At 55.7% G+C, this 56,863-nt stretch carries 55 protein-coding genes and 1 other RNA gene (1 of these 56 cut by a window edge); 32 read left to right on the forward strand and 24 right to left on the reverse strand.

All coding sequences use genetic code 11. The features are described from left to right. Positions 1-73: 73 nt before the first annotated feature. From mltC to mutY, 3 genes are read right to left on the reverse strand one after another with little or no spacing between them, the layout of a single operon-like run. Entirely contained in the window at positions 74-1,153 is a 1,080-nt protein-coding gene (gene mltC, locus OK412_RS21080) for a membrane-bound lytic murein transglycosylase MltC (RefSeq protein ID WP_010248892.1), read from the reverse strand. A gap of 54 nt (positions 1,154-1,207) precedes the next feature. Continuing rightward, positions 1,208-1,480: an oxidative damage protection protein gene (locus OK412_RS21085; protein WP_003853409.1), complete on the reverse strand. Its 273-nt coding sequence runs from the start codon at positions 1,478-1,480 to the stop codon at positions 1,208-1,210. After that, on the reverse strand, positions 1,480-2,565 hold the full coding sequence (mutY, locus tag OK412_RS21090) for an A/G-specific adenine glycosylase (RefSeq protein ID WP_264353518.1): 1,086 nt from the start codon (positions 2,563-2,565) through the stop codon (positions 1,480-1,482). The genes OK412_RS21085 and mutY overlap by 1 nt, the downstream gene beginning before the upstream one ends. Positions 2,566-2,719: 154 nt before the next feature. On the opposite strand from mutY, the gene trmB reads away from it, so the two are divergent. The 3 genes from trmB to OK412_RS21105 all read left to right on the forward strand — a co-directional run bounded on the left by trmB (position 2,720) and on the right by OK412_RS21105 (position 4,547). Then, positions 2,720-3,439, forward strand: coding sequence for a tRNA (guanosine(46)-N7)-methyltransferase TrmB (gene trmB / locus OK412_RS21095; protein ID WP_010248887.1), 720 nt, complete (start codon positions 2,720-2,722; stop codon positions 3,437-3,439). Next, a complete protein-coding gene (locus OK412_RS21100) occupies positions 3,439-3,765 on the forward strand; it encodes a YggL family protein (protein ID WP_003853403.1) in 327 nt (108 codons plus the stop codon). The genes trmB and OK412_RS21100 overlap by 1 nt, the downstream gene beginning before the upstream one ends. Before the next feature lie 65 nt (positions 3,766-3,830). Continuing rightward, a complete protein-coding gene (locus OK412_RS21105) occupies positions 3,831-4,547 on the forward strand; it encodes a DUF2884 domain-containing protein (RefSeq protein WP_010248885.1) in 717 nt (238 codons plus the stop codon). A 36-nt stretch (positions 4,548-4,583) separates the two neighbouring features. On the opposite strand, the gene hemW is transcribed toward OK412_RS21105, so the two are convergent. From hemW to OK412_RS21125, 4 genes are read right to left on the reverse strand one after another with little or no spacing between them, the layout of a single operon-like run. Further along, the gene (gene hemW, locus OK412_RS21110) at positions 4,584-5,723 is read right to left on the reverse strand and encodes a radical SAM family heme chaperone HemW (RefSeq protein WP_010248883.1); all 1,140 of its coding nucleotides are present in this window, start codon (positions 5,721-5,723) and stop codon (positions 4,584-4,586) included. Next, positions 5,716-6,309 carry an XTP/dITP diphosphatase gene (locus OK412_RS21115; protein WP_033769898.1) on the reverse strand — a complete coding sequence of 198 codons (594 nt, stop codon included), beginning with the start codon at positions 6,307-6,309 and terminating at the stop codon, positions 5,716-5,718. The genes hemW and OK412_RS21115 overlap by 8 nt, the downstream gene beginning before the upstream one ends. 21 nt (positions 6,310-6,330) lie before the next feature. Next, a complete protein-coding gene (locus tag OK412_RS21120; RefSeq protein ID WP_010248879.1) occupies positions 6,331-6,885 on the reverse strand; it encodes a YggT family protein in 555 nt (184 codons plus the stop codon). A gap of 12 nt (positions 6,886-6,897) precedes the next feature. Further along, positions 6,898-7,605 carry a YggS family pyridoxal phosphate-dependent enzyme gene (locus OK412_RS21125; protein ID WP_010671071.1) on the reverse strand — a complete coding sequence of 236 codons (708 nt, stop codon included), beginning with the start codon at positions 7,603-7,605 and terminating at the stop codon, positions 6,898-6,900. Between the two features lie 14 nt (positions 7,606-7,619). On the opposite strand from OK412_RS21125, the gene OK412_RS21130 reads away from it, so the two are divergent. Continuing rightward, positions 7,620-8,615 (forward strand): type IV pilus twitching motility protein PilT, encoded by a 996-nt coding sequence (locus tag OK412_RS21130; RefSeq protein ID WP_124890315.1) that lies wholly within the window; start codon positions 7,620-7,622, stop codon positions 8,613-8,615. 5 nt (positions 8,616-8,620) lie between these two features. Here OK412_RS21130 and ruvX read toward each other — a convergent pair whose 3' ends face one another. The 6 genes from ruvX to OK412_RS21160 form a co-directional block, all read right to left on the reverse strand. Continuing rightward, positions 8,621-9,040 (reverse strand): Holliday junction resolvase RuvX, encoded by a 420-nt coding sequence (gene ruvX, locus OK412_RS21135; protein ID WP_003853387.1) that lies wholly within the window; start codon positions 9,038-9,040, stop codon positions 8,621-8,623. After that, entirely contained in the window at positions 9,040-9,603 is a 564-nt protein-coding gene (locus tag OK412_RS21140) for a YqgE/AlgH family protein (protein WP_010248870.1), read from the reverse strand. The genes ruvX and OK412_RS21140 overlap by 1 nt, the downstream gene beginning before the upstream one ends. A gap of 87 nt (positions 9,604-9,690) precedes the next feature. Continuing rightward, on the reverse strand, positions 9,691-10,635 hold the full coding sequence (gene gshB, locus OK412_RS21145; RefSeq protein ID WP_010248868.1) for a glutathione synthase: 945 nt from the start codon (positions 10,633-10,635) through the stop codon (positions 9,691-9,693). Positions 10,636-10,741: 106 nt separating this feature from the next. Then, positions 10,742-11,473 carry a 16S rRNA (uracil(1498)-N(3))-methyltransferase gene (rsmE, locus tag OK412_RS21150; protein ID WP_010248866.1) on the reverse strand — a complete coding sequence of 244 codons (732 nt, stop codon included), beginning with the start codon at positions 11,471-11,473 and terminating at the stop codon, positions 10,742-10,744. A 70-nt stretch (positions 11,474-11,543) separates the two neighbouring features. Continuing rightward, positions 11,544-12,248 (reverse strand): deoxyribonuclease I, encoded by a 705-nt coding sequence (gene endA, locus OK412_RS21155; RefSeq protein ID WP_264353519.1) that lies wholly within the window; start codon positions 12,246-12,248, stop codon positions 11,544-11,546. Between the two features lie 76 nt (positions 12,249-12,324). Next, positions 12,325-12,837 (reverse strand): SprT family zinc-dependent metalloprotease, encoded by a 513-nt coding sequence (locus tag OK412_RS21160; protein ID WP_264353520.1) that lies wholly within the window; start codon positions 12,835-12,837, stop codon positions 12,325-12,327. A 141-nt stretch (positions 12,838-12,978) separates the two neighbouring features. Here OK412_RS21160 and OK412_RS21165 point away from each other — a divergent pair, with 141 nt between their 5' ends. Both OK412_RS21165 and OK412_RS21170 read left to right on the forward strand, forming a co-directional pair. After that, the gene (locus OK412_RS21165) at positions 12,979-14,127 is read left to right on the forward strand and encodes a glycosyltransferase (protein ID WP_061902044.1); all 1,149 of its coding nucleotides are present in this window, start codon (positions 12,979-12,981) and stop codon (positions 14,125-14,127) included. 25 nt (positions 14,128-14,152) lie between these two features. After that, positions 14,153-15,385, forward strand: a complete 1,233-nt coding sequence (locus tag OK412_RS21170; protein WP_081115555.1) for an O-antigen ligase family protein — start codon at positions 14,153-14,155, stop codon at positions 15,383-15,385. 81 nt (positions 15,386-15,466) lie between these two features. On the opposite strand, the gene OK412_RS21175 is transcribed toward OK412_RS21170, so the two are convergent. Together OK412_RS21175 and metK are read right to left on the reverse strand one after the other, a co-directional pair. Then, positions 15,467-16,864: a sugar porter family MFS transporter gene (locus OK412_RS21175; RefSeq protein WP_033772546.1), complete on the reverse strand. Its 1,398-nt coding sequence runs from the start codon at positions 16,862-16,864 to the stop codon at positions 15,467-15,469. A 534-nt stretch (positions 16,865-17,398) separates the two neighbouring features. After that, entirely contained in the window at positions 17,399-18,550 is a 1,152-nt protein-coding gene (gene metK, locus OK412_RS21180) for a methionine adenosyltransferase (RefSeq protein ID WP_010248851.1), read from the reverse strand. A gap of 843 nt (positions 18,551-19,393) precedes the next feature. Between metK and speA the strand changes: the two genes are divergently transcribed. The 3 genes from speA to OK412_RS21195 all read left to right on the forward strand — a co-directional run bounded on the left by speA (position 19,394) and on the right by OK412_RS21195 (position 23,068). After that, positions 19,394-21,370, forward strand: coding sequence for a biosynthetic arginine decarboxylase (speA, locus tag OK412_RS21185; RefSeq protein ID WP_010248849.1), 1,977 nt, complete (start codon positions 19,394-19,396; stop codon positions 21,368-21,370). Between the two features lie 169 nt (positions 21,371-21,539). Beyond that, the gene (gene speB, locus OK412_RS21190; protein WP_010248847.1) at positions 21,540-22,460 is read left to right on the forward strand and encodes an agmatinase; all 921 of its coding nucleotides are present in this window, start codon (positions 21,540-21,542) and stop codon (positions 22,458-22,460) included. 197 nt (positions 22,461-22,657) lie between these two features. Then, entirely contained in the window at positions 22,658-23,068 is a 411-nt protein-coding gene (locus OK412_RS21195) for a YidB family protein (RefSeq protein WP_010248845.1), read from the forward strand. A 55-nt stretch (positions 23,069-23,123) separates the two neighbouring features. Here OK412_RS21195 and OK412_RS21200 read toward each other — a convergent pair whose 3' ends face one another. Then, positions 23,124-23,879, reverse strand: a complete 756-nt coding sequence (locus OK412_RS21200) for a M48 family metallopeptidase (RefSeq protein WP_010671064.1) — start codon at positions 23,877-23,879, stop codon at positions 23,124-23,126. A gap of 271 nt (positions 23,880-24,150) precedes the next feature. On the opposite strand from OK412_RS21200, the gene tkt reads away from it, so the two are divergent. From tkt to OK412_RS21235, 7 genes are all read left to right on the forward strand, one after another. Continuing rightward, entirely contained in the window at positions 24,151-26,145 is a 1,995-nt protein-coding gene (gene tkt / locus OK412_RS21205; protein ID WP_050680498.1) for a transketolase, read from the forward strand. A gap of 314 nt (positions 26,146-26,459) precedes the next feature. Continuing rightward, a complete protein-coding gene (gene epd, locus OK412_RS21210; protein WP_033758731.1) occupies positions 26,460-27,479 on the forward strand; it encodes an erythrose-4-phosphate dehydrogenase in 1,020 nt (339 codons plus the stop codon). Positions 27,480-27,530: 51 nt separating this feature from the next. Beyond that, positions 27,531-28,694 (forward strand): phosphoglycerate kinase, encoded by a 1,164-nt coding sequence (gene pgk, locus OK412_RS21215; RefSeq protein ID WP_264353521.1) that lies wholly within the window; start codon positions 27,531-27,533, stop codon positions 28,692-28,694. Between the two features lie 105 nt (positions 28,695-28,799). Beyond that, complete coding sequence (gene fbaA / locus OK412_RS21220; RefSeq protein WP_010248835.1) at positions 28,800-29,879, forward strand: class II fructose-bisphosphate aldolase; 1,080 nt, start codon at positions 28,800-28,802, stop codon at positions 29,877-29,879. Between the two features lie 190 nt (positions 29,880-30,069). Continuing rightward, positions 30,070-30,951, forward strand: coding sequence for a small-conductance mechanosensitive channel MscS (mscS, locus tag OK412_RS21225; protein WP_132499415.1), 882 nt, complete (start codon positions 30,070-30,072; stop codon positions 30,949-30,951). A 124-nt stretch (positions 30,952-31,075) separates the two neighbouring features. Then, on the forward strand, positions 31,076-31,699 hold the full coding sequence (argO, locus tag OK412_RS21230; protein WP_010671062.1) for an arginine exporter ArgO: 624 nt from the start codon (positions 31,076-31,078) through the stop codon (positions 31,697-31,699). Positions 31,700-31,842: 143 nt separating this feature from the next. Beyond that, the gene (locus tag OK412_RS21235) at positions 31,843-32,565 is read left to right on the forward strand and encodes an oxidative stress defense protein (protein WP_264353522.1); all 723 of its coding nucleotides are present in this window, start codon (positions 31,843-31,845) and stop codon (positions 32,563-32,565) included. Positions 32,566-32,821: 256 nt separating this feature from the next. Here OK412_RS21235 and OK412_RS21240 read toward each other — a convergent pair whose 3' ends face one another. Continuing rightward, positions 32,822-33,727, reverse strand: coding sequence for a LysR family transcriptional regulator ArgP (locus tag OK412_RS21240; protein ID WP_010248822.1), 906 nt, complete (start codon positions 33,725-33,727; stop codon positions 32,822-32,824). Positions 33,728-33,909: 182 nt separating this feature from the next. Between OK412_RS21240 and rpiA the strand changes: the two genes are divergently transcribed. Both rpiA and serA read left to right on the forward strand, forming a co-directional pair. Then, positions 33,910-34,569, forward strand: a complete 660-nt coding sequence (rpiA, locus tag OK412_RS21245) for a ribose-5-phosphate isomerase RpiA (protein WP_010248819.1) — start codon at positions 33,910-33,912, stop codon at positions 34,567-34,569. Between the two features lie 279 nt (positions 34,570-34,848). Further along, positions 34,849-36,087: a phosphoglycerate dehydrogenase gene (gene serA, locus OK412_RS21250; protein ID WP_010248817.1), complete on the forward strand. Its 1,239-nt coding sequence runs from the start codon at positions 34,849-34,851 to the stop codon at positions 36,085-36,087. Between the two features lie 344 nt (positions 36,088-36,431). Here the strand turns inward: serA and OK412_RS21255 are convergent, their stop codons facing one another. The 3 genes from OK412_RS21255 to zapA all read right to left on the reverse strand — a co-directional run bounded on the left by OK412_RS21255 (position 36,432) and on the right by zapA (position 37,669). After that, positions 36,432-37,025, reverse strand: a complete 594-nt coding sequence (locus tag OK412_RS21255) for a 5-formyltetrahydrofolate cyclo-ligase (RefSeq protein WP_010671060.1) — start codon at positions 37,023-37,025, stop codon at positions 36,432-36,434. Between the two features lie 92 nt (positions 37,026-37,117). Next, positions 37,118-37,300, reverse strand: a non-coding RNA gene (ssrS, locus tag OK412_RS21260) — 6S RNA. Positions 37,301-37,339: 39 nt separating this feature from the next. Then, entirely contained in the window at positions 37,340-37,669 is a 330-nt protein-coding gene (gene zapA, locus OK412_RS21265) for a cell division protein ZapA (protein WP_008925677.1), read from the reverse strand. A 170-nt stretch (positions 37,670-37,839) separates the two neighbouring features. Here zapA and OK412_RS21270 point away from each other — a divergent pair, with 170 nt between their 5' ends. From OK412_RS21270 to OK412_RS21305, 8 genes are all read left to right on the forward strand, one after another. Continuing rightward, the gene (locus OK412_RS21270) at positions 37,840-38,418 is read left to right on the forward strand and encodes a YecA family protein (RefSeq protein ID WP_022623836.1); all 579 of its coding nucleotides are present in this window, start codon (positions 37,840-37,842) and stop codon (positions 38,416-38,418) included. A 46-nt stretch (positions 38,419-38,464) separates the two neighbouring features. After that, positions 38,465-39,787: a Xaa-Pro aminopeptidase gene (pepP, locus tag OK412_RS21275; RefSeq protein ID WP_080694246.1), complete on the forward strand. Its 1,323-nt coding sequence runs from the start codon at positions 38,465-38,467 to the stop codon at positions 39,785-39,787. Continuing rightward, positions 39,784-40,962: a 2-octaprenyl-6-methoxyphenyl hydroxylase gene (gene ubiH / locus OK412_RS21280; protein WP_264353523.1), complete on the forward strand. Its 1,179-nt coding sequence runs from the start codon at positions 39,784-39,786 to the stop codon at positions 40,960-40,962. Before pepP ends, ubiH begins: the two co-directional genes overlap by 4 nt. Positions 40,963-40,975: 13 nt before the next feature. Beyond that, entirely contained in the window at positions 40,976-42,178 is a 1,203-nt protein-coding gene (gene ubiI, locus OK412_RS21285) for an FAD-dependent 2-octaprenylphenol hydroxylase (RefSeq protein ID WP_010671056.1), read from the forward strand. A 432-nt stretch (positions 42,179-42,610) separates the two neighbouring features. Beyond that, positions 42,611-43,708: a glycine cleavage system aminomethyltransferase GcvT gene (gcvT, locus tag OK412_RS21290; protein ID WP_010248804.1), complete on the forward strand. Its 1,098-nt coding sequence runs from the start codon at positions 42,611-42,613 to the stop codon at positions 43,706-43,708. Between the two features lie 23 nt (positions 43,709-43,731). Continuing rightward, entirely contained in the window at positions 43,732-44,118 is a 387-nt protein-coding gene (gcvH, locus tag OK412_RS21295; protein ID WP_010248802.1) for a glycine cleavage system protein GcvH, read from the forward strand. 80 nt (positions 44,119-44,198) lie between these two features. Beyond that, positions 44,199-47,072 (forward strand): aminomethyl-transferring glycine dehydrogenase, encoded by a 2,874-nt coding sequence (gene gcvP, locus OK412_RS21300; protein ID WP_010248800.1) that lies wholly within the window; start codon positions 44,199-44,201, stop codon positions 47,070-47,072. A gap of 66 nt (positions 47,073-47,138) precedes the next feature. Beyond that, positions 47,139-47,882, forward strand: a complete 744-nt coding sequence (locus tag OK412_RS21305) for an SDR family oxidoreductase (RefSeq protein ID WP_264353524.1) — start codon at positions 47,139-47,141, stop codon at positions 47,880-47,882. A gap of 30 nt (positions 47,883-47,912) precedes the next feature. On the opposite strand, the gene OK412_RS21310 is transcribed toward OK412_RS21305, so the two are convergent. Continuing rightward, on the reverse strand, positions 47,913-49,352 hold the full coding sequence (locus tag OK412_RS21310; RefSeq protein ID WP_264353525.1) for a 6-phospho-beta-glucosidase: 1,440 nt from the start codon (positions 49,350-49,352) through the stop codon (positions 47,913-47,915). A 115-nt stretch (positions 49,353-49,467) separates the two neighbouring features. Further along, a complete protein-coding gene (locus tag OK412_RS21315) occupies positions 49,468-50,187 on the reverse strand; it encodes a MurR/RpiR family transcriptional regulator (protein ID WP_010248792.1) in 720 nt (239 codons plus the stop codon). A 169-nt stretch (positions 50,188-50,356) separates the two neighbouring features. Between OK412_RS21315 and trhA the strand changes: the two genes are divergently transcribed. Further along, on the forward strand, positions 50,357-51,022 hold the full coding sequence (gene trhA / locus OK412_RS21320) for a PAQR family membrane homeostasis protein TrhA (protein ID WP_010671052.1): 666 nt from the start codon (positions 50,357-50,359) through the stop codon (positions 51,020-51,022). A gap of 61 nt (positions 51,023-51,083) precedes the next feature. On the opposite strand, the gene ygfZ is transcribed toward trhA, so the two are convergent. Beyond that, on the reverse strand, positions 51,084-52,070 hold the full coding sequence (ygfZ, locus tag OK412_RS21325; protein ID WP_010671051.1) for a tRNA-modifying protein YgfZ: 987 nt from the start codon (positions 52,068-52,070) through the stop codon (positions 51,084-51,086). Positions 52,071-52,296: 226 nt separating this feature from the next. Between ygfZ and sdhE the strand changes: the two genes are divergently transcribed. Both sdhE and OK412_RS21335 read left to right on the forward strand, forming a co-directional pair. After that, positions 52,297-52,563, forward strand: coding sequence for an FAD assembly factor SdhE (gene sdhE, locus OK412_RS21330; RefSeq protein WP_010248781.1), 267 nt, complete (start codon positions 52,297-52,299; stop codon positions 52,561-52,563). Beyond that, the gene (locus tag OK412_RS21335) at positions 52,538-52,948 is read left to right on the forward strand and encodes a protein YgfX (RefSeq protein WP_010671050.1); all 411 of its coding nucleotides are present in this window, start codon (positions 52,538-52,540) and stop codon (positions 52,946-52,948) included. The genes sdhE and OK412_RS21335 overlap by 26 nt, the downstream gene beginning before the upstream one ends. Positions 52,949-53,076: 128 nt before the next feature. On the opposite strand, the gene fldB is transcribed toward OK412_RS21335, so the two are convergent. Beyond that, on the reverse strand, positions 53,077-53,595 hold the full coding sequence (fldB, locus tag OK412_RS21340; protein WP_010248777.1) for a flavodoxin FldB: 519 nt from the start codon (positions 53,593-53,595) through the stop codon (positions 53,077-53,079). A 102-nt stretch (positions 53,596-53,697) separates the two neighbouring features. Between fldB and xerD the strand changes: the two genes are divergently transcribed. The 3 genes in view from xerD to recJ are tightly spaced (at most 20 nt apart) and all read left to right on the forward strand, a layout consistent with a single transcriptional unit that may run on beyond the window. Then, positions 53,698-54,591, forward strand: coding sequence for a site-specific tyrosine recombinase XerD (gene xerD, locus OK412_RS21345; RefSeq protein ID WP_010248689.1), 894 nt, complete (start codon positions 53,698-53,700; stop codon positions 54,589-54,591). A 20-nt stretch (positions 54,592-54,611) separates the two neighbouring features. Then, positions 54,612-55,325 (forward strand): bifunctional protein-disulfide isomerase/oxidoreductase DsbC, encoded by a 714-nt coding sequence (gene dsbC / locus OK412_RS21350; RefSeq protein ID WP_010671049.1) that lies wholly within the window; start codon positions 54,612-54,614, stop codon positions 55,323-55,325. A 3-nt stretch (positions 55,326-55,328) separates the two neighbouring features. Next, positions 55,329-56,863, forward strand: the 5' portion of a protein-coding gene (gene recJ, locus OK412_RS21355) for a single-stranded-DNA-specific exonuclease RecJ (protein ID WP_010671048.1). Its footprint extends 199 nt past the window's final position; 1,535 of the gene's 1,734 nt are visible here — the first part of the coding sequence; it begins with the start codon at positions 55,329-55,331; its stop codon lies off the right edge, out of view.

A 56,863-nucleotide genomic window follows, 5' to 3' on the forward strand; every position in this document is an offset into this window, starting at 1 on the left:
ATCCCAGCTTCAGGCGCTGCACCCAAGCCCGTTCGCGCAGCGAACACTCCCCCCGGCTTTAGCGCTGAGCCAATCAGAATCCCCGATAACTCTTCTGCGCGGTACTCACCTTATAAAGATAACGACGCGATTCCGCCGACGGATGCTGGTTCGCCAGGGTCGAATAAACTTTGCTCGGTGACATGCCGTTAATCATCGAAAACGCCCGATCTTTATCGCTGGAGAAGACGCGCAGCACGCTGCCTGCGCCGCCGTTATAGGCGGTGATCACCGCATAACGACGTGACACCGGATCCTGAATACCGCCCAGATAGCTACGCTGCAACAGCGACAGATAAGCGGTACCCGCATCAATATTGTTCTCCGGATCAAGCAGATAGCTGCGGCTCGGCTTGCCCCATTTACCCTTCATGCGGAACACGTCAACACCGGCAGTATGCTGCACCACCTGCATCAGACCCAGCGCATCAGAATGGCTCACGGCGTAGGGGTTAAAGCTCGACTCGGTCTGCATAATCGCCAGAATCAACGAGGCATCAACACCATACTGATCGGCGGCTTTACGCACCATCGGCAGGTATTTGTGCGCACGCTTATCCAGGTGGTTCGGCACCATCGGAATCGAAATGGTGTAAATCACATGCAGACCCGAGGTGCGGCGCTGCAATTTATTCTGAATCAGATAGTCAGCAAAGGCTTCCGCGCGACCCTGCCAGCGAATCGGCTGACCGGTATTATCCAGCACCTGCCCATACAGCAGCGGCTCTTTACTGATTTCAATATCGTTGGCGTCAGAGTAGAGATCGACATTACCCGGATCTTCGCCAATCAACAGGGTGGTCACGATTGCCTGACGCAGGCTGGCCATAGGATCGGTGCCAGAAATCGTCTCGATGGTCAGCTTACCGCTTTCAAAGTTAATGTGGCTGCGGGTGTAATAGTTGTCGCTATATTTGACGTAATCTTTGGGTCCGGCGATCAGGACCTCATTGATACCCCAGATATTCTCAATATTATGAGCAAACTGCCCCATCAGAATATCAAAGGCGTTGGTATCTTTTACCCACTCCTCGTGGGACTGCTGTTTCTTTGACCCGGAACAGGAAACCAAAAGTGGTGCTATCACCAGCAGGGCGATTAATTTTTTATTCATTGGGAATGCAAGCCTGACCTGGATAACCGGCCTCAGCGATGAGGCCCGGAATGTTTACGCTTCTGGCGGTGTATAGCCTTCGATATGAACGTCTTTACCTTCGAACAGGAAATTGATCATCTCCTTCTCCAGCACTTTACGATCTTCGGGATTCATCATGTTGAGCTTCTTCTCGTTGATCAACATGGTCTGTTTCGCCATCCACTTCTGCCAGGCTTCTTTAGAAATGTCGTTGTAAATGCGCTTACCCAGATCGCCCGGGTAGAGCTGAAAATCCTGTCCTTCCGCGTCGCGCTGTAAAAAAGTACAAAAAATAGTGCGGCTCATTATTCTTCCTCATTAATCTCACAACTGTTCAAAGCCAGTTGTCGGGGATGGCGCAGCTCGTGTAACAGGCGCTCAACGGGTGCGGCTAATCCCACAGATGGTGGCAGCGCTAAGTTATACCAGAGACCGCCTGCTTCATCCATCGCCGCCCCGACAGAAGGCCACGTCAGCCACATTGGCACGATATCGAGATGGAAATGGCTGAAGGTGTGACGGAACGCAGTAAGCTGCTGCGGTTTTGCATGGATGCCGCGGGCCGCCAGCCAGTCTGTCATCGCCGCTTCCGTTTTGAACTGCGGGAAGCAGAACAGGCCGCCCCACAAGCCCACAGGCGGGCGCTGCTCCAGCCAGACATCATCACCATCCTGCATCATCAGGAACCAGCCGCTGCGCTCTGGCAGCACCTGCTTAGGCTTCTTACCGGGATAGCTCGCCCAGCTGCTGCTGGCATACGCCTCACAACCGCTGTTCAGCGGGCAGATTTCGCACTTCGGCTTCGATCGGGTACAGACGATAGCACCCAGATCCATCATCGCCTGATTAAACTGGCTGACGCCCTCGGCGGGTGTGACCTCTTCGCTGATCTGCCAGAGCCGCTTTTCGACCTCTTTCTTACCCGGCCAGCCGCTGACAGCATAGCAACGGGCCAGCACGCGCTTGACGTTGCCATCCAGAATCGGGAAATGCTGCCCCAGTGACAGCGACAGGATCGCGCCCGCCGTGGAGCGGCCTACGCCGGGCAGGGCAGAGACATCATCGAAATTACGCGGGAACTCGCCCTGATGAACCTCGACAATCTGCTTTGCGGCTTTATGCAGATTACGCGCACGGGCGTAGTAGCCGAGGCCGGTCCAGAGATGTAACACCTCATCCAGCGGAGCCGCAGCCAGATCGGTAACCGTGGGGAAGCGCGCCATAAAGCGTTCAAAATAGGGAATAACCGTGGCAACCTGGGTTTGCTGTAGCATCACTTCGGAGAGCCACACCTTGTAAGGCGTTTTCTCCAGCTGCCACGGCAGGGTTTTGCGACCAAAGCGCTGATACCAGTCCAGCACCTGTTGCGCGAACTGCGGCGCTTGCATCATAAGAAGGAAATTTTCCGTGTTTACTCTACACTCAGGCAGGAATTCCAGCACATGCGCACCTGGGTGTAAACCGGAAGATTGCAAAGGCTTGCTTCTGCTTATGAACTTTGCATAATGCCCGTTTCCCGGAACAGGCTAACCAGCAGGCTTTTACATGATTAATGACGTCATCACCCCAGAATTTGATGAGAACGGGCGGCCATTACGCCGGATCCGCAGCTTTGTGCGCCGCCAGGGCCGCTTAACCAAAGGCCAGCAGCAGGCGCTGGACACCCTGTGGCCGGTCATGGGGGTGGAATATCAGCCGGAGCCTGTCGATCTGCCCGCGCTGTTTGGCCGCGAAGCCCCGGTGACGCTGGAAATTGGCTTTGGCATGGGCGCTTCGCTGGTAACGATGGCGCAGAACACGCCGCATCAGAACTTCCTGGGTATTGAAGTGCATGCGCCGGGCGTGGGTGCCTGTCTGGCCGCCGCCAAAGAAGCCGATGTGCAGAACCTTCGGGTGATGTGCCATGACGCGGTGGAAGTGCTTGAGAAGATGATTCCGGATAACTCGCTGCGCATGGTTCAGCTTTTCTTCCCCGATCCGTGGCATAAAGCGCGTCACAATAAACGCCGTATCGTCCAGGTGCCTTTTGCCGAGCTGGTGATGCGTAAACTGAAGCTGGGCGGCGTTTTCCACATGGCGACCGACTGGGAAGCCTACGCGGAGCATATGCTGGAAGTGATGAACAGCATCGATGGTTACCGCAACCAGTCAGAACAACAGAATTATGTGCCGCGTCCTGAGACGCGTCCACTGACCAAGTTTGAGCAGCGCGGGCAGCGTTTAGGCCACGGCGTATGGGATTTAATGTTTGAGAGGGTGAAATAATGGCCACACAACGCAGCCGCCGTTTACGTAAAAAACTGCACATTGATGAGTTTCAGGAACTGGGCTTCTCGGTTGCCTGGCGCTTCCCGGAAGGCACCAGCGAAAGCGAAATTGATGAGACGCTGAACCAGTTCATCAATGAAGCGATCGACCCTAACGGCCTGGCCTTCGATGGCAGCGGTTACCTGGTGTGGGAAGGTCTGGTTTGCCTGCAGAAAACCGGCAAATGCACCGATGAGCATCGTGCTCTGGTCCGCAAATGGCTGGAAGATCGCAAGCTGCAGGACGTTCAGATGACTGAACTCTTTGACGTCTGGTGGGACTAAGTCGTCACACAGTGTCGGGCTGAGGCCCGATCAGAGGGTTTCAGACCCGATCTTAGGGAGTAGATATGATGCGTAAAGCGCTTCTTGCTGTGCTGCTGGTGGCAGCAACCCAGGCTCAGGCAGCCTATGAATGCAGCGTTAAGCCGCAGGACGATGTGGTGATTAAGCCGCAGAGCGTGCAGGTGGTCGGTGCCAACGGCAATATGGAAATCTCGCCGCAGGGCGACGTGCAGTTCAATGGACAGAAGGTCACGCTCGATACGGCCGGACGCCAGAAAGCGATCGACTATCAGAACGCGCTGCGTCGCGATCTGCCGTGGATCGACAGCGGGGCGACATCACGTCTGGAGAAAGGGCGTGCGGCACTGGATCAGGTCATCGTTGAAAAACTGGGCACCGACAGCAACGTGCGTAATCGCCTGACCACGCTGAATGGTCAGCTGAAACAGCAGATGAACCGCATCATTGAACACCGTGAAGATGGGCTGACGTTCCACCATCAGGCGATTGATCAGGTTCGCGCCGAAGGTGAAAGGCTGGTGCAGTCGACGCTGGGCGGCGTGATGCAGGATAGCCTGAACGAGATGGGCAGTAAGCAGGGCAGCGGCGGCAGTAATCCGCTGCAGGCGATTATGGGTAATCTGGGCGGGTTGCAGCAGTCGATTCAGGCTGAGTGGAGCAAGCAGGAGCAGGATTTCCAGAACTTCGGTCACGAGGTGTGTAATCGCGTTATTTCGCTGGAAGATCAGCGTAAACAGCTTACCGGCGCACTGAAAAAATAGGTCAACGCCTCAGCCTGTCGGGCTGAGGCGCTTTTGTTACTCTTCCGCTAAGAACAGCTCCAGCAGCGAATTCAGGAACAGCTTCCCTTTCTCCGTAATCTGCCACTGCTCCGCGGTTTCAGTCACGTAACCCGCGGCAATCGCAGCATCCATCTGCGGACGGATCACCTGCTCTGACAAACCGGTATAGCGGCTGAACTCGTCGCGCGGCGCGGCTTCCAGCAGGCGAAAGCGGTTCATGAAATATTCAAACGGCTTGTCGCTATCGGCAACGTCATACTGTTTTTCGCGGTAGTTCCCCTGCATAAATCCACGCGGATGACGGGTTTTCACCGTGCGGACTATGCGGCCATCCGGTTGCGTCAGCTTGCCGTGTGCGCCACACCCAATCCCCAGATAGTCGCCAAAGCGCCAGTAGTTGAGGTTGTGCTCACAGCGATAACCCGGCTTCGCGTAGGCAGAGGTCTCATACTGCTGATAACCGGCAGCCTGCAACAGCTGATCGCCCTGTTCGAAAATATCCCATAGCGCATCATCATCCGGCAGCACCGGCGGGCGTGAGCCAAACAGGGTGTTGGGTTCAATCGTGAGCTGATACCAGGAGAGATGCGGTGGATTAAGCGCAATCGCCTGACGTAAATCATCGAGCGCCTCTTCCAGCGACTGATCGGGCAGGCCATGCATCAGGTCAAGGTTAAAACTGCGCAGCGAGAGCGACTCTGCCAGTTCAGCGGCGCGGACCGCCTCTTCCGGGCCGTGAATGCGGCCAAGACGCTGCAGCTTTTGCGGACTGAAACTCTGTACGCCAATCGAAATACGGTTGATACCGGCGCGCTGATAGGCGCTGAACCGGTCCGCTTCCACGGTGCCCGGATTGGCTTCCATGGTCACTTCCGCATCGGGCGAGAGCGTCAGACGCTCCCGCACACCATCCATCAGCATCTGCATCGCGCTGCTGCTCAGCAGGCTGGGCGTGCCGCCACCGATGAAGATCGTGCGCACTTCCCGGCCATTGATCAGCGGTAAATCGATCTCCAGATCGCGCAACAGGTGCTGCACGTATTCAACGTGCGGCACCTCATCTTTCAGCGCGTGGGAATTAAAATCACAGTAGGGACATTTCTGTACGCACCACGGAATGTGGATATAGAGACTTAACGGCGGCAGATTAGGCATTACACATCGCTTCCAGCAACAGCGTCAATGCTTTACCCCGGTGAGAAACTGCACCTTTTTCCGCTTTACTCAGTTCGGCCGCGGTTTTACCCAGCGCCGGGACAAAGAAAATCGGGTCGTAACCAAAACCACCGGCACCAGCGGCGGCGCGGGTGATCTCACCCTGCCAGCTGCCGTGGAACACCAGCGGGGTCGGATCTTCCGCATGACGCAGATAGACCAGCACGCAGTGAAATTGTGCCTGGCGCTGACCGTCTGGTACGTTTTCCAGCGCCTGCAGCAGCTTCTCCAGGTTCTGTTGATCGCTGGCCTCTTCACCGGCGTAGCGCGCCGAGTAGATGCCGGGCGCGCCGCCCAGCGCATCTACGGCCAGGCCGGAATCATCGGCAATGGCCGGTAATCCGGTGATCTGTGCCGCGTGACGCGCCTTGAGAATCGCGTTCTCAATAAAGGTCAGGCCGGTCTCTTCCGCCGATTCAACCCCAAGGTCGGTCTGTGCGACGATATCCAGACCAAAGGCGGAGAGTAACTCCGCCAGTTCACGCACTTTGCCGGGATTGCCGGTTGCGAGGACAACTTTTTGCATAACAGTTCCAGTTTGATTCATTTACAGCAGATACCAGAGACCCGGGAACAGGTCCATGCCGAGAAAGTTCAGGGCATACAGCACCAGGATGACGATCATCGCTGAGAAATCGATGCCGCCCATCGCAGGCAGAATACGGCGAACAGGTGCCATCATCGGCTCGGTTAACTGCACCAGCAGATAGTCGACAGGCCCCCGGCCCTGGCTGATCCAGCTCATCAGGGAGCGAATAATAATCACCCAGAAGACCAGATAGCCGGCGGATTTAACCAGCGACAGCAGGCCGACCAGCAGATTGGTTGGGTCGACCGAGAAGACGCCCACCTGAATCAGCAATAAAATCGGGTATTTCAGCGTAGTCAGCACAAATGCCAGCAGCAGCGAGGCGGTATCAATCGGTCCCAGTGCCGGCAGTATACGGCGCAGCGGCTTAACAATCGGCTGTGTCACTTTTACGACAAACTGCGCCACTGGATTGTAAAAATCGCAGCGGGACCACTGCATCCAGATGCGTAACAGCAGCACCATGACGTAGAGATCGATCAGCGTTTTTACTAAAAACGTCAGTGTTAACATGAAGTTCCTCTGTTATTGTTGTGAGTTGTGCGCATAATCTCGTGCGCCAAAAATGGCGGTGCCGATACGCACCATCGTACTGCCTGCGGCGATTGCCGCCTCCATGTCATCGCTCATTCCCAGCGAAAGCGTGTCTGCATGCGGATAGTGTTGTTGCAGCTGCCGGAAGGCTTCCGCCATCTGCTGACACACCGCCAGCTGCCGCGCGTAATCACTCTCTGCTGCCGGAATCGCCATTAATCCGCGCAGCCGCAGTTGCGGCAGGGCAGCGATCTGTTCCGCCAGCCCGGAAACGGCCTCCAGCATGATGCCAGATTTGCTGTTCTCGTCACTGATATTTACCTGAATTAACACATTCAGCGGTGGCAGCGAAGCAGGCCGCTGATCGTTGAGCCGCTGCGCGATGCGCTGACGGTCAATGGTGTGACACCAGGCGAAATGTTCCGCCACCAGACGGCTTTTATTGGACTGCAGCGGGCCGATGAAGTGCCACTCCAGCTCAGGATGTGCGGCCAGTGCCTGGACCTTTTCAACCCCTTCCTGAACGTAATTTTCACCAAAGGCAATCTGGCCAGCGGCAAAGGCTTCTTCGACCGCGCTCGCAGGTTTGGTTTTACTGACTGCAAGCAGGGTAATTTCTTCTGGTGCGCGGCCGCAACTCGCGGCAGCAGCAGCGATTCGCTGCCGCACTTGCTGTAGGTTCTGCTGGATTGAGGTCATAGTCAGGAGAAATTATGAATCTGGATGAAATGGTGGGGCTTAGTGTAAAGCATAATGCCGCCGATCTGCACCTTTGCAGCGGACATTTGCCCTACTGGCGGCGTCAGGGAAGGCTGGAGGCGATGCCGCAGCAGTACCCGCTTTCTGGTGCATGGATGGCGCAGTTTATGGCCCGCTGGCTAAGTGACCCGCAGCGTCAGGAGCTGGAGCGCGCAGGGCAGCTCGATTTCGCCCTGAGCCTGGCCGATGGTCAGCGTCTGCGCGCGAATCTCTTTATGCAGCGCAACGGCCTGTCACTGGCACTGCGCATCATCGCCACGGCATGCCCGACGCTGGAAAGCCTGCAACTGCCCGCCATTGTCCCGACGCTGCTGGAGCAGCAGGATGGGCTGATTCTGGTGACGGGTGCGACCGGCAGCGGTAAATCAACCACGCTGGCGGCGCTGGTCGATGCGCTGAACCGCCAGCAGGCGCGGCATATCATCACGCTGGAAGATCCGATTGAATTTATCCATCACAGCCAGCAGTCGCTGATACAGCAGCGTGAAATCGGCCTGCACTGCGGTTCGTTCTCGCTGGGAGTAAAGGCAGCACTGCGTGAAGATCCCGACGTTATACTGCTGGGCGAACTGCGTGACAGCGAGACTATTCGTCAGGCGCTGACTGCTGCGGAGACCGGCCATCTGGTGCTGGCGACGCTGCACACGCGTGGCGCAGCGCAGGCGGTGGATCGGCTGGTTGATGTCTTTCCGGCAGAGGAGAAACAGCTGGTGCGTACTCAGCTGGCGGGCAGCCTGAAAGCGGTAATTGCACAGCGGCTGGTGCCGTCAGTTGCCGGTTCGCGCATCGGACTGTTTGAGGTACTGATCGCCACGCCGGGCATCACCAATCTGATCAGAGAAGGCAAGATGCACCAGATCCCTGCGCTGTTACAAACCGGCGCACAGGCCGGTATGCAGACGTTTGAGCAGAGCAGGCTGGCGCGTCAGGCAGCCGGACTGATTGAGTGAGGATGTCAGTAATGGTTTTCGAACCAGTCCTGCAAAATGATGGCAGCAGACTGTGAGTCGACCGATCCTTTATTGAGCGCGCGATAGCCGCCGCGTTCAAACAGGCCAGCACGCGCTTCTACCGTGCTGAGTCGTTCATCCTGCAGCTCCACGCGGATGCCAAAGCGCCCGTGCAGGCGGTTGGCAAATTTACGTGCGCGATCGGTCAGCGGCTGCTCGGTGCCATCCATATTCAGCGGTAATCCCACCACCACGAAATCGGGCTGCCACTCTTTCAGCAGTTTTTCAATTACCAGCCAGTCCGGGATGCCATCCTGCGCTTTCAGGGCGGTCAGCGGACGGGCGCTGCCAGTGAGTTGCTGACCTACGGCGACACCAATACTTTTGGTGCCGAAGTCGAATCCTAACAGAGTTTGAGTTGACATCAGGCGTGTCCGGCGTCGCTGGCCATGTTGTGAATATCGACGCCAATACTGCGCGCCGCTTCGCGCCAGCGCTCTGAAATCGGCGTCTGGAACAGGATGTTGCTGTTAGCGGGCGTGGTCAGCCAGGCGTTTTCCATCAGCTCATTCTCCAGCTGATCTTTTTCCCAGGCGCAGTAACCCAGCGCGACCAGCACGTTAGTGGGCTGAGACGCCGTACCGATCGACTCCAGCACGTCACGGGACGTGGTGATGATCGTGTTATCGGAAACACGAATACTGGAGGTAAAGGTGCGTTGCGCGGAGTGCAGGATAAAGCCACGATCTTCCGCCAGCGGGCCGCCGGTAAACACCGGTTTATCCAGCTTGATCGCCGGATCGCGATCGTCAGCAGAGATTTTGAGCTTCTTCAGAATGCCTTCAACCGTCAGGTTTTCCATGGGTTTATTGATGATCAGTCCCATTGCACCCTCTTCATTATGTTCGCAGAGATAGACCACGGAACGTTTGAAGAAAGGATCCTGCAATGAAGGCATGGCAATCAAAAAGTGATGTTGTAAATTCATTCTCACACGATGTACCAAAAAAATAACCGGCACGCGACGGCCGCACCGGTATTGGGTTGATCACGGAGCTTCGCCCCGGCGTCATGCTCAGCCCAGGCGCTTCTCAATGGCATCCATCAACATGCCGGTGATGGAGATCGGGAACGCAGCCTCAATTTCACGAATGCAGGTTGGGCTGGTCACGTTAACTTCAGTCAGTTTATCACCGATGATGTCCAGACCGACAAAAATCAGCCCTTTTGCTTTCAGCGTCGGACCAACACGGCGCGCGATTTCCCAGTCGCTTTCGCTCAGCGGACGCGCTTCACCGCGACCACCGGCGGCGAGGTTACCACGCGTTTCACCGCCCTGAGGGATACGCGCCAGGCAGTAAGGCACCGGCTCGCCATCGACGACCAGCACGCGTTTGTCACCCTCGGTGATCGCCGCAATATAATTCTGCGCCATGCAGAAACGGCTCTCATGCTCGGTCAGGGTTTCGGTAATCACGCCAAAGTTAGGATCATCTTTCTTCACGCGGAAAATCGACGCACCACCCATGCCATCCAGCGGCTTCATGATGATGTCGCCATGCTCCTGCCAGAAAGCGCGCAGTTGCGCTTTGCTGCGGGTCACCAGAGTGTCAGGCGTAAACTCGGCAAACCAGGCGGTGTAGAGCTTTTCGTTACAGTCACGCAGGCTCTGCGGTTTGTTCACGATCAGCGTACCCAGCTCTTCAGCGCGCTCCAGAATGTAGGTCGCATAGATGAACTCGGTATCGAATGGCGGATCTTTGCGCATCAGCACCACATTCAGGTCAGCCAGCGGGATCACCTGCTCGCTGCCGAACTGATACCAGTTCTCAGGGTTCTGCTCGACGGTCAGCAGGCGGGTGCGGGCCGAGGCCACGCCACCGCGCAGGGAGAGATCGTGCATCTCCATATAGTGAATTTCGTAACCACGGCGCTGTGCTTCCAGCAGCATAGCGAAGCTGGAGTCTTTTTTAATATTGATGGACGAAATAGGGTCCATCACGATGCCAAGTTTAATCATTATTATCTCCTCGGTGAGGCGGCATTTACCGCCTCGTCTGGTTCGGTCTGCAGTGGGCCGATCGGTCAGGACATCATGCCTGCTCTCTTTCCGCTGAAAGTATCGCTTAACCCAGGTCGCCAAACCTCACCTGAAGTGCCGTAATGGCCGTCAGCGCGGTAGTTTCGGTACGCAATACCCGTGGGCCAAGCAGAATGTCAGTAAAATCGTGCTGCGCCGTCATCGCAATCTCGTCCGCAGACAAACCGCCTTCAGGGCCAATCAGCAACCTTACCCGCTCAACAGGCTGGGGCAGCGTGTTGATGCTGTGGCTGGCGCGCGGATGCAGATTAAGCTTCAGTCCGCTATCTGCTTCTGCACACCAGGCTTCCAGCGTCATCGCTTCACGAATCTCCGGCACGCGATTACGGCCGCACTGCTCGCAGGCGGCAATAGCAATTTTCTGCCACTGCTGGATCTTCTTCGCCAGACGCTCAGCATCAAGCTTTACGCCACAGCGCTCGGAAAACAAGGGTGTAATGACATTCACGCCCAGTTCGATCGATTTCTGGATAGTGAATTCCATTTTTTCACCGCGCGACATCACCTGACCTAAATGCAGATGTAACGGTGACTCGCGATCGTCCGGCTGGCTCTCTGTGACCGATACTTTTACACGCTTTTTATCTACATGCGTGATCTCTGCTGCAAAAGTCAGATTAGTGCCATCAAAGAGTTCCAGACGCTGACCTGCCGTCATCCGGAGCACCCGGCCCACATGATTGGATGCATCTTCATCCAGGGTAATTTCACTGCCGATGCTTAATGGCCCGGCGTGATAGATGCGAGGTATACGCATAAGGTTCCTGAGACCGGACGCCGCGCTGCAGCGGCGTCATTGGAAAAAGAGCTAGTGTAGGGCAGGGATTTTAGCGCTGGCAAGCCTGCTGCACATAAGGATTGTGATTGCCCTGAACCTTTGCAATGCGCTGGTCGCGTTCGCACTCCCAAACTGTTACGGGATAGAGCTTGTTCCAGGCGGTAAACAGCTGCGTCTGCTGGCGCGAAATACGCAGATGATACTGGTCGCGCATATAGAAATAGGTGCGGGCAATGGCACCACGCGCCCGCGCAGGTGGCTCCGCCTGTTTGAGTTTAAAGTCGATCTTCATCTCACACTGGCCGTACTGCTGCTCGCTGCCGTTCCATTGACTGTAGGCGAAGTTGCCACGGTCGCCATTCACTTCACCCACCGCAGGCTGCAGGTTGTGCAGGTCGGTTTCGATGCGGCGGTAGTCGGGATCTTTGCTGCAGTTTTTACGACCGCCATCCTGCCAGCACTGACGCTGATGGCCAAACTCCCAGGCGGGCATCACATGTTCCCACTCAATGCGTGCGGCGCGATTGGCGTTTTTGCGCACCTGATAGCCACAGCTGTTGAGATCGGGAATCCCCTTTTTTCCCTGCCACTGAATCTTACAGCCACAGTAAAAAGAACCCGGTGCATCGGCGTTGATCGCCGCCGCAAAGGTTTTGGCCTGCTGAAAGTTATTTTGATGATAGTTATTCAGGTTGAGGGCGTCAGCGGCGGGCGCAAACAGCAGCGCAACCGCCAGACTTAGTATGCGAGACATATTCCAGATTTCTACTCAGTACGAAAAAGGGCGGCAGGGTAACAGAATGTGGAATAGGGCGGAATGGGGATTCTTCTCAGGACGCGACAAATTCACCCGCGATCAGCAGGCTGCCACAGTGCACGCAGCGATATTCACTCTCTTTGCGCAGTATACGATTGTGGCGGCGCACGGTCAGCTGATGCTGCTGGCACTGACAGCGGTAGGGTAAGGTGTTGCTGCGCACGGATGCGATCTCAAACTGGTGAGTACGCCGTGCCGGAACGCCCAGCACCTGCTCCATCATCCACTTCCACTCTTTGCCGTGCGGCGCAACGCGACCAAATTGCTTCCAGACCAGCAGATGCGCCAGCTCATGCGGCACCACTTCATCGATAAATGCCTGCTGGTTTTCCAGCAGCAGCACAGGATTGATGCGAATTTCCCAGGACGCCAGCCAGGCGGTGCCCGCCGCCGTACCACGCTGCTGGTAGAGCAGCTTCGGTTCCGGATAACGGGTTTTCAGCGCCTGATTCGCACGTTCAAGCGACTGGCGCAGCGAGCGCATTACGGCCTGCTGCAGGGCAATGGGGAGACGAGGCGTTTTCATGGCGCTCAGAATAATCGCCGCCGCGCAGGAACTCAACGTCGCCAGCGACAAGTGTGGTTCTGGCTGGGGGAAAATTTCTGGTTTAAATATTGTTATGGGCTTTTTTAGAATATTCTATTAATGACATTCACCGCAGAGTGGATGGATGAAAAGCGAACGGCACAGGGCATGGATAAACCAATGAAAAATAATGATAACGTCAGGAAACAACGGATTGTGCTGGTGACGGATCTGATGGCCGGTCGTGGTGGGATGGAAAATGTGACCGGTCAGTTGATTAAGGCCTTGAATGCGGAACCCGGTACCGAAGCAGGGCTGTTTATTATCAACAGCGGAGAGGAGAGCCACTCCCGCGCCTGGACCGCCAATGCTGTTCTGGCTGAGAGCGTCTGCACGCTGCGGAATAAGAAAATAAAAAATCTTATTCATACGCTGAGAATGGCTGCCTTCTTTCGTCGTTATCAGCCCGATCATGTCCTGACCCTCAACACCATTCCCTGCCTGATGACGCGCCGGGCAATCACGCTTTCAGGACGTAAAATCGTATTGTCGAGCTGGATGCACCTGCCTCCGCGTGAACGTTATCGTCCCCATTATCTGTTGCGGGCCGATCACCATTTTGCGATCAGTAATCAGATTAAAGAGCAGCTGGTGGAACTGGGCGCACGCGCCACTGACGTTGACGTGATCTATAACCCGATCAAACGCAATGACACGGTAATCGGCAGACCCCAGGCGCTGAAGTTTCTCTATATTGGTCGCGTCCATTATCAGCGGCAGAAACAGCTTAAAGATCTGTTTGATGCCCTGCAGCAGCTGGATGCGCCCTGGACGCTGGAGATAGTGGGTGACGGGGAAGATCTGACGCAATGTCAGCACTACGTGACGCAACTCGGCATTCAGGATCGCATCACCTGGCATGGCTGGCAGGAGAATGCCTGGGAGTATGTCATCCGCCATATCAGACAGGTCACCTGCCTGGTCATGACCTCTAACTTCGAAGGCTTCCCGCTGATCCTGCTGGAGGCGATGTCGCGCGGCGTCTACTGTGTTTCATCCGACTGCATCAGCGGCCCGGCGGAAATTATTCAGAACGGTATTAATGGTCAGCTCTATCCCACCCATGACAGCATGGCGCTGGCCGCGATTCTCAACGCTATGAGCGGGGATTTCCACTTCCCCGATCATCAGGCTATTAAAGCGAGCATCACCGGTTTTTATGAGGAAAATTATATGAAGCACCTGATGAGTGTGTTTAACCGCCTTACTGAGGTTAAGCATGACGAATAAAATCAGTCGCAATGGATTAACGTTAATGGTTAATTTTTCAGTTATTGCGCTCTGCCTGGCGCTGTCACTGAATATGTTTGTTACCGGCCTGCCGCAAAAAATATTTTATCTGGTCTCTTATCTCTCTATCGCGTCCGTGCTGTATGGCCTGGTGCGCAGGCGGGTGGACTTTAAAGAGAACGGTTTTTATATCGCCCTGTTTGCTGTGCTGATTATCTTTGCCCTGATTCGACTGTTCTGGGCGATTCACGTGAAGGGGATCGAAACCGCGCCCTCAGGCGATGCCATCACTAATATGGGCAACTATCTGCTGGGCGCGAAGCGGCTGTTGATGGGTGCCTTTGTGCTGCTCAGTCTGGCTGTTTATGGGGATCGTGTCTCCCTGACTACGCTACGCGTCGGAAAAGGGCTCATCCTTCTTGGCCTGCTGATTACGCTGGGCTTTGGTATCCACGAGCATCTCTACACTGAGAATATCCGCATCAAGCTCACCACCGAAGCCGCCTCCATGTCTTCTTACATGATTCTGTTTATCTACTGTGCCTGGCTGTGGCTAAGCCGCTATGAGACGCACGCTTACTGGAAGGTTGCCGATATCGCTGTGCTGGCAGTGACCTTTGCCTTGCTCTACCTGTGCGGCACCCGTGTGACTCTGATTGCGCTGATTGCAGTGGGGCTGCTGTTCCTGGTGCAGACCTACCGGCTGTCGCTGCTGACTAACTGGCGGATTAGCGCTTTGCTGGTGGGCGTAATGGCGGTGCTGATTCTGATGACCAGCAACCGCTGGGTAGAGGGAGTGCAGGATATTGAGAACTTTGGTTCAAACAGTTCGACCTCGCTGGGCGCACGTGTCGCCATCTGGGGCGGGGCGGTCAACTTTATTGAGCACCATGGCGGTTTTGCGACGCCGGATGCGCGCACCACTGAGGCGCGTCAGTTCATCACTGCGCACTATCCTCTCAATGTTGAAGGCTTTACCAACGTTAAATACAACATGCACAACGAGTTCCTCGAAGTGACGTCATTGCAGGGCTGGCTGGGTACGGCGTCGCTGGCGCTGCTCTATCTGACGGTGCTGGCGGGCTGGCTGAAGAAGTGTGATCTGCGTGGCGTGGCGCTGCCGATGGTGGCACTGTTTACCACCGGACTGACCGATTCGGTGCTGCCCTATAATCAGACCGCGACCATTTTCATTATGGCGCTGGCGCTCTGCTGCATACGGCGGCCCCTGCCGGTAACGCGGGTAACCACAGCGTAGTGGGGCGTTGAACAAATAAAAACGGCGGGGTTTCCAGAGAAACCCCGCCGTTTTTTTTACCGCGTTTTTTACCGGGTAAAGTTAGTCGCGTGAACCGATGTCGCGCAGTTTTTTACCTGCCATCAGGTTACGTTCGATGTGTTCCAGCGAGACGTTTTTGGTCTCAGGGATCAGCATCACCGTCAGCAGAATGAAGAACAGGTTAAGCAGTGCGTAGACCCAGAAGGTGTTCGCATTGCCCAGCGTATTCAGCATCGTCAGGAAGGTCGCACCCACGATCATGTTCGCGATCCAGTTGGTGGTGGTGGAGACAGTGATACCGAAATCGCGGCCTTTCAGCGGCTGAATTTCGGAACAGAGTACCCAGATCAACGGACCGGCTGACATCGCAAAACCGATGATGAACATCAGCAGCATACCTACCGCAAAGTACTGTGCGCCCGCCGAGTGAATGCCGAAGTGCAGCATCGTACCCAGAACGCCCATACCGGCTGCCATCACCATAAAGCCCAGAATCAGGGTAGGTTTACGACCCCAGCGATCCACCAGGCCAATGGCAATAAAGGTCGCCAGTACGTTAACCAGACCCACAATCACCGTGCCCCACATCTGCTGGGTGGTGTTGGTGAAGCCCGCGATTTCAAAGATTTTTGGCGCATAGTACATGATGACGTTCATGCCGGTAAACTGCTGCATCACCTGCAGCAGAATGCCGAGATAGACCGCACGACGGAAGTGGCTGCTGCTGGTGAACAGACCCCAGCCAGACTGTTTGATCTTCAGGCTTTCACGGATCTCTTCCAGCTCACGTTTTGCTTGCTCGCTGGTGTCACGCAGACGATCCAGTACGCGTTGTGCATCGCGGAAGTTGCCTCGCGCCGCCAGCCAGCGTGGGCTGTTTGGCAGGAAGAAAACGCCGACCAGCAGCAACAGTGCCGGAATAGTGATGATGCCCAGCATCCAGCGCCAGTTGCCGGTAAAGCTGAACGCCGTATCGGACAGGTAAGCACCAAGAATACCGATGGTGATCATCAGCTGATAAAGCGAAATCATACTGCCGCGAATTTTTTCCGGAGCGATCTCAGAAAGATAAAGCGGGGCGGTATAAGAGGCGATACCGACTGCCAGGCCCAGCAGAACGCGGGCGCTGATCAGCATTTCCGGGTTTGGCGACATCGCCGACCAGAGTGAACCGATAACGAACAGAATCGCACCGGCCATCAGGCTTTTTTTACGGCCCAGGCGGGATGACATCCAGCCGCTGCCGATAGCACCGACCGCCGCACCAAACATCATGGAACTGACGATCCACTCCTGCTGATGAGGGGTGACGTTAAAGTCCTTTGCGATAAACGGCAGAGCACCGGCGATAACGCCGATATCCAGACCGAACAGCAGACCCGCAAGGGCCGCCAGAAAGCAGACAAATAAGGTCATCGCCTTATTTGAAGTTCTGCTTTTGTGTGTATTGCCAGGCATTTTAGCCTCCAGGTTTATCCATCATTGTTTTTATCAATGTTAAAAAACCTTTTGCGGGAAAAAAGTGAGCCTGATCACATCAGTGTAATCGCTTACACACGCTGAAACCCTGAAATTCAGCATATTTTTCCCGGAAAGATTAATTAACCAGTGAGGTATAGCACTCATTAAGTTTCTGACAATGCTCTATTTACTGGCTATCAGACGACGCTGAAAATAACGCATTTTCAGCAGAATAACTACGTGCGTTAATTCCTAAATATCGGATAAACAAAGCATTTCAATTTGTAATCGTTAACATTTAGTCGTCAGAAAAAGCGAAAAGAAGTGTAGCTGAGAACTGAAAATTTGCTGCAGAGAGAAGAAGATGTCGGGCAGATGCGTTTTTTTGTCGTCACGCGCTCACCAGAAAATGCGCTGGCCTGTTCGTTCAGAAGGGTAGCGGGAGCAAAATTGCTCCGGTTAGCAATGGGGCTGAAAAGGCAATAAAAAACCCTGCCGCAGTGGCAGGGTTTTTATCAGCAGCCGGTAACCTTACAGGCCAGCCGCTTCACGCAGCAGGGCAGCTTTGTCGGTTTTTTCCCATGGGAAATGTTCACGACCAAAGTGACCGTAAGCTGCGGTCTCTTTATAGATTGGGTGCAGCAGATCCAGCATCTGGATCAGACCATATGGACGCAGGTCGAAGAACTCGCGCACCAGCAGCGTCAGCTGTTCGGTAGAGATTTTCTCGGTACCGAAGGTTTCCACCATGATAGAAGTGGGTTCAGCCACGCCGATAGCGTAGGAGACCTGGATTTCACAACGGTCAGCCAGGCCGGCCGCTACGATGTTTTTCGCCACGTAACGTGCCGCATAGGCTGCAGAGCGGTCAACTTTAGATGGATCTTTACCCGAGAACGCACCGCCACCGTGACGCGCCATGCCGCCGTAGGTGTCTACGATGATTTTACGACCGGTCAGACCGCAATCGCCCATCGGGCCGCCGATCACAAAGCGACCGGTTGGGTTGATATGATATTTGGTCGAGGCGCTCAGCCACTCTGCAGGCAGAACCGGCTTGATGATCTCTTCCATCACCGCTTCCTGCAGATCTTTCTGGCTGATGGATTCAGCGTGCTGGGTAGAGAGCACAACTGCATCGATGCCCACGATTTTGCCATCGTCATACTGGAAAGTGACCTGGCTCTTGGCATCCGGGCGCAGCCACGGCAGGGTGCCGTTTTTACGCACTTCAGCCTGACGCTGTACCAGACGGTGCGCATAGGTCACCGGCGCAGGCATCAGCACGTCTGTTTCGTTAGTGGCATAGCCGAACATCAGGCCCTGGTCGCCCGCGCCCTGTTCCAGCGGATCGGTACGGTCAACGCCCTGATTGATATCCTGAGACTGTTTACCAATCGCGCTTAATACCGCGCAGGAGTTGGCGTCAAAGCCCATATCGGAATGGACATAGCCGATTTCACGTACGGTTTTACGGGTGATCTCTTCGATATCAACCCAGGCGCTGGTGGTGATTTCACCGCCAACCAGCACCATACCGGTTTTAACGTAGGTTTCGCAGGCCACGCGCGCTTTAGGATCCTGTTCAAGGATCGCATCCAGCACAGCATCGGAGATCTGGTCGGCGATTTTATCGGGATGTCCTTCTGATACAGACTCGGACGTAAAAAGGTGTTTAGCCATTCTGTTCTTTACCTTAAATATGGTTTGAGTACGACTGCATAGCGCCAGTGAGGTGGTCTGACCTGACGCCCCTTCAGGCAAAGCCGCGAGCAGTGAGGTTGTGTCAGCACAGCAGGCCAACACCGCCTGGATAGTAACCTGTTTAGATGGAAAACCATCTGGACGGCTATTTTAGGATAGAGGGTAAACCAATTACCAGCCCTTTTTCTGTTTCAGCATTTAACCTGTCTCTGTTATCGGCATAATTTGCTGACGCTACACGCAATTCCCCGATAATATTTTTGCATTTTACGGCTGTAAACTGTATAAAACGCCGCTGCTTTGATAGCAGCAGCAAGGATGACGCCACTGTTTGCGTCGCGCCTGTCAGACTCTGGTCTGGCTTTCACCCAGGTTGTTTTCCATGTGCCCCTGGCATATGCGGAGGTGATACAAGTAATGAACCACGCTTTTTCTTCTTCCGGTTCTCTGCGCTGCGGCGCTGCGCTGGCTCTCTCCTGCCTCCCATCTGTTTCTCTTTCCTGCCGACGCGATGTCCGATGCGGTAATTTTACCGACACAGGCGCAGGCTAATCTTTATCTCTGCTCGATCGGTTTTGTCTCTTCTCTGCGTTCGCGCAGCGGAACGACGCAGGTTATCCATGGTCAATACAGATCAGTTAAATGTTCTCTGTTTAAACGGAGATGGCCCGGGTGTTTTACACTTAACTCTCATGCGTGAATCGCGCTGACGGCAACGTCAGGTGAACAGGACATTGCGTTTAATGTGGCAACAGGTTTTCAGATTAGCGGCCATAAAGCCGGTTAACAGTTTCATCTTTCAACGGAAAATTGAGGTTCGCGATGTCTGACGACATGAAGAATATCAAAGGTTCGTCAGCTGGCGAACAGGGTACACTCCGCTCCATGCAGGAGGTTGCAATGAACGATCAGGATGCGAGCAAAATGTTGCGTACGTACAACATCGCCTGGTGGGGCAACAACTATTACGACGTTAACGAACTGGGCCACATCAGTGTCTGTCCCGATCCGGATCGTCCTGATGTGCGCGTCGATTTAGCCCGTCTGGTCAAAGAGCGCGAAGCGCAGGGCCAGCGTCTGCCCGCTTTATTCTGCTTCCCGCAGATCCTGCAACACCGTCTGCGTTCCATTAACGCCGCCTTTAAACGTGCGCGTGAATCCTACGGTTACAAAGGCGACTACTTCCTGGTTTACCCGATTAAAGTTAACCAGCACAAACGCGTGATTGAGTCACTGATCCACTCCGGCGAACCGCTGGGACTGGAAGCGGGCTCAAAAGCCGAGCTGATGGCGGTGCTGGCGCACGCCGGTCAGACCCGTTCGGTGATCGTCTGTAACGGCTATAAAGATCGCGAATATATTCGTCTGGCGCTGATCGGTGAGAAGATGGGCCATAAGGTCTATCTGGTGCTGGAGAAGATGACCGAAGTGCGGCTGGTGCTGGAAGAAGCAGAGCGTCTGAATGTGGTGCCGCGTCTTGGTATCCGTGCACGTCTGGCTTCGCAGGGCTCCGGTAAATGGCAGTCGAGCGGCGGCGAAAAGTCGAAGTTTGGCCTGTCAGCCACCCAGGTGCTGAAACTGGTTGAGATCATGCGCGAAGCAGGTCGCATCGACAGCCTGCAGCTGCTGCATTTCCATCTGGGCTCGCAGATGTCCAACATCCGCGACATCGCTACCGGCGTGCGTGAGTCGGCGCGCTTCTATGTCGAACTGGCCAAGCTGGGCGTCAACATCAAATGTTTCGACGTCGGCGGCGGTCTGGGCGTCGATTACGAAGGAACGCGCTCGCAGTCTGACTGCTCGGTCAACTACGGCCTGAATGAGTACGCCAACAACGTAATCTGGGCGATTGGTGCTGCCTGTGATGAGCACGGTCTGGAGCATCCGACGGTGATCACCGAGTCGGGCCGTGCGGTAACCGCGCACCACACGGTACTGGTCTCCAACATCATTGGGGTGGAGCGCAACGAGTTCAGCGAACCTGAAACGCCGGATGCGGATGCGCCGCGCCCGATCCTCAGCATGTGGGAAACCTGGCAGGAGATGCACGAGCCAAGTACCCGCCGCTCGCTTCGTGAATGGCTGCATGACAGCCAGATGGATCTGTTTGATATCCATACCGGCTACTCGTCAGGCACCTACGATCTCAAGCAGCGTTCATGGGCTGAGCAGCTCTATCTGAGCATCTGCCACTATATTCAGCAGCATCTCGATCCGAGCAACCGTGCACACCGTCCAATCATCGACGAACTGCAGGAGCGGATGGCGGATAAGATCTACGTTAACTTCTCGCTGTTCCAGTCAATGCCGGATGCGTGGGGTATCGATCAGCTGTTCCCGGTACTGCCGCTGGAAGGCCTGAACAAGAAGCCGGAGCGCCGTGCCGTGCTGCTCGACATCACCTGTGACTCCGATGGCACCATCGATCACTACGTGGATGGCGACGGTATCGCGACGACCATGCCGATGCCGGAATATGACCTTGATAACCCACCCATGCTGGGCTTCTTTATGGTGGGCGCTTATCAGGAAATTCTGGGCAACATGCATAACCTGTTTGGTGACACCGAAGCGGTGGATGTCTACGCACGCGAAAATGGCGATGTGGAAGTGCAGCTCTCCGATGAAGGCGACACCGTGGCGGACATGCTGCGTTACGTGCAGCTTGATCCCAACGAGCTGATGGCGCTGTTCCGCAATCAGGTTCAGGCATCCGATCTCGACGAAGAGCTGCGCGCGCAGTTCCTGGAAGAGTTCGAGAGCGGCCTCTACGGCTATACCTATTTAGAAGATGAATAATCGATTATGGCGACCGGTAATCGCATATTGCAGTTGCCGTTAACTATGTCGATAATCTGACTCACTCAATCCCTTCCTCGTCGGGCCTAACGACGCGGAGGGGATTTTTTTCATCTCAACCTTAATGGTTTGCGGGCTGGCCCGACTTACGCACATAGAGAGAGCAATTATGTATAACACGCTTGGCAATCAGTACGACAACTCCCTGGTTTCTAACGCCTTTGGTTTCATGCGTTTTCCGCTGAATTTTCAGCCTTACGACAGCGACGCCGAGTGGGTTATCACCGGCGTGCCGTTTGATGCCGCGACCTCGGGTCGTCCGGGCAGCCGCCTGGGTCCGGGTGCGATTCGCCAGATCTCCACCAATCTGGCCTGGGAAGGCTGCCGCTGGCCGTGGGATTTCGACCTGCGTCAGCGTCTGAACGTCGTCGATTGCGGCGATCTGGTTTACGCCTTCGGTGATTCGCAGGATCTCTCCGACAAATTGCAGGCCCATGCTGAAAAACTGCTGGCCAATGGCAAGCGCATGATGACCTTTGGCGGCGACCACTATGTCACACTGCCGCTGCTACGCGCCCATGCAAAACACTTCGGCAAGATGGCGCTGGTGCACTTTGATGCGCATACCGACACCTACTCCAACGGCCCGACCTTTGACCACGGCACCATGTTCTTTACCGCGCCGAAAGAGGGTCTGATCGATCCGCAGCACTCAGTGCAGATTGGTATCCGTACCGAATTCGACAAGAGCCTGGGCTTCAACGTGCTGGATGCGGCGCAGGTCAATGACCGCAGCGTTGACGATATTCTCGCCGAAGTAAAACGCACCGTCGGCGATCTGCCGGTCTATCTGACCTTCGATATTGACTGTCTGGATCCGGCGCATGCGCCTGGCACCGGCACGCCGGTGATTGGCGGGCTGACCACCGATAAAGCGACCAAGCTGATCCGTGGCCTGCAGGGCATGAACATTGTCGGCATGGATCTGGTGGAAGTCGCACCGGGTTACGATCATGCTGATCTGACGGCACTGGCAGCGGCTACGCTGGCGCTGGATATGCTGCATGTTCAGGCTGTAAACAAAGGCTGATGCCTGCTGCCTGTCGGCTTCAGTCCGGCAGGCGCTGAACGCGGCGTCCTGTCCATCGGGCAGACGCCGCTGCTGTGATCTTCCTCTCTTTGCCATGATCCGATCGATTCCCTTCTGACCCCGACGGGTAACCGTCAGGCGCGAACCCCTATCTGCAACTAAACTTACAGCGTAAAAATGGCGTAGTGGAGATAATCATGGGCTTTCTTGATGAACTGGCTGGCGCACTGGATGGCAACCAGAGTGAAGGGCATCCGCCGGGACAGTTACAGGCTGTCTGGCATTGGGTGCAGGAGCAGGGCGGTATTGAAGTGCTGCTGCAAAAATTCCAGCAGGGCGGGCTGGGTGAGGTGTTTGGTTCCTGGATCGGCACCGGCGATAACCATCCGGTTGGCCACAGTGAGATTCAGTCTGCTTTTGGTCAGGATGAACTGCAGTCACTGGCCGACAAACTCGGCACCGATGTGAAAGGGGCATCGGGTACGCTGGCTGCGCTATTGCCGCAGCTGATTGATAAAATGTCGCCGCAGGGACACATGGATGAACAGGCGCTGCATGACAATAAGCTGGATCTGGGCTCGATGGTGGATCAGATATTTAAGCGCTAGCGGACTTCGCACGGCTAAGCGCGCATGCCGGATGCATGCGCGCTCAGCGGCGGAATTACTTGCCGTCGGCAGCAATTCGCTCACGAATATGCGCTGCGCGCGCTTCAGAGGCGGGATGCGAGTCAAACATCGAACTCTGACGTCCCTGTTCCATCTTCGCCAGCTTTTCAAAGCTGGTGGCCAGGCCCATTGGATCGATATTGCGCTTCTTCATCAGGTCGTAGGAATAGTCATCCGCCTGTGATTCCTGCGTCTGGGAGAACTGCGCATTCACCAGTTTTTCACCCATTTCACCCAGCTGCGACTGCGACAGTGAACCAATCACGCCGCCAACCGAGGCGGCTGCGGTGCGGGCCGCGGTTGTGGCATATGCCAGCTGCATTGCCTTGCGCGTATGACCTAACGCGACGTGGCCCATCTCATGACCCAGTACGCCTTCCACTTCATTGTCAGTCATCATATCCATCAGACCGCTGTAAACACGAATACAGCCATTTGCCATCGCCCAGGCGTTGACATCTTTGGTCTGATAAACCTTGTAGTTAGCCGGTACGCCGTTGATGTTATCGCCCAGCGCCGCCGCGATCTTGTTCAGACGCTGCTGATAATCACTGTTAGCAGGCGCAATCTGATTATCTTTGTCCATCTGCTCACAGGATTTATCGCTCAGCTGCTTTACCTGATCGTCGCTGAGGGTATAAGCCTGATACGCCTGCGCGCCCGACTGCATCAGCGCATTATTGTCTAAACCCTGACAGCCACTCAGCAGCGTCGTCAGTCCAAGCGCTAACACCATTTTTTTGATTTTCATGCTGTATCCCATTCATAACAAGGTAAGAAAAACAAACACCTGAAACTCAGACAGGTGAATAAACGATTTGGTTATAGCGTGCCAGTCTGCACTTTGCTAGCAGATATGGCTGGAAAAGCCATACGAAGCGGCTGCATTTAGCGTTTTACAGCATGTACTTTTGCCCCGTTTCTCATGTACATTGATGGGCAACTTTTTCCTTGTTTTGCCCGGTAACTCATTAATAACAATAAGTTAAGGTGCGAAGCATTAATCCGACCTGGAGTAGAAAATGCCCTCTCGTAAAGAGCTTGCCAACGCCATTCGTGCGTTAAGTATGGATGCAGTACAGAAAGCGAAATCGGGACATCCGGGTGCCCCAATGGGCATGGCGGACATCGCTGAAGTACTCTGGCGCGGCTACCTGAACCACAACCCAACCAACCCGCTGTGGGCTGACCGCGACCGTTTCGTGCTCTCTAACGGTCACGGCTCAATGCTGATCTATAGCCTGTTGCACCTGACCGGCTACGATCTGCCCCTGAGCGAACTGGAAAACTTCCGTCAGCTGCACTCAAAAACTCCAGGTCACCCGGAATATGGCTACACCGTGGGCGTTGAAACCACTACCGGTCCGCTGGGGCAGGGCATCGCTAACGCAGTAGGTTTTGCCATTGCTGAGCGCACGCTGGCAGCACAGTTCAACCGTCCGGGTCATGACATCGTAGACCACAACACCTATGTCTTCATGGGTGATGGCTGCATGATGGAAGGTATCTCGCACGAAGTCTGCTCACTGGCCGGTACGCTGAAGCTGGGCAAACTGGTGGCGTTTTATGATGACAACGGTATCTCTATCGACGGTCACATTGATGGCTGGTTCACCGACGACACCGCTAAGCGCTTTGAAGCTTATGGCTGGCACGTGGTGCGCGGCGTCGATGGTCACGATGCGGATGCGATTGCGAAAGCGATCGAAGAAGCGAAAAGCGTCAGCGACAAGCCTTCACTGCTGATGTGCAAAACCGTTATCGGTTTTGGTTCACCGAACAAAGCCGGTACCCATGATTCACACGGCGCACCGCTGGGTGATGATGAAGTGGCACTGACCCGCAAGCAGCTGGGCTGGAACCACGCGCCGTTCGTTATTCCTTCTGATATCTACGCTGAGTGGGACGCGAAAGAAGCGGGCCAGGCGAAAGAGTCTGCATGGAATGAGAAATTCGCCGCTTACGCACAGGCTCATCCTGAACTTGCTGCCGAGTTTAAACGCCGCGTCAGCAACGAACTGCCAGCTAACTGGCAGGAAGAGTCGCAGAAGTTCGTTGAGCAGCTGCAGGCGAACCCGGCGAAGATCGCCAGCCGTAAAGCCTCACAGAATGCTATCGAAGCTTTCGGTAAAATTCTGCCGGAATACCTGGGCGGCTCAGCAGATCTGGCACCCAGCAACCTGACAATCTGGTCTGGCTCTAAGCCGATCAACGAAGATGCTGCGGGTAACTACATCCACTACGGCGTGCGTGAGTTCGGTATGACCGCAATCGCCAATGGCCTGGCGCTGCACGGCGGCTTCCTGCCTTACACCGCGACCTTCCTGATGTTCGTTGAATATGCGCGTAACGCAGCGCGTATGGCGGCACTGATGAAGATCCGTCAGATCATGGTCTACACCCACGACTCTATCGGTCTGGGCGAAGATGGCCCGACGCACCAGCCGGTTGAACAGATGGCGAGCCTGCGCACCACGCCAAACATGAGCCTGTGGCGTCCATGTGACCAGGTTGAATCCGCGGTGGCGTGGAAATATGCCATTGAGCGTAAAGATGGCCCGACTGCGCTGATCTTCTCCCGTCAGAACCTGGCGCAGCAGGAGCGTGACACGGCACAGCTGGCTAACGTAGCGCGCGGCGGTTACGTGCTGAAAGATTGCGATGGCACGCCTGAGCTGATCCTGATCGCCACCGGTTCCGAAGTTGAGCTGGCTGTCGGTGCCTGGGACAAACTCACCAGCGAAGGCCGCAAAGTGCGCGTGGTCTCTATGCCATCAACGGATGCCTTCGACAAGCAGAGTGATGAGTACCGTGAATCCGTGCTGCCAAAAGCGGTTAGCGCACGCGTCGCAATCGAAGCGGGTATCGCTGATTACTGGTTCAAATACACCGGCCTGAACGGCGCTATCGTGGGCATGACCAGCTTCGGCGAATCTGCACCTGCCGATCAGCTGTTCGAACTGTTTGGCTTTACCGTCGACAACGTCGTCGCGAAAGCGAAAGCGCTGCTGGCGTAAAACCGGTCAGGCGGGCCTGTTTCCGCCCGGCTGTAAAAACAGAGGGACGAGATTTTCGTCCCTTTTATTTTTTTATTCCTGCAGTAATAACCGCCTTTTGCCTTAATTTGTGACGCAGATCCAAATTTAAGCAGTCAGATTGATCACAATCATTCCTGTTATTCCTTCCTTCTATTATTGTAGCTGAACCGTTTCAGTCGCCAGGCAAATCGCCCTGGTTTCGGACAATGCCGGGTAAGAATCTCCTGTACAAAATGCAGTGAAACGCTCAGGCTAACGGCACGTTTTTTTCAGTCTGACGTGGCAGGAGAGAAATGACGGTACGGATAGCGATAAATGGTTTTGGCCGGATTGGACGCAACGTCCTGCGCGCGCTGTATGAAACGGGCCGACGTGCAGAGATCACCGTGGTCGCGATTAACGAGCTGGCAGAAGCCACCGGTATGGCGCATCTGCTGAAATACGATACCAGCCATGGCCGTTTTGCTTTCGATGTCCGCCAGGAGCGCGATGTAATGTGGGTGGGTGGCGATACCCTGCGCATTTTGCACCGTGCAGCCATTGCCGATCTGCCGTGGCGTGAACTCGACGTGGATGTGGTGCTGGACTGCACCGGCGTCTATGGCTCACGCGCTGATGGCGAAGCGCATCTTCAGGCTGGCGCCAAAAAAGTGCTCTTCTCTCATCCCGGCGGAAACGATCTCGACGCCACAGTGGTGTATGGCGTTAACCAGCAGTTACTCACCGCCAGTGACCGCATCGTCTCCAACGCTTCCTGTACCACTAACTGCATTATCCCGGTGATCAAACTGCTGGATGATGCGTTTGGTATCGAATCCGGCACCGTCACCACGATCCACTCGGCGATGCACGATCAGCAGGTGATCGACGCCTATCACAGCGATCTGCGCCGTACGCGTGCAGCCAGTCAGTCGATCATCCCGGTGGACACTCGCCTGGCGGCTGGCATTACCCGTATTTTTCCGAAATTCAACGATCGCTTCGAGGCGATAGCCGTTCGCGTCCCGACGATTAACGTGACGGCCATTGATCTCAGCGTTTCTGTGCATCAGGCGGTGACGGCGTGTGAAGTTAACACCCTGTTGCGAAGCGCGGCAGAAGGGACATTTCGTGGTATAGTTGACTATACGGAATTACCGTTAGTCTCAGTAGATTTTAACCATGATCCGCACAGTGCCATTGTGGACGGAACACAAACGCGGGTCAGCGGTCAACACCTTATCAAGACCCTGGTCTGGTGTGACAACGAATGGGGCTTTGCTAACCGAATGCTCGACACGACGTTAGCGATGGCCGCAAGCGGTTTCAGGTAAGACGCGGTATGCGTCTGGCAAAACTTATGAGAATCAACGAGAGGATTCACCATGTCTGTAATTAAGATGACCGATCTGGATCTGGCTGGTAAACGCGTTCTGATCCGTGCCGATCTGAACGTACCGGTTAAAGAAGGTAAAGTGACGTCTGATGCACGTATCCGTGCTTCTCTGCCAACCATTGAAGCGGCGTTGAAACAGGGCGCGAAAGTAATGGTTACCTCTCACCTGGGTCGTCCGACCGAAGGTGAATACAATGAAGAGTTCTCGCTGCTGCCGGTAGTTAACTACCTGAAAGACAAGCTTAGCGGCACCACCGTGACCCTGGCAAAAGATTACCTCGATGGCGTTGAAGTCGGCGCTGGCGAACTGGTTGTGCTGGAAAACGTTCGCTTTAACAAAGGCGAAAAGAAAGATGACGAAGCACTGTCTAAAAAATATGCTGCTCTGTGCGACGTCTTTGTGATGGACGCCTTTGGTACCGCGCACCGCGCACAGGCTTCTACCCACGGCGTCGGCAAATTTGCCCCTATCGCCTGTGCCGGCCCGCTGCTCTCTGCAGAACTGGAAGCGCTGGGTAAAGTCATGAGCAACCCGGAGCGTCCGCTGGTGGCTGTGGTAGGGGGCTCTAAAGTCTCTACCAAATTTGACGTGCTGCAATCTCTGGTCAAAATCGCGGACACCGTGATTGTGGGCGGCGGCATTGCCAACACCTTCGTCGCTATCGACAATAACGTCGGCAAATCTCTGTATGAGCCAGACTTCGTTGAAGCGGCTAAAGGCCTGCGCGATCAGCACGGTATTCCGGTTCCAACTGATTCACGTGTCGGCACAGAATTCTCTGAAACTGCGACCGCTACCGTGAAAAAGGTTTCGGAAGTTGCGGATAACGAAGAGATTATGGACTTTGGTGATGAAACCGCACAGGCGATGGCTGCCATCCTGAAGGGTGCTAAAACCATCCTGTGGAACGGCCCGGTGGGCGTGTTTGAGTTCCCTAATTTCCGTAAAGGCACCGAGATCGTGGCTAACGCCATTGCAGACAGCGATGCCTTCTCTGTTGCAGGCGGCGGCGATACCTTAGCGGCTATCGACCTGTTCGGCATCGAAGACAAAATTTCCTACATCTCTACCGGCGGTGGCGCGTTCCTTGAGTTCGTGGAAGGCAAAAAACTGCCTGCAGTTGCCATGCTGGAAGAGCGTGCGAAGCAGTAATCCTTTGGGGGCGATGCCTGGCGGCATCGCCTGAAGTCTTGCCCGTCTGGGCGTTTAAATCGACGTTCCTCAAGGGGAACAACGGTCACGAAACAGGACACAATCATGTCTAAAATTTTTGATTTCGTAAAACCCGGCGTTGTCACTGGTGATGACGTACAGAAGATCTTCAAAGTTGCGAAAGAGAACAAATTCGCACTGCCAGCCGTAAACTGCGTCGGCACTGACTCTATCAATGCGGCACTGGAAGCAGCGGCGAAAGTTAAAGCGCCAATCATCATCCAGTTCTCTAACGGCGGTGCTGCATTTATCGCGGGTAAAGGCTTCAAAACTGACAAACCACAGGGCGCGGCAATTTTCGGCGCTATCGCGGGTGCGCACCATGTCCACCTGATGGCTGAGCAGTATGGCGTGCCGGTTATCCTGCACACTGACCACTGTGCCAAGAAACTGCTGCCATGGATCGATGGTCTGCTGGACGCAGGTGAAGAGTACTTCCAGAAAAACGGTAAGCCTCTTTTCTCTTCTCACATGATCGACCTGTCAGAAGAGTCACTGGAAGAGAACATCGAGATCAGCAGCAAATATCTGGCGCGCATGGCGAAACTCGACATGACGCTGGAAATCGAACTGGGCTGCACCGGTGGTGAAGAAGATGGCGTTGATAACAGCCATATGGACGCATCTGCACTCTACACCCAGCCAGAAGATGTGAACTACGCGTACGAAAAACTGAATGCTATCAGCCCGCGCTTCACCATTGCGGCATCATTCGGTAACGTTCACGGCGTTTACAAGCCAGGTAACGTGAAACTGACTCCGACCATTCTGCGCGATTCGCAGAAATATGTGTGTGAAAAACATGGCCTGCCGCACAACGCGCTGGACTTCGTTTTCCACGGCGGTTCAGGTTCTTCTGCTGCAGAAATCGAAGAGTCTATCAGCTACGGCGTGATCAAGATGAACATCGATACCGATACCCAATGGGCAACCTGGGACGGCATCCTGCAGTACTACAAAAAGAACGAAGGCTATCTGCAGTCGCAGCTGGGTAACCCGGAAGGCGCTGACAAGCCAAACAAAAAATACTACGACCCACGCGTCTGGCTGCGTTCAGCCCAGGCCTCTATGGTGGTGCGTCTGGAGCAGGCTTTCAAAGAGCTTAACGCTGTCGACGTGCTGTAACTGACGAGTCGTTACCGTACAAAAAAGGCCCGAAAGGGCCTTTTTTTATGCACAATTTCTGGAAAAACAGGGTTAAACGCCGGTCGGTTTGGCGCTTAAGGAGATAATTGATTACCCTTTATGGCAGGGTGTCGGATGTCATCTGGCAGTTTTTTCATTCCCGGTGGGAATCTAACAACAGGGCTTATTAATGGAAGAGTTACACGTCGTCGACGGCTTAAACAACGCAGGTAACTGGCTGGTTCGCAATCAGGCGCTGATCATCAGCTATGCCGTAAATATCGTTGCAGCTATTGCCATCATTATTATCGGGATGATTATCGCCCGTATCATTTCTAATGCCGTAAATCGCCTGCTGCGCGCCCGTCACATAGACGCTACCGTGGCGGACTTCCTCTCCGCATTGGTGCGCTATGGGGTTATCGCCTTCACCGTTATCGCAGCGCTGGGACGCATCGGTGTGCAGACCGCCTCGGTGATTGCCGTGCTGGGTGCTGCGGGTCTGGCCGTGGGTCTGGCACTGCAGGGATCACTCTCTAACCTTGCTGCAGGCGTTCTGCTGGTCACCTTCCGTCCGTTTCGCACCGGCGAGTTCGTCGATCTGGGCGGCGTTATGGGAACCGTGCTGCATGTGCAGATTTTCTCCACCACGCTGAGAACGGCAGACGGCAAAATCGTGGTGGTGCCAAACGGCAAGATCATCAGCGGGAACATCGTCAACTTCTCGCGTGAACCGGTTCGCCGTAATGAATTTATCATTGGCGTGGCTTACGAGGCGGATGTGGATGAAGTGATCGCCTTACTGCAACAGGTTGTAGAAGCGGATAGCCGCGTGCTGAAAGATAAAGGTATCCAGATCGGTCTTAACGAACTGGCAGCCTCCTCAATGAACTTTGTGGTGCGTTGCTGGAGCAACAGCGGCGACCTGCAGGACGTTTACTGGGATCTGCTGAAGAACTTTAAGCGTGCGCTGGATGGAAAAGGGATTGGTATTCCTTATCCGCAGATGGATGTGCATCTGCATCAGATGCCGACGCCTGAAGCAGAAGCAACCCAGGTTCAGCCACAGTAATTTTTCAGTGGGCGGCGTCTGTCGCCCATTCATTTTGCTAATCGCAGATTAATTCTTTCAATTTCCGCTAATCATCCTCTCTCTTTATACTTCTCCTCCTCTAACGATGTGAGGAAATAATCCTGTGTTATCTCTCTATTTTCAGGGGCTTGCCCTGGGCGCCGCGCTGATTCTGCCGCTGGGACCGCAGAACGCTTTTGTGATGAATCAGGGCGTGAAGCGTCAGTATCATCTGATGACGGCGGCCCTCTGCTCGCTGAGTGATATTCTGCTGATCTGCGGTGGGATCTTTGGCGGCAGTGCCTTGCTGAGCCAGTCTCCACTGCTGCTGATGGTGATCACCTGGGCGGGCGTAGCCTTTCTGTTGTGGTATGGCTGGGGCGCACTGCGTAGCGCTTTTCGCGGCGACGCCGATCTGGCGGATGGTGAGCCATTAAAGCAGAGCAGGGGACGCATTATCGCGACGCTGCTGGCAGTGACCTGGCTCAATCCGCACGTCTATCTCGATACCTTTGTGGTGCTGGGCAGTCTTGGCGGTCAGTTGCCGACCACCACCGCGCGTCAGTGGTTTGCGCTGGGCACCATCAGTGCGTCGATCCTGTGGTTCTTTGGTCTGGCGCTGCTGGCCGCCTGGCTGTCACCACGCCTGCGCACCGCCAAAGCCCAGCGCATCATTAACCTGCTGGTAGGCGCGGTGATGTGGTTTATCGCCCTGCAACTGGCGCGCCAGGGCATTGCCGGATTTTGATCCCAACGTCGATCCGGTGCGGTTATTGCCGCGCGGAGGCCGAACTTTTGCCATAATGACCACTCAAAGCATGGCGCATACCGATGCGCTGTTGGGCTTCGCCGGTTGGAAGCCGTCATAGTACCTTTTCAAGGAGGACTTTCATGAAACTGAAAGCATTGGCTCTGGCCGCAATCATGAGCGCCGGGGCATTGCCTGGCGTACACGCTGATGAGTTACCGAACGGGCCACACGTGGTGACCTCAGGCAAGGCAACGGTCGATGCCCGTCCCGATATCGCCACACTCTCTATCGTGGTGAACGTGTCGTCAAAAGATGCCGCAGATGCGAAAAAGCAGGCGGATAGCCGGGTTGCACAATATTTCGATTTTCTGCAGAAAAACGGCATTGAGAAGAAAGATATTGATGCGGCAAACCTGAGCACCCAGCCTGAGTACGATTACACCAAAGAGGGTAAATCCGTCCTGAAAGGCTACCGTGCGGTGCGTCAGGTGCAGGTAACCCTGCGTCAGCTGGACAAGCTGAATGATCTGCTGGACGGGGCGCTGAAGTCCGGTCTGAATGAGGTGCGTAGCGTCGAGTTAGGCGTGGCAAATCCGGAGAGTTACAAAGAGCAGGCGCGTAAAGCAGCGATTAAAAATGCGACGCAGCAGGCATCACAGCTGGCTGAAGGCTTTAACGCGAAACTGGGATCAATCTACAGCATTCGTTATCAGGTCGCTAACTATCAGCCGATGCCGATGAACCGTATGTATAAAGCGGCTGCAACGGCAGATACCTCGGCGCAGGAGACCTACGATCAGCAGAGCATCAACTTTGACGATCAGGTTGATGTGGTGTTTGAGATCAAGCCCAATACGCCATAGTGCAAAACGGGGCTGATGCCCCGTTAAGACTGCCGATGAATCTCAGGATCTGACCGCAATGAATAAATTCAAAGCGAAGGGAACATGGTCAGAGGAGGAAAGCGTCCCGCGCCATGGACGGCGCGGGCCGAGCGGCCAGGGATTGGCTTAAGCGCCTTTCCGATCTGACCTTGTTCCCTGAGCCAATCCATCCTTACAGCCGTTCGGGGCATAATTTGTCAGCAGTCAAAACGGGGCTTTCGCCCCGTTTTTGTTTTCAGGCTGCGACGTCATCCTGACGCAGCACCCGATGTCCATGCGCAATCAGCGCATCGGTCACCCGACGCATTAACCGGCTTTCCGGCGCAAAACGATGCCAGTAGAGCATCCGGCGCTGACACAAGCCTGGCGTCAGATCTATTAACTCACCGCTCGCCAGCTCACGCTCAATCTGCAGATGCGGGATCATACAGCAGGTTGAACCCTGTCGCGCCATCTGCACAAAGGCTTCAGAGGAGTTCACGATGTGGCAGGGCACACTGCCCGGTGAGAGATCAAAGTTCTGTTGCAGGAAGGCCTGATGCATATCATCAAGATGGTCAAACGCCACCGCAGGCGCTTTCAGCAGGGCAGAGCGGGTGACGCCGTTGGGGAAGAAGCGATCGGCAAAGTCACGCGACGCCACAAACAGGTAGTCGAGCGCACCGAGCTGATCCACCAGGCAACTGGGCAGCGGCTGCGGCTGAATACTCACCGCACCCACCACTTCACCACGACGCAGACGCTCCTGGGTGCGGGTTTCATCTTCGACCTGCAGATTCAGGCGTACAGGGGAATCTGCCAGCACATCTTTCAGCGCAGGCAGCAGCCAGGTCGCCAGACTGTCGGCATTGACCGCCAGCGACAGCAGCAGTGGCGTGGTGCCACTGTTCTCATCGCCCAGCCACTCCTCTTCCAGCAGTTCCACCTGGTGCAGCAACGCCAGCAGTTTCTGACCCTGTTCGGTCGGACGTGGTGGCACGGTTCGCACCAGCAGCGGCTGACCAAACAGATTCTCCAGCTGCTTGATACGCTGTGAAACCGCTGACTGGGTTATACATAATTTTTGAGCGGCACGCTCAAATCCGCGTTCGCGGATCACTGAATCCAGCGCCTGAAGCGTTCGATAATCCGGGCGTTTCATTATTCTTCTCTCTCCTTCAGGATGGATGTCACTATGCCACAAAAGTGTCACCTGTGATGGCTCTCTTGTTTTTTGTGGGCTGGCTTCCAAAGCGATAAATCCGCGTCGGTCAGCCGAGCATTTTCAGCAAGCCTTGTTTTATACTACGCGCACTTCGTTGTCGCACAGGTTTTAAACATACCATGACCCAGGATGAACTGAAAAAAGCCGTTGGCTGGGCTGCACTTGAGTACGTGCAGCCGGGCACCGTTGTTGGTGTGGGCACCGGATCCACCGCTGCCCACTTTATCGATGCGCTTGCCACGGTCAGGCATCAGATTGAAGGTGCCGTCTCCAGCTCGGATGCCTCAACCCAGAAGCTGAAGAGCCTGGGTATTCAGGTGTTCGACCTGAACGAGATTGACCTGCTGTCGGTGTACGTAGATGGCGCGGATGAGATCAACCCACAGATGCAGATGATCAAAGGCGGCGGCGCGGCGCTGACGCGCGAAAAGATCGTGGCCGCCGTGGCTGAAACCTTTATCTGTATCGCTGACGCTTCAAAAGAGGTCGATGTGCTGGGCCGTTTCCCGCTGCCGGTCGAGGTGATCCCGATGGCGCGCAGTTATGTGGCGCGTCAGCTGGTGAAAATGGGCGGCTTGCCTGAGTATCGTCAGAACGTGGTCACCGATAACGGCAACATTATTCTCGATGTGCATAATCTGCGCATTCTCGATCCCATTGAGCTGGAAAAAACCATCAACGCCTTGCCTGGCGTCGTGACCGTGGGCCTTTTTGCCGCGCGTGGTGCCGATATTGCACTGATTGGCGGGCCTGATGGCGTGAAAACCATCAAAAAATGATCTGTCCGGCGTCGATGCGGCGTCGGTTATTTCTGCCTGCAAATCATCTTTTCTCGCTGCGGTGAAATTTGGTGACTTATGTCACATAACCGTCATCGGCAGTGGGTTCGTTCTCTCTTCCAGTCCGACCTCCTTATTTTGTCCGGCAATGTGCTGCCGTCAGCCGCTGCCGTGCTGGCGGCTGGGCAATCGTTTGTATTGCCCGACGCGATTTTTTTGATATTTTGACAGAAGGCTGGCTTATGGTAGTCCTCATTGAATGCTGAATAGGATCGGGAAATGGCAAAGGTATCACTGGAAAAAGATAAGATTAAGTTCCTGCTGGTGGAAGGTGTCCATCAGAGCGCGCTGGAGAACCTGCGGGCTGCAGGTTATACCAACATCGAATTCCATAAGGGCGCACTGGATTCCGACGCGTTAAAAGCATCGATCCGTGATGCACACTTTATTGGTATCCGTTCCCGCTCCCAGCTCACTGAAGAGATTTTTGCGGCGGCTGAAAAGCTGGTCGCCGTTGGCTGTTTCTGTATCGGTACCAACCAGGTTGATCTGCAGGCGGCTGCCAGCCGGGGTATTCCCGTGTTCAATGCGCCGTTCTCAAATACCCGCTCGGTTGCGGAGCTGGTGATTGGTGAGATGCTGCTGATGCTGCGTGGCATCCCGGAAGCGAATGCGAAAGCACACCGTGGCATCTGGAATAAGATTGCCAAAGGCTCATTTGAAGCGCGTGGCAAAAAACTGGGTATTATCGGTTACGGCCATATCGGAATGCAGCTGGGCGTGCTGGCAGAAAGCCTGGGTATGCATGTTTTCTTCTACGACATTGAAAACAAGCTGCCGCTGGGTAATGCCACGCAGGTACGCCATCTGGCCGATCTCCTCAACATGAGCGACGTTGTCAGCCTGCACGTGCCGGAAACCGTCTCTACACAGGATATGATTGGTGCAGAGCAGCTGGCGCAGATGAAGCCTGGCGCGCTGCTGATTAACGCCTCACGCGGCACGGTGGTGGATATCCCGGCGCTGTGCGATGCGCTGGCCAGCAAGCATGTGGGTGGCGCAGCCATCGACGTCTTCCCGAGCGAGCCAGCTACCAACAGCGAGCCGTTTATCTCTCCACTGAGTGAGTTCGACAACGTGATCCTGACGCCGCACATTGGCGGCTCGACGGAAGAAGCGCAGGAGAACATCGGCATTGAAGTGGCGGGCAAACTGGCGAAATACTCCGATAACGGCTCGACTCTCTCGGCTGTTAACTTCCCCGAAGTGTCACTGCCGATTCACGGTATCAGCGCCAGTCGTCTGCTGCATATCCATGAGAACCGCCCTGGCGTGCTGACGGCCATCAACCAGATTTTTGCCGAGCAGGGCATCAACATCGCCGCCCAGTATCTGCAAACCTCGCCGTTTATGGGCTATGTGGTGATCGACATTGATGCAGAGCCGGAAGTGGCTGAGAACGCGCTGCAACTGATGAAGGCGATTCCGGGTACCATTCGCGCCCGTCTGCTTTACTAAGCGCTACCAACCTGAACAGGCGCTTAGTCGCGTCTCTTCAGGTAGTTAATACAGGCTGTCCCGATTTGCTGTAAGACCGAGACTGCGAAGAGAACACGGTCAGATCGGAAAGATGCAAAAGCCGCCATCCATGGCATGCCCGGCCCGCGCGATTACGCACCTTATCCCTGAGGTGCGCCCGTAACCGGGCCAACGCGTTGCGTTGTTTAAAAACGCTCCCGGCGTTTTTATCCGGGCGGCGGGACGCTTTCCTCTTCTGACCATGTTCCCTGCGCGTTGAGCTATTTCATTGCAGCCAGATGCGCCCAGGTATGGGTTTTCACTTGTCTGCAAAAGCGACTCTTCTACTCCCACTGCCAGAGTTTTGATGGCGTCATTACCGCCGGCAAAGGCACATCCCATTCTGCCACCGGCAGGCTATCGACCTGCTGACAATCGTGTGCCAGGCCCACCGGCAAAAAACCGTGCTGCCGCCAGTTCTGCAGGGTGCGATCGTAGAAGCCGCCGCCCATCCCCAGACGCTGTCCATGCTGATCAAACGCTACCAGCGGCACCATCATCAGATCCAGTTGATCAAGGGTGATCACCTGCCGGATATCCAGCGGCGGTTCAGGAATGCGCAGCTTATTTTTGAGCAATGGGGTATCGGGCGAGTAGCGCAGAAACAACAAATTACCGGGGGAGAAGGGGTGTAAAACCGGCAGACAGACCGTTTTCTTCAGATGCCAGAGGCGGGCAATCAGCGGACGGGTATTCAGTTCGCCATCCACCGACAGAAACAGGGCGATATTGCGCGCTTCAGTCACCGGGGCGTAGTTGAGCGCATGTTCAGCGAGCTGCTCAGCGGCCTGCGTTTGCTGCTCATCGGTAAGTGCCCGTCGCAGATGTCGCACATGCTGGCGAATCGCCTGACGCTGGGTCATTGAAGGTTCAGACATGGAAGGTTCAGACATGATTTCCCCGCCGGATAAGTCGCTGTTGAGCGACTATAACATGTCAGTCAGGGGAAAAAAGCAGGACTACAGGAAGAGAGATCTCCGAGATGCCGCCGTAGGCTGTAACCCTTGAACCCTTGGTTCAAGGTGAACATGCCGTCATAACCATCAGGCTTCTCGGACGAACCGAGCATGCACACAGGTTACGAGCGTCACATTCTGTTTTTTCGAAATATCGGCTCAGGGGACTGGCCCACATGCAAACATCTCAGAGAAAATTTACCTCACCGTTACTTAAGTATAGCAACCATGAAGTTTTATTCGAACTTCGCACCCTCACGCTCAGAGATGCGACCCTGCTCAACTAATGCCTGTTCAATCGTCTGCTGCAACATACGGATACGCTGTTCCATATTAGCAGCATAATCGCGCGTTTTCACTTTCTCTTGCGCCAGCTCGTGGCAGACGTTTAACGCGGCGATGAACACCAGTTGTTCTGTATTGGTGACTCTAGTGCGAACTTTTAGATCTTGCAACCGTTGATTGAGATCTTCAGCCGCGCTATTGAGCGCATCTTGCTGCTCTGGCGGACAATTTACTCTCAACGAACGACCAAAAATTTGTAAATCTACCGGTTGTGCAGACATGCCACCTTCCTGACTGATTACTTCGCTCGCAACTCCCTTAGCAGTCAATGGCTTGGGAGGCGGGCAACTATATAGACCCACGAAATAAGATACAACCCCTTTTCTGGAAACCTTGAGGCAGCTAGTGGTAGCATAACACGAACTTATTCTGCCAACGACGATGAAAAATTATGTCCTTACAGAACGCAACCCCCGATTACAACGCGCTCGCGGCGGTGCTCTCACAGCAGGGCGTTGGAATGACGCCCGCGGAAATGCATGGCCTGCTGAGCGGGATCCTCTGCGGTGGTAACCAGGACACCAGCTGGAAGACGCTGGTACACGATCTGGCTAACGAAGGCATGGCGTTTTCACACACTCTTGCCGTGCCGCTGGCGGAACTACACGAGCATACGGCGACTACGCTGGAAGATGAAGGCTTCCTGTTTCAGCTGCTGCTGCCTGCTGACGACGACATCACTGTATTTGACCGTGCCGACGCGCTGGCGGGCTGGGTTAACCATTTTCTGCTCGGCCTGGGCGTAACACAGCCTAAACTGGATAAAGTCACCGGCGAAACCGGCGAAGCAATCGATGATCTGCGCACCATCGCACAGCTCGGTTACGAAGAAGATGAAGACCAGGAGGAGCTGGAGCAGTCGCTGGAGGAGGTGATTGAGTATGTACGTGTCGCCGCGCTGCTGTGCCACGATACGTTCACCCGCCCGCAGCCAACCGCGCCAGAAGTGCAAAAACCGACGCTACACTAATTTCAGGTCAACGAGTTTAACCGGTCAGTTTACAGGGAGTGCAGAGATGATTTCACTGGAACGATTCCTGCAGCGTCGTCAGGCGCTGCTGGCGAAGATGGTGCCTGGCAGCGCAGCGTTAATCTTTGCTGCGCCAGAAGTGATGCGCAGTAATGACACCGAATATCCGTTCCGCCAGAGCAGCGACTTCTGGTATTTCACCGGTTTTAACGAGCCGCAGGCGTTGCTGGTGCTGATCAAAAGCGATGAGAATCATAACCACAGCGTGTTGTTTAATCGCGTGCGCGATCCTGCGGCGGAAACCTGGTCTGGCCGTCGTCTGGGTCAGGAGGCCGCACCCGACAAACTGGGCGTCGATCGTGCTTTACCCTGGAATGATATTGGTGACCAGCTGCACCTGCTGCTGAATGGCCTGGATGTGGTTTACCATGCGCAGGGCGAATATGCCCACGCGGACACACTGGTGTTCAGCGCGCTGGATAAGCTACGTCGCGGCTTCCGCCAGCATCTCAGTGCGCCCGATACCCTCACTGACTGGCGTCCCTGGGTGCATGAGATGCGCCTGTTTAAAGATGCGGATGAGATTGAACTGTTACGTCGCGCCGGGAAAATCAGTGCACTGGCGCATACCCGCGCCATGCAAGCCTGTCGGCCAGGCCTGTTCGAGTATCAGCTCGAAGGGGAAATTCAGCACGAATTTAACCGTCACGGTGCGCGTTTTCCCTCCTATAACACCATTGTGGGTGCCGGAGTTAACGGCTGCATTCTGCACTACACCGAAAACGAAAGCGAAATGCGCGACGGCGATCTGGTGCTGATCGATGCAGGCTGTGAGTTCCACGGCTATGCAGGCGATATCACCCGCACCTTCCCGGTTAACGGCAAATTCAGCCCGGCGCAGCGCGCGATTTATGACATCGTGCTGGCTTGCCTCAACCGCTCGCTTGAACTGTTCCGGCCGGGCATCAGCATTCGTGAAGTGAATGATGAAGTGGTGCGTATCATGGTCACCGGGCTGGTGGAGCTGGGCATCCTGGAGGGCGACGTCGATACATTGATCGCCGAGGAAGTCCATCGTCAGTTCTATATGCATGGCCTGGGCCACTGGCTGGGGCTGGATGTGCATGATGTCGGCCACTACGGCACCCCGAGCCGCGACCGCGTACTGGAGCCTGGCATGGTGTTAACCGTCGAGCCGGGTCTTTATATCGCACCGGATGCCGACGTGCCCGCGCAGTATCGCGGCATTGGTATCCGAATCGAAGATGACATTGTGATCACTGAAGATGGCATTGAAAATCTCACCGACAGCGTCGTAAAAGAGGCGGATGAGATTGAAGCACTGATGGCGGCGGCAAAACAGGCATGACGATTCTGATTGCCGGTGGCGGCATGACCGGGGCGACGCTGGCGCTGGCGATCTCCCATCTGACCCAGGGCACTCTGCCGGTAACGCTGATTGAAAGCAGCGAGCCTGGCAGTCGGGCGCATCCCGGTTTCGATGGCCGCGCTATTGCGCTCTCTGCCGGTACCTGCCAGCAGCTTGCGGACATCAATCTGTGGCAGCACATCGCCCGTTGTGCCACGCCGATTACCGACATCCATGTCTCCGATCGCGGTCACGCCGGTTTTGTGTCGCTGGCGGCGTCTGACTACGCTATTCCGGCGCTGGGACAGGTTGTCGAGCTGTTTGACGTCGGTCAGCGTCTGTTTGCGGAACTGAAAAAAGCACCCGGCGTAACGCTGCGCTGTCCGGCTCGTGTTACCCAGGCTAACCGCCGTGAGCAGCAGGTTGAGGTGACGCTGGACAGTGGCGAACAACTCAGCGGCAAACTGCTGGTGGCGGCGGATGGCACGCGCTCTGCGCTGGCGGCTTCGTGCGGCATTCAGTGGCAAAGAGACGACTATCAACAGCTTGCCGTGATTGCCAATGTCTCCACCGCGCTGCCTCATCAGGGCCGGGCATTTGAACGTTTTACCGAACATGGCCCGCTGGCGCTGTTGCCGATGTCCGGCAATCGCCTGTCGCTGGTCTGGTGTCATCCGGTTTCGCAGCGTGAACGCATTGAGCAGTGGAGCGAGGCCGAATTCCTCAGCCAGCTGCAGCGTGCCTTTGGCTGGCGGCTGGGTAAATTCACCCACACCGGCCAGCGTGAGTATTACCCGCTGGCGCTGCACCGGGCGATTTCGCCAGTGACGCATCGCGTGGCGGTAGTGGGCAATGCGGCGCAGACGCTACATCCGATTGCCGGGCAGGGCTTCAACCTGGGCCTGCGCGATGTGATGTCGCTGGCTGAAACGCTGGCAGCCGCCCATCGGCAGCAGCAGGACCCCGGCAGCTATGCGGTGCTGCATCATTACCAGCAGCGTCGTCAGCCCGACCGCGCCGCCACCATCGGTATCACCGACGGACTGGTTCGCGTCTTTGCGAATCGCTATGGCCCGCTGGTGGCAGGACGTAACCTGGGCCTGCTGGCGATGGATCATCTGCCGTGGTTAAGAAATCAACTGGCTGAGCGCACGCTTGGCTGGGTTAAGCGTTAATAAAGAGGCTCAGATGCAAACTTTTGATGTGGTGATTGCCGGTGGCGGTATGGTGGGACTGGCGGTGGCCTGCGGCTTGCAGGGTAGCGGACTGCGCATCGCCGTACTGGAAAAATCACCGGAGCCACCGCTGGCGCTGAGTGCGTCACCGTCAGTTCGCGTGTCGGCAATCAATGCCGCCAGCGAACGGCTGCTGCAGAAGCTGGATGTCTGGTCGACCATTCTCTCGCTGCGCGCCAGCGCTTATCACGGCATGGAAGTATGGGATAAGGACAGCTTCGGCTCCATCGCCTTTGATGATGAGCAGCAGGGCCTGTCGCATCTGGGACATATCATCGAAAACCCGGTGATCCACAATGCGCTCTGGCAACGTGCCAGCGCCTGCAGCGACGTGACGATAATGGCACCTTCGCAGTTACAGCAGGTCGCGTTTGGTGACAACGAAGCCTTTGTTACCCTGCAGGATGGCAGCATGCTAAGTGCGCGATTAATGATTGCCGCTGACGGCGCTAACTCCTGGCTGCGCAACAAAGCCGATATCCCGCTGACCTTCTGGGATTACGATCACCATGCGTTAGTGGCTAATGTCCGCACTGAGAAGCCGCACGACGCAGTAGCGCGCCAGGTGTTCCACGGCGACGGCATTCTGGCTTTCCTGCCGATGCAGGATCCGCATCTCAGTTCCATCGTCTGGTCGCTCTCGCCGCAGGAAGCGAGCCGTCTGGAAACCATGCCGGAAGCGCTGTTCAATCAGCAGCTCTCGGTGGCGTTTGATATGCGGCTCGGCCTGTGCCAGCTGGAAAGCGAGCGCAAATCGTTTCCGCTGGTGGCGCGCTATGCCCGCAACTTCGCGGCACACCGTCTGGCGCTGGTGGGCGATGCGGCTCACACCATTCATCCGCTGGCGGGTCAGGGCGTTAACCTTGGGTTTATGGATGCCGCCGAGCTGATCGGTGAGATTCGCCGCCTGCATCAGCAGGGCAAAGATATTGGTCAGCACCTCTATCTGCGACGCTATGAGCGCAGCCGTAAGCACAGCGCCGCAATGATGCTGGCGGGAATGCAGGGCTTCCGTGAAATGTTCGCAGGCAATAATCCGGCGAAAAAATTGCTGCGCGACGTGGGTCTGAAACTGGCTGACCGCCTGCCGGGTGTTAAACCCATGATGCTGAAGCAGGCGATGGGCCTGAATGATCTGCCCGCCTGGCTACGCTAAATCTGCCCTTCTGTTAAGCCAGCTTCTGCTGGCTTTTTTTATGCCTGACACCGCGCTGCACCACAAAAAGGCAACGCTGCACCAGCAGAGGTCTTCGTTTGATTTATTCTAATTTTGCGGGCGAATTCGCATTACTTTTTCTCATTCTTCTGTCCACTGGGCGCGGGATTTTTTTAACATCCTGAATGCCATCCCGCATAAATTTGCTGCGTATATTTAAATCCCCTGCATTTATTGCGCGATTAATCACAAAATTGCAGTTTTATATCCTGTTGGCAGCCGTTCCTGGTTAGGCTGTGCCTCTGCTTTCGACCCCGGTTTGCTTATGGTTAATCGTCAGATTCGGTGGTAACGTCAGCCCTAAGAGAACGTTTGCGTCGGCACTGAATTCCGGCGCACTTTTGCACTTACTCGCTTCTGCACAGGATGGTTATGACTCAGCAAACACCTCTGTTTGAACAGCATCAGGCCTGCGGTGCCCGCATGGTGGATTTTCATGGCTGGATGATGCCGCTGCACTATGGCTCCCAGATGGATGAACATCATGTAGTGCGCACCGACGCCGGTATGTTTGATGTCTCTCACATGACCATCGTCGACCTGACAGGCCCGCGTACCCGTGAATTCCTGCGCTACCTGCTGGCAAATGATGTGGCAAAACTGACCCAGCCAGGCAAAGCGCTCTACACCGGGATGCTGAATGCCTCGGGTGGCGTCATTGACGATTTGATTGTTTACTTTATGAGCGAAGAGTTCTTCCGCCTGGTGGTGAACTCTGCCACCCGTGAAAACGATCTCGCCTGGATCACGCAACACGCGCAGGGCTATGGCATTACGCTGACGGAGCGCGACGACCTGGCGCTGATTGCCGTGCAGGGTCCGCAGGCGCAGCAGAAGGCTCAGACGCTGTTCAGCGAGGAGCAACGTCAGGCCGTTGCCGGCATGAAGCCATTTTTCGGCGTGCAGTCAGGAGACCTGTTTATCGCCACCACCGGCTATACCGGCGAAGCGGGATATGAGATTGCTATGCCTGCAGAGGAGGCGGCCGATTTCTGGCAGCGTCTGCTGGCTGCTGGCGTTAAACCTGCCGGACTGGGCGCACGTGACACGCTGCGTCTGGAAGCGGGTATGAATCTGTATGGTCAGGAGATGGATGAAGGCGTTTCACCGCTGGCTGCCAACATGGGCTGGACGGTCTGCTGGGAACCTGCTGACCGCGATTTCATCGGCCGGGAAGCGCTGGAACTGCAGCGTGAACGCGGTACCGAAAAGCTGGTAGGACTCATCCTCACAGAAAAAGGGGTGCTGCGTAACGGCTTGCCGGTGCGTTTCACCGATGACCAGGGGCAGCCGCAGGAGGGGATCATCACCAGTGGCTCTTTCTCTCCGACGCTGGGTTGCAGCATCGCCCTGGCGCGCGTACCGGCCTCAGTCGGCAGCACCGCCATCGTTGAGATCCGTAACCGCCAGATGCCGGTCCAGGTTACCCGTCCCGTTTTTGTCCGCGCCGGTAAACCGGTCGCTCAGTAAATTTTATTCAGGAGAAATGGCCAATGAGCAATGTGCCGAATACGTTGAAGTACCGCGACAGCCACGAGTGGGTGCGCAAAGAAGAAGATGGCAGCTACACCGTGGGTATCACTGAACACGCGCAGGAGTTACTGGGCGACATGGTGTTTGTCGATCTGCCGGAAGTGGGCGCGACGTTTGCCGCCGGTGAAGAGTGCGCGGTCGCGGAATCCGTTAAAGCGGCTTCAGATATCTATGCGCCGATCAGCGGTGAGATTGTGGCGGTCAACGAAGCACTGACTGACTCACCGGAGCAGGTCAACAGCGAGCCTTATGAAGGCGGCTGGTTATTCAAAATCAAAGCCAGCGACGCGTCTGAAATCGACACGCTGCTGGATGCAGATGCTTACAAAGCCTCCATCGACGAGTAGTCGTCAGGCGGCCTCACACTGAGGCCGCAGATTTATGTTTGCTCTCCGGTTCCCCCAGCCCGATTCAGGATTTACTGCTAATGACTCAGACTCTCAGCCAGCTTGAACACAACGGTGCATTCATTGAGCGCCATATCGGTCCTTCACCTGAGCAGCAGGCGCAGATGCTTGACGCTATTGGTGCCCGTTCGCTGGAAGCGTTAATCAGCACGATTGTGCCGGCAGACATTCAGCTGCCTGGCCCGCCAGCGGTTGGCGAAGCCGCCACTGAACAGCAGGCTCTGGCCGAACTGAAAGCGATTGCCAGCCAGAATCTGCGTTACAAATCCTGGATCGGTATGGGATACAGCGCGGTGATCACCCCGCCGGTCATCCTGCGTAATATGCTGGAGAATCCGGGCTGGTATACCGCCTATACCCCGTATCAGCCCGAGGTCTCCCAGGGCCGTCTGGAAGCGCTGCTCAACTTCCAGCAACTGACGCTGGATCTCACCGGCATGGATATCGCGTCTGCCTCACTGCTGGACGAAGCGACCGCTGCCGCTGAAGCGATGGCGATGGCAAAACGCGTAAGTAAGCTCAAAAATGCCAATAAATTCTTCATTGCCGATGATATCCATCCGCAGACGCTGGATGTGGTCCGCACCCGTGCGGAGACGTTCGGTTTCGAACTGATTATTGATAGCGCGGACAAAGCGCCCGATCATGACGACCTGTTTGGTGTGCTGCTGCAACAGGTGGGCACCACCGGCGAAGCGCACGATTACAGCGCGCTGATTGCCGGACTGAAAGCCCGCAAAGTAGTGGTCAGCGTGGCGGCGGACTTTATGTCGCTGGTGTTACTGGAAGCGCCAGGCAAACAGGGTGCAGACATTGTCTTTGGTTCAGCTCAGCGCTTCGGCGTGCCAATGGGCTACGGCGGCCCTCACGCGGCCTTTTTCGCCAGCCGCGACGAGCATAAGCGCTCTATGCCAGGCCGTATCATTGGTGTTTCACGTGATGCGGCGGGCAACACGGCGCTGCGTATGGCGATGCAGACCCGCGAACAACATATCCGCCGTGAAAAGGCCAACTCCAACATCTGTACGTCGCAGGTGCTGCTGGCAAACATCGCCGGTCTCTATGCGGTGTTCCACGGCCCGGCGGGCCTGAAACGCATTGCCTCACGCATTCATCGCTTCACCAACATTCTGGCGGCTGGGCTGCAACAGGGCGGCCTGAAGCTGCGCCATCAGCACTGGTTCGATACGCTGACGGTGGAAGTGGCGGATAAAGCCGCTGTGCTGAATCGCGCCCTGAGCTTTGGCGTTAACCTGCGTAGCGACATCCATAACGCCGTGGGCATCACGCTGGATGAAACCACCTGCCGCGAAGATATTCTGGCGCTGTTTGCCATTCTGCTGGGTGATGAACACGGTCAGGACCTGGAAAAGCTCGACAGCGAAGTGGCCAGCGAGAGCCACGCGATTCCTGCTGGCCTGCAACGCCACAGCGAGATCCTGACCCATCCGGTGTTCAACCGTCATCACAGCGAAACCGAGATGATGCGCTACATGCACAGCCTGGAGAAAAAGGATCTGGCGCTGAATCAGGCGATGATCCCGCTGGGCTCCTGCACCATGAAGCTCAATGCCGCGGCAGAAATGATCCCGATCACCTGGCCGGAATTTGCGGAGCTGCATCCATTCTGCCCGGCTGAACAGGCTTCCGGCTATCTGCAGATGATCGGCCAGCTTTCGCAGTGGCTGGTGCAGCTCACCGGCTATGATGCGCTCTGTATGCAGCCAAACTCCGGCGCGCAGGGGGAATATGCCGGACTGCTGGCGATCCGCCGTTATCACGAAAGCCGTGGCGAGGGCGATCGTCATCTCTGCCTGATCCCAAGCTCGGCGCACGGGACTAACCCGGCCTCAGCCCAGATGGCGGGCATGGACGTGGTGGTGGTGGCCTGCGATAAACAGGGCAACATCGACCTTGGCGACCTGCGTGAAAAAGCGGCTCAGGCGGGCGACAAACTCTCCTGCATCATGGTGACTTACCCGTCAACCCACGGCGTTTATGAAGAGACCATTCGCGAAGTGTGCCAGATCGTGCATCAGTATGGCGGTCAGGTTTATCTGGATGGCGCGAACATGAATGCGCAGGTCGGCATCACCACGCCTGGCTATATCGGCGCGGATGTCTCGCACCTGAATCTGCATAAAACCTTCTGCATTCCGCACGGCGGCGGTGGTCCGGGTATGGGACCGATTGGCGTCAAAGCGCACCTGGCCCCGTTTGTGCCAGGACACAGCGTGGTGCAGATTGACGGTGTGCTGACGCAGCAGGGCGCCGTATCCGCAGCGCCGTTTGGCAGTGCATCCATTCTGCCAATCAGCTGGATGTACATTCGCATGATGGGCGCGGAAGGGCTGAAACAGGCCAGCTCGGTCGCGATTCTGAATGCCAACTATATTGCCCGCCGGCTGCAGTCTGCCTATCCGGTGCTCTACACCGGCCGTGATGGTCGCGTGGCGCATGAATGTATTCTCGACATCCGTCCGCTGAAAGAGCAGACCGGCATCAGTGAGCTGGATATTGCTAAGCGCCTGATCGATTACGGATTCCACGCACCAACGATGTCCTTCCCGGTGGCGGGCACCCTGATGGTGGAGCCGACCGAATCGGAAAGCAAAATCGAACTGGATCGCTTTATCGACGCGATGCTGGCGATCCGCATGGAGATTGATCGGGTGACGTCAGGTGAATGGCCGCTGGATGACAATCCACTGGTTAATGCGCCGCATACTCAGCTGGAAATCGTCAGTGAGTGGTCACATCCTTATAGCCGCGAACTCGCAGTCTTCCCGGCGGGCAGCCACAACAAATACTGGCCGACGGTAAAACGTCTGGATGATGTGTTTGGCGACCGTAATCTTTTCTGCTCCTGCGTGCCGATGAGCGACTATCAGTAATTTCCCCGCAGGCAAACGTTAACCATAAAGGGCCGATTCGTCGGCCCTTTGTACTGGAGAATCAGCATGAAACTGGCACTGGTTACGGGGGGCAGCCGCGGTATCGGGCGGGCCACAGCGCTGTTACTGGCCGCCCGGGGTTATCGGGTTGCGGTGAACTACCGTCAGCGCGAAGCGGAAGCTCAACAGGTGGTGGCGCAGATCCAGCAGCAGGGCGGTGAAGCCTTTGCTATTCAGGCAGATATCAGTGATGAAGCCCAGGTGATGGCGATGTTTGCGCAGCTCGACCAGCAGTCCGAACCGCTGGCGTTGCTGGTGAACAACGCCGGGATTTTGTTTCAGCAGTGTCGCACCGAGCAGCTGGATGCGGCACGCCTGCACAAGGTCTTTGCCACCAACGTGATTGGGTCTTTTCTCTGCTGTCGTGAGGCGGTTAAGCGGATGGGCACGCATCACGGCGGCCAGGGCGGCTCCATTGTCAACGTCTCATCAGCAGCGTCGCGTACCGGTGCGCCTGGCGAATATGTCGATTACGCCGCTTCAAAAGGGGCGATGGACACGCTGACCAGAGGATTGTCGCTGGAAGTGGCGCAGCAGGGGATTCGGGTCAACGGCGTACGTCCGGGATTCATCTATACAGAGATGCATGCCGATGGCGGAGAGCCAGGCAGAGTGGACAGGCTTGCCAGCGTGATCCCGATGGGACGCGGCGGTGAAGCAGAAGAGGTGGCGGAAGCGATCGTCTGGCTGGCCAGCGACGCGGCCTCTTACGTCACCGGCAGCATCATTGACGCTGCCGGTGGGCGTTAACTCACTTCGCCGCTGATGCGGCGTGATGACTTACAGGTTTTCGCCGTTACTGGCGATAACCTGCTGATACCAGCTGAAACTCTTTTTCTTCCCACGAGAAAAATCGCCGCTGCCATCATCGTTTTTATTCACATGAATAAAGCCGTAACGTTTGTCGTACTGGCCGGTGGTAAACGAGACGCAATCGAGGCAGCCCCACGGCGTATAGCCCATTAATTCAACACCATCGTACGCCACGGCTTTCTTCATCTCTTCAATATGCGCACGCAGATAGTCGATGCGGTAATCATCTTCAATTACGCCACTGGCGTTTGGCTTATCGATAGCACCAAAGCCGTTTTCAACAATAAACAGCGGCTTCTGGTAACGCTCATACAGCTCGTTCATGGCGTAGCGCAGACCAACCGGATCGATCTGCCAGCCCCAGTCGGACGCTTTCACATGCGGGTTTTTCACCACACCTTCAAAGCCGGTGATCGGATCGTCAACGCCGCTGGCATCGGTTTTCACCGCGTTGCTCATGTAGTAGCTGAAACCGACATAGTCTGCATAGCCCTGGCGCAGCGTCTCGGCATCATCCGCTTCCATCTGAATGTCGTAACCCTTGCGCGCCCACTCTTTCAGGGTGTAGGCCGGATAGTAGCCGCGCATCTGCACGTCACTGAACACATAGCGCTGATGCATCGATTCCTGCGCCAGCACCACATCGTCCGGGTGGCAGGAGAAGGGATAGACCGGCACCATGGCGATCATGCAGCCAATCTGAAAGTCAGGATTGATGTCGTGGCCGAGTTTCACCACTTTTGCACTGGCAACAAACTGGTGGTGCATCACCTGATACATCGCCTGTTCAGGTTTCTCATGTTCGGTAAAGATCACGCCTGAACAGCAGTAACCAAACAGCGGATACTGCCAGTTACGCTGGTTGTTGATCTCATTGAAAGTCATCCAGTATTTCACTTTGTTTTTATAGCGGTTCAGCACCACTTCGCTGAAGCGCACAAAGAAGTCGACCACTTTGCGGTTGTGCCAGCCGCCATACTCTTTGACCAGGTGATAAGGCATTTCGAAGTGCGAAAGGGTGATGACCGGTTCAATGCCATACTTCAGCAGTTCATCAAACAGGTCGTCATAGAATTGCAGGCCCGCTTCGTTGGGCTGTTGCTCGTCACCGTTAGGGAAGATACGGGTCCAGGCAATCGAGGTGCGGAAACATTTGAAGCCCATCTCGGCAAACAGCGCGACATCCTGTTTGTAGTGGGAGTAAAACTCCACACCCTTGTGGTTCGGGTAGAAATGACCCGGCTGCACGCCGTCGGTGATCACCCGGTCAACGCCGTGTGAACCGCCGGTCATCACGTCAGCAATGCTGACGCCTTTGCCGCCCTGATCCCAGCCGCCTTCAACCTGATGCGCTGCCACCGCTCCGCCCCAAAGAAAGCCTTTTGGTAACTGCAATTCTGCACTCATGCTTCACCCCATTACGGATATTGAAATTGAGCTGAGTGTAGCAAGGCAATAATGAAAGTCACGATATAACAGCGCGGCAATAATTGCGTTTGTTACATCCAAAAAACAGGCTGTTTTATTTCCCCAGCTGGCGGCCGATTGCTTCAATAATATAGGTCACTGGCACCTGAGTCGTAATGTCGGAATTGTCCGCCATACGGATGATGGGCACATGGTAGCAGAGGTTGAAATCACCGATCTTCGCCAGTGAGCAGCTCTCCGTGTTGGTTATCGCAATGATTTTGCACTTATTCAGGCTGAACTGGCTGGCAATGCGCAGGATCTCTTCCGTTTCGCCGGAGACCGATAAAATAATGGCAATGGCGTTTTCATAGAGATCGGGACTGACCGGATAATAGGGATCGTCAATCGCGTGGCTGAATTTACCGAGGTTAGAGAAAAAGCGTGCGCCATATTTTGCCAGGCTGCCGGAGGTGCCGACGCCAATAAAGAAGACCCGCTCAGCCTGATTAATCTTCTGCGCGGCCTCAGCGATGAGCTGTTCAAACTCCGGATTATTGATGCTCTTAAAAAAGCTCAGCATTTCACTGACGCCCGCCGTGTTGAGCATTGGCGCACTCTGCTGTTCGTTTAAGCGCAGGCGGATGCGGAATTCCGACCAGCCTTCACAGCCCATCTTGCGACAGAAACGCAGCACGGTGGTGGTGGAGACACCAGCCTGCTCAGCCAGCTCGCGGATCGTCATGTAGCTGACGCCTTCGCGGTGCTTAATGATGAACTGATAGACCTGCATTTCCAGATCGTTAAGGCGGGCGAGATCGCTATGCGAAAACATGAATGACTCATTGAACAGTTGACTGGCGGCCAGTTTACCAGATTCATCACCCGGTTTAAGGGATAGTGAATTTCACCAGGATAATTTTAGCGTACAAGTGTACACTGAAAAAAGTGTTGGCTACGCTGGATAACGATATCACTGCTATGGAGCTGATCAGGAACCTGTTATGACCCCCACACTCTCTCACAAACATCAACACGCTGCGGGCTATTCGTTCGCCGAGGAAATTGCCAACAGTATCAGTCACGGTCTTGGCTGCCTGTTCGGTATCGTCGGACTGGTGCTGATGCTCAATCAGGCAACGGAGAGGCAGGCCGACACCCTCACTTTTATCAGTTACAGCCTCTATGGTGGCAGCATGATCCTGCTGTTTCTGGCCTCGACGCTCTATCACGCTATTCCGGCTGGCCCGGCCAGACCCTGGCTGAAAAAGTTTGATCACTGCGCCATCTATCTGCTGATTGCCGGCACCTATACGCCGTTTCTGCTGGTCGCGCTGAGGACGCCGCTGGCGTATGGATTAATGGCGGTGATCTGGGGGCTGGCGCTGGCCGGTATTCTGTTCAAGCTCACGATTGCGCATCGCTTTAAAGCGCTGTCGCTGGTGACCTATCTCTGTATGGGGTGGCTGTCGCTGATTGTGGTTTATCAGCTGGCGATGATCCTGCCGTCGGGCTGCATCTGGCTGCTTGCCACAGGCGGGATTATCTATTCGCTGGGGGTGATTTTCTATGTGGCACGCCGTATTCCGTTTAATCACGCCATCTGGCATCTGTTCGTGCTGGGTGGGAGTCTCTGCCACTTCTGCGCTATCTACTTTTATGTGCGCTGAATTGAGCCTGCTCTGAATTGTGGCACTGGCCCTTCCCTTAGCGGAAGGGCCATACGCTCAATCAGCTTTCATCCAGCGAGTAGGGCAGTGGCTGAATGGTCAGATGTCCGCCTTCATCGCCTTCCACCCGCAGCACGCTGTCCGGCTCCAGATCGTTATTCATCACGACCTGAATCCAGCTAATCCCGTCATCTAATTGCACCGCAGCCAGCACGCTGCCGGTTCGACGCCAGCGTTCACCCATCTGCAACTCCAGCGGGGCATTGGCTTCGGGCAGATGACTTGCCTGACCCGCCAGCCAGTAGAGCGCGCGTTTATTGGCGCCACGATATTTCGCCCGGGCCACCATCTCCTGACCGGCATAACACCCTTTTTTAAAGCTGATAGCATCCAGCGCCTGCAGGTTGGTGGCCTGCGGAATAAACTGCACGCTGGTGGCAGGATCGATCACCGGAATGCCCGCTTCAATATCCAGCGCCAGCCACTGCTGACTGTCATTAAACTGTGCATCGTCATTGAGCTTCTGCTTCAGCGCTTCTGCCTGGGCCAGCGAAGTGACAATCAGAAAACGTTCGGCCGGATGGGCAAACCACAGCAGCGTGGTTTCTCCCTGCTGCACCACCGGTTTTTCGCTGTCGGGCAGGCTATCAAACAGATTTTCCAGCGCGGCGCGCGCCTGGAAACCGGCCACGCCCAGCAATACTGACTCATCATCAGCCACCATCGTTACTTTCGAAAACACGGCGTATTTCTTTAACTCGGGCAGCTGGGTGTCGCGCAGCTCACGACGGATCAGATAAGCATAGCCTTCACCGCGATGGAACAGGCGCATATTGCTCCACATTTTGCCTTTAGCATCGCAGTGTGCGGCGAGCGAATGGTGGTCGGCATCCAGCGCGGCGACATCCAGCGTTAACTGACCCTGCAGGTAAGAGGTGCTGTCGGCACCAGTAATAGAAACCAGCGCCCAGCTATCCAGTGACATCAGGGTTAACGGCAGACGAGACGACGCGGCAGGCTGGCGCGGCGGTAAAGTAAATGTGGGCATGGAGATATCCTGTATAAGAAGGTTCATCCGGAATAATATCTTCAATGTTAAAAGAGCCGACTGGCAATGCAACCTGTTTACGGAAAACGGCGCACAAAAGGCGCGATAACCCTGAAAAGATCCAGCCTGAAATGTGGCAGGTTGCACAGCATGCGACGCTGCGCCTGCGAGCGGCATTAAACCAGGTTACACTAGGCGCCACGTTGTAAATTGTGGAAATTGATGCATGGATATTAATGATAAATCACGCATTCAGTGGGCCTGCCGTCGCGGCATGCTGGAACTGGATGTGGCTATTATGCCGTTCTTCAAATTTGAGTATGAGACGCTGAGCGACACCGATAAGCAGGTCTTTGTGGATTTGCTAAAGAGTGACGATCCCGATCTGTTTAACTGGCTGATGAATCACGGTGAGCCAAAGGATCCGGAGCTTAAGCGGATGGTGAACCTGATCCAGCAGCGTAACCATGCTCGCGGCCCGGTGGCAATGTAAGCTACGCCCCTCTCGTCTGGCGTGCGGGTTAGTCTGCGCCTGGCTGATAGCAGCCGTGACTGGCGTGGTGCTGATGACGCTGCCTGCAGGCGGCTGGCTGGTTAAAGCGCCGATTATTCTGCTGTTGCTGGCTGAGGGCTGGCGCAGCGTTTGGCGATTGATTCAACGGCACGGTACGTTACAGCGGGAAAGCGTCCATTGCTGGATCTGGCAGGGAAAACGCTGGCGGCCAACTCAGCCACTTCGCTGGTTACCCGTTGGCGTGCTGCTGGTGGCGAAGAGCGAACAGGGTGCCACGCTGCGCTGGTGGCTGATGCAGGACAATATGCAGCCTGGCGAATGGCGGGCGTTACGCGCCTGCTGCTTCAGCCCGGCGCGGCATTAATGGCAGCAGTGCAGGCAAGAGCGTCTGAAGCCGTTCATCTGCCTGCACTGTGGTTCAATAATGACAGGCAAGAGCGATTAAAGCCGCTCACCTGTTCATGCCAGGGTTCGACACCGGCAGAAGGGCCGTCAGAGCAGTCCTGCGGTTTCGGTTAACACCTGTTCGCACCACTGCTCAACGCGCTCATCGGTGACCTCGAACTGATTCACATCATCAAGCGCCAGACCCACAAACTGCGAGCCATCTGCACTCAGCGGTTTCGGGCTGGTGAACTCATAGCCTTCAAGCGGCCAGTAGCCAACAAAACGTACTCCCATCGGCTGCAGCAAATCGTGCAGCATGCCGAGCGCATCTAAAAACCACTCGCCATAGCCAATCTGATCGCCCATGCCATACAGTGCGACAATCTTGTTTTGCAGATTCAGCGCGGGCAACTGCGGCCAGATCGCCTCCCAGTCCTCCTGCAACTCACCGAAATCCCAGGTCGGGATGCCCATGATCAGCAAGTCGTACTGCTCCATCAGGCGCGGGTCGTCATCTTTCACGTTATGCAGCGTCACTAACTCTTCGCCAATAAAATCGCGAATTTTCTCCGCTACGATTTCGGTGTAACAGGTACTGGAACCGTAAAAAAGACCGATTTTCATGCAGATAACACTCTGTAAATACTGACTTTGGCGCAATTGTACCAGAAGCGCTGCTGAATCAGGCATAATGAGCATGATTTTACACCAGACGGCGGAGATAACGTGCAGGACAGCGATCTGACAGAACAGTTTCTTGATGCGCTCTGGATTGAACGCAATCTGGCGCAGAACACTCTCTCCTCTTATCGCCAGGACCTCCAGACGCTGACCGGATGGCTGGCACATCATCAGCTGACGCTGCTTAGCGTGGCGCCGCTGGATCTGCAGCAGTTTCTGGCTGAACGGCTGGAGGGAGGCTACAAGGCGACCAGCTCAGCGCGGCTGCTCAGCGCCATGCGTCGCCTGTTCCAGTATCTTTACCGCGAAAAGCTGCGCCCGGACGATCCCAGCGCGCTGCTGTCAGCCCCAAAACTGCCGCAGCGTTTACCGAAAGATCTCAGTGAGGCACAGGTCGAGCGGCTGTTGCAGGCACCGAATATCGATATCCCGCTGGAGTTGCGCGATAAAGCGATGCTGGAGCTGCTCTACGCCACGGGCCTGCGCGTCTCCGAACTGATTGGCCTGACGCTCAGCGACATCAGCCTGCGCCAGGGCGTTGTCCGGGTTATCGGTAAAGGGGATAAAGAGCGGCTGGTGCCTTTAGGTGAAGAAGCGGTTTACTGGCTGGAGCAATATATGGAACATGGTCGTCCGTGGCTGCTCAACGGTCAGACGCTGGACGTGATGTTTCCCAGTAATCGGGCGCAGCAGATGACGCGCCAGACCTTCTGGCATCGCATCAAGCATTACGCCACGCTGGCGGGGATCGACAGCGAAAAGTTATCACCGCATGTGATGCGCCATGCCTTTGCGACCCATCTGCTGAACCACGGTGCCGATCTGCGTGTCGTACAGATGCTGCTGGGACACAGCGATCTCTCCACCACCCAAATTTATACGCACGTCGCCACTGAGCGCCTGCGTCAGTTGCATCAACAACACCATCCGCGGGCCTGACCGCGGCGATAAGGACAAAAATGAACAAGCATTTTGCCATGCTGGCTCTTTTAGCCAGCGCCTTTTCCGGTCTCGCACAGGCCGATGACAGCGCCATTCAGCAATCACTTAAAAAGCTCGGTCTGAACCAGACAGAAATTAGCCCGTCACCGCTGCCGGGTTTTAAAACCGTGCTGTCAGAAAGCGGCGTGCTCTACGTGACCGACGACGGCAAACATATGATCCAGGGTCCACTCTATGACGTCAGCGGCAAACAGCCGGTCAACGTCACTAACCAGCTGCTGGACAAAAAAGTCGAGGCGCTGGTGCCGGAGATGATCGTCTACAAAGCGCCTAAAGAGCAGCACGTGATCACGGTCTTCACCGACATCACCTGTGGCTACTGTCACAAGCTGCACGAGCAGATGGCGGACTACAATGCGCTGGGCATCACCGTGCGCTACCTGGCGTTTCCGCGTGAAGGGCTGAACGGTCAGATTGAACCGGCGATGAAAGCGATCTGGTGCAGCGCTGACCGCAATAAAGCGTTTGATGAGGCAATGAAAGGCAATGCGCCGAAGATGGCCGCACCAGACAGCTGCAAAATCGATATTGCCCAGCACTATAAACTTGGCGTGCTGTTCGGCATTCAGGGCACGCCCGCGATGCTGACTGACAGCGGCATGATGATCCCAGGTTATCAGTCGCCGCAGGAGCTGAAGCAGGTGCTGGACAATCAGAAGCGTGGTGGTTAATCGGTGGTAAAACAGGATGTGGAACTCCGTCGCCGTGAGGTGACGGTTGATGATGCGCTTCCGGCGACGCTGCCGCCGCTGCTGAAACGACTCTATCTGCAACGCGGCGTGCGCGACGCGGCAGAGCTGGAGCGCGGGGCGAAAAACCTGCTGCCGTACCAGTCCTTAAGCGGGATTGAGAGCGCAGTGGAACTGCTGCATCAGGCGCTGCTGGATGGGCGTCGCATTATGGTGGTGGGCGACTTTGATGCCGATGGCGCGACCAGTACCGCGCTGACGGTCATGGCGCTGCGCAGCATGGGCGGCGGCAACGTGCAGTATCTGGTGCCTAACCGCTTTGAAGATGGTTATGGCCTCAGCCCTGAAGTGGTTGAGCAGGCGCGGGCGCGCGGCGCGGCGATGATCCTGACCGTCGACAACGGCATCTCCTCCCACGCCGGCGTTGAATGTGCCCATCAGCACGGGATTCCGGTGCTGATTACCGACCACCACCTGCCGGGCGAGACCTTACCGGCCGCTGAGGCGATCGTTAATCCCAATCTGCCGGACTGCAACTTTCCCTCACGTGCACTGGCGGGCGTGGGCGTTGCGTTCTATCTGATGCTGGCGCTGCGCGCCCATCTGCGCACCCAGGGCTGGTTTGGTGCCACCCGCACCGAACCCAATCTTGCAGAGATGCTGGATCTGGTGGCGCTCGGCACGGTTGCCGACGTGGTGCCGCTCGACGTCAACAACCGCATTCTGGTGTGGCAGGGACTCAGCCGCATCCGGGCCGGAAAATGCCGGCCAGGCATCCGGGCGCTGCTGGAGATTGCTAATCGCGATGCGCGTCAGATGGCGGCCAGCGATCTCGGCTTTGCGCTGGGGCCACGGCTCAATGCCGCAGGCCGGCTCGACGATATGTCGGTGGGCGTGGCGCTGTTAATGACTGAGGATCTCAGTCAGGCACGGATGTTAGCCAGTGAGCTGGACGCGCTGAACCAGACGCGCAAAGAGATAGAGCAGGGCATGCAGAGCGAAGCGCTGGCGCTGTGCCAGGCGCTGGAGCGTGAGCAGAGCGATCTGCCGCTGGGGCTGGCTTTTTATCATCCCGAATGGCATCAGGGGGTGGTGGGGATCCTCGCCTCCCGTCTGAAAGAGCGTTTCCATCGTCCGGTGATTGCCTTTGCGCCGGCGGGCGACGGCACGCTGAAAGGCTCAGGCCGCTCAATTGCTGGTTTGCATCTGCGTGACGCGCTGGAGCGTCTGGATACGCTGAATCCCGGCCTGATGCTGAAGTTTGGCGGTCATGCCATGGCGGCAGGCTTATCACTGGAAACCGCACGCTACGAGGAGTTTCGTCAGCGCTTTGCCGATCTGGTCGGTGAGTGGCTGGATGGCGAATCTCTGCAGGGCATCATCTGGTCAGATGGTGCGTTGCAGCCGCAGGAGTTTTCGCTGCAGACCGCTGAGATGCTGCGCGAAGCGGGCCCCTGGGGCCAGGCGTTCCCGGAACCCGCTTTTGACGGAAAATTTAAGCTGCTGCAACAGCGGCTGGT

This window comes from Pantoea sp. JV6, from assembly GCF_025910055.1.
GTDB classification, from domain to species: domain Bacteria; phylum Pseudomonadota; class Gammaproteobacteria; order Enterobacterales; family Enterobacteriaceae; genus Pantoea; species Pantoea agglomerans.

Bases quoted from the DNA above. Each gene is read 5' to 3' on its own strand.
- mltC (WP_010248892.1), bottom strand. From the start codon at position 1,153: ATGAATAAAAAATTAATCGCCCTGCTGGTGATAGCACCACTTTTGGTT.
- OK412_RS21085 (WP_003853409.1), bottom strand. From the start codon at position 1,480: ATGAGCCGCACTATTTTTTGTACTTTTTTACAGCGCGACGCGGAAGGA.
- mutY (WP_264353518.1), bottom strand. From the start codon at position 2,565: ATGATGCAAGCGCCGCAGTTCGCGCAACAGGTGCTGGACTGGTATCAG.
- trmB (WP_010248887.1), top strand. From the start codon at position 2,720: ATGATTAATGACGTCATCACCCCAGAATTTGATGAGAACGGGCGGCCA.
- OK412_RS21100 (WP_003853403.1), top strand. From the start codon at position 3,439: ATGGCCACACAACGCAGCCGCCGTTTACGTAAAAAACTGCACATTGAT.
- OK412_RS21105 (WP_010248885.1), top strand. From the start codon at position 3,831: ATGATGCGTAAAGCGCTTCTTGCTGTGCTGCTGGTGGCAGCAACCCAG.
- hemW (WP_010248883.1), bottom strand. From the start codon at position 5,723: ATGCCTAATCTGCCGCCGTTAAGTCTCTATATCCACATTCCGTGGTGC.
- OK412_RS21115 (WP_033769898.1), bottom strand. From the start codon at position 6,309: ATGCAAAAAGTTGTCCTCGCAACCGGCAATCCCGGCAAAGTGCGTGAA.
- OK412_RS21120 (WP_010248879.1), bottom strand. From the start codon at position 6,885: ATGTTAACACTGACGTTTTTAGTAAAAACGCTGATCGATCTCTACGTC.
- OK412_RS21125 (WP_010671071.1), bottom strand. From the start codon at position 7,605: ATGACCTCAATCCAGCAGAACCTACAGCAAGTGCGGCAGCGAATCGCT.
- OK412_RS21130 (WP_124890315.1), top strand. From the start codon at position 7,620: ATGAATCTGGATGAAATGGTGGGGCTTAGTGTAAAGCATAATGCCGCC.
- ruvX (WP_003853387.1), bottom strand. From the start codon at position 9,040: ATGTCAACTCAAACTCTGTTAGGATTCGACTTCGGCACCAAAAGTATT.
- OK412_RS21140 (WP_010248870.1), bottom strand. From the start codon at position 9,603: ATGAATTTACAACATCACTTTTTGATTGCCATGCCTTCATTGCAGGAT.
- gshB (WP_010248868.1), bottom strand. From the start codon at position 10,635: ATGATTAAACTTGGCATCGTGATGGACCCTATTTCGTCCATCAATATT.
- rsmE (WP_010248866.1), bottom strand. From the start codon at position 11,473: ATGCGTATACCTCGCATCTATCACGCCGGGCCATTAAGCATCGGCAGT.
- endA (WP_264353519.1), bottom strand. From the start codon at position 12,248: ATGTCTCGCATACTAAGTCTGGCGGTTGCGCTGCTGTTTGCGCCCGCC.
- OK412_RS21160 (WP_264353520.1), bottom strand. From the start codon at position 12,837: ATGAAAACGCCTCGTCTCCCCATTGCCCTGCAGCAGGCCGTAATGCGC.
- OK412_RS21165 (WP_061902044.1), top strand. From the start codon at position 12,979: ATGGATGAAAAGCGAACGGCACAGGGCATGGATAAACCAATGAAAAAT.
- OK412_RS21170 (WP_081115555.1), top strand. From the start codon at position 14,153: ATGGTTAATTTTTCAGTTATTGCGCTCTGCCTGGCGCTGTCACTGAAT.
- OK412_RS21175 (WP_033772546.1), bottom strand. From the start codon at position 16,864: ATGCCTGGCAATACACACAAAAGCAGAACTTCAAATAAGGCGATGACC.
- metK (WP_010248851.1), bottom strand. From the start codon at position 18,550: ATGGCTAAACACCTTTTTACGTCCGAGTCTGTATCAGAAGGACATCCC.
- speA (WP_010248849.1), top strand. From the start codon at position 19,394: ATGTCTGACGACATGAAGAATATCAAAGGTTCGTCAGCTGGCGAACAG.
- speB (WP_010248847.1), top strand. From the start codon at position 21,540: ATGTATAACACGCTTGGCAATCAGTACGACAACTCCCTGGTTTCTAAC.
- OK412_RS21195 (WP_010248845.1), top strand. From the start codon at position 22,658: ATGGGCTTTCTTGATGAACTGGCTGGCGCACTGGATGGCAACCAGAGT.
- OK412_RS21200 (WP_010671064.1), bottom strand. From the start codon at position 23,879: ATGAAAATCAAAAAAATGGTGTTAGCGCTTGGACTGACGACGCTGCTG.
- tkt (WP_050680498.1), top strand. From the start codon at position 24,151: ATGCCCTCTCGTAAAGAGCTTGCCAACGCCATTCGTGCGTTAAGTATG.
- epd (WP_033758731.1), top strand. From the start codon at position 26,460: ATGACGGTACGGATAGCGATAAATGGTTTTGGCCGGATTGGACGCAAC.
- pgk (WP_264353521.1), top strand. From the start codon at position 27,531: ATGTCTGTAATTAAGATGACCGATCTGGATCTGGCTGGTAAACGCGTT.
- fbaA (WP_010248835.1), top strand. From the start codon at position 28,800: ATGTCTAAAATTTTTGATTTCGTAAAACCCGGCGTTGTCACTGGTGAT.
- mscS (WP_132499415.1), top strand. From the start codon at position 30,070: ATGGAAGAGTTACACGTCGTCGACGGCTTAAACAACGCAGGTAACTGG.
- OK412_RS21235 (WP_264353522.1), top strand. From the start codon at position 31,843: ATGAAACTGAAAGCATTGGCTCTGGCCGCAATCATGAGCGCCGGGGCA.
- OK412_RS21240 (WP_010248822.1), bottom strand. From the start codon at position 33,727: ATGAAACGCCCGGATTATCGAACGCTTCAGGCGCTGGATTCAGTGATC.
- rpiA (WP_010248819.1), top strand. From the start codon at position 33,910: ATGACCCAGGATGAACTGAAAAAAGCCGTTGGCTGGGCTGCACTTGAG.
- serA (WP_010248817.1), top strand. From the start codon at position 34,849: ATGGCAAAGGTATCACTGGAAAAAGATAAGATTAAGTTCCTGCTGGTG.
- OK412_RS21255 (WP_010671060.1), bottom strand. From the start codon at position 37,025: ATGTCTGAACCTTCAATGACCCAGCGTCAGGCGATTCGCCAGCATGTG.
- zapA (WP_008925677.1), bottom strand. From the start codon at position 37,669: ATGTCTGCACAACCGGTAGATTTACAAATTTTTGGTCGTTCGTTGAGA.
- OK412_RS21270 (WP_022623836.1), top strand. From the start codon at position 37,840: ATGTCCTTACAGAACGCAACCCCCGATTACAACGCGCTCGCGGCGGTG.
- pepP (WP_080694246.1), top strand. From the start codon at position 38,465: ATGATTTCACTGGAACGATTCCTGCAGCGTCGTCAGGCGCTGCTGGCG.
- ubiH (WP_264353523.1), top strand. From the start codon at position 39,784: ATGACGATTCTGATTGCCGGTGGCGGCATGACCGGGGCGACGCTGGCG.
- ubiI (WP_010671056.1), top strand. From the start codon at position 40,976: ATGCAAACTTTTGATGTGGTGATTGCCGGTGGCGGTATGGTGGGACTG.
- gcvT (WP_010248804.1), top strand. From the start codon at position 42,611: ATGACTCAGCAAACACCTCTGTTTGAACAGCATCAGGCCTGCGGTGCC.
- gcvH (WP_010248802.1), top strand. From the start codon at position 43,732: ATGAGCAATGTGCCGAATACGTTGAAGTACCGCGACAGCCACGAGTGG.
- gcvP (WP_010248800.1), top strand. From the start codon at position 44,199: ATGACTCAGACTCTCAGCCAGCTTGAACACAACGGTGCATTCATTGAG.
- OK412_RS21305 (WP_264353524.1), top strand. From the start codon at position 47,139: ATGAAACTGGCACTGGTTACGGGGGGCAGCCGCGGTATCGGGCGGGCC.
- OK412_RS21310 (WP_264353525.1), bottom strand. From the start codon at position 49,352: ATGAGTGCAGAATTGCAGTTACCAAAAGGCTTTCTTTGGGGCGGAGCG.
- OK412_RS21315 (WP_010248792.1), bottom strand. From the start codon at position 50,187: ATGTTTTCGCATAGCGATCTCGCCCGCCTTAACGATCTGGAAATGCAG.
- trhA (WP_010671052.1), top strand. From the start codon at position 50,357: ATGACCCCCACACTCTCTCACAAACATCAACACGCTGCGGGCTATTCG.
- ygfZ (WP_010671051.1), bottom strand. From the start codon at position 52,070: ATGCCCACATTTACTTTACCGCCGCGCCAGCCTGCCGCGTCGTCTCGT.
- sdhE (WP_010248781.1), top strand. From the start codon at position 52,297: ATGGATATTAATGATAAATCACGCATTCAGTGGGCCTGCCGTCGCGGC.
- OK412_RS21335 (WP_010671050.1), top strand. From the start codon at position 52,538: ATGCTCGCGGCCCGGTGGCAATGTAAGCTACGCCCCTCTCGTCTGGCG.
- fldB (WP_010248777.1), bottom strand. From the start codon at position 53,595: ATGAAAATCGGTCTTTTTTACGGTTCCAGTACCTGTTACACCGAAATC.
- dsbC (WP_010671049.1), top strand. From the start codon at position 54,612: ATGAACAAGCATTTTGCCATGCTGGCTCTTTTAGCCAGCGCCTTTTCC.